This window comes from Nocardia sp. 852002-51101_SCH5132738, from assembly GCF_001665695.1.
Lineage (GTDB): Bacteria > Actinomycetota > Actinomycetes > Mycobacteriales > Mycobacteriaceae > Nocardia > Nocardia nova.
Genome location: NZ_LZML01000145.1, coordinates 173015 through 230685, shown reverse-complemented (window position 1 = coordinate 230685; position 57671 = coordinate 173015). Strand labels below are relative to the sequence as shown.

Annotated in this window: 49 protein-coding genes (2 of these 49 running past the window's edge); 13 read left to right on the top strand and 36 right to left on the bottom strand. The window is 68.9% G+C overall.

What is annotated here, in order from left to right; translation table 11 throughout:
• Positions 1 to 262: the 5' end (the start) of a hypothetical protein gene (locus A5789_RS21245; RefSeq protein ID WP_064923340.1), read on the bottom strand. Its footprint begins 470 nt before the window's first position; only the first 262 of its 732 coding nucleotides appear in the window; the start codon lies at positions 260 to 262; the stop codon falls past the left edge of the window.
• Between the two features lie 11 nt (positions 263 to 273).
• Positions 274 to 1581 carry an MFS transporter gene (locus A5789_RS21240; RefSeq protein WP_063009198.1) on the bottom strand — a complete coding sequence of 436 codons (1308 nt, stop codon included), beginning with the start codon at positions 1579 to 1581 and terminating at the stop codon, positions 274 to 276.
• 206 nt (positions 1582 to 1787) lie between these two features.
• On the opposite strand from A5789_RS21240, the gene A5789_RS21235 reads away from it, so the two are divergent.
• Complete coding sequence (locus A5789_RS21235; protein ID WP_064905840.1) at positions 1788 to 2819, top strand: AraC family transcriptional regulator; 1032 nt, start codon at positions 1788 to 1790, stop codon at positions 2817 to 2819.
• 35 nt (positions 2820 to 2854) lie between these two features.
• Here the strand turns inward: A5789_RS21235 and A5789_RS21230 are convergent, their stop codons facing one another.
• The 6 genes from A5789_RS21230 to A5789_RS21205 all read right to left on the bottom strand — a co-directional run bounded on the left by A5789_RS21230 (position 2855) and on the right by A5789_RS21205 (position 7966).
• The gene (locus A5789_RS21230) at positions 2855 to 3520 is read right to left on the bottom strand and encodes a 3-oxoacid CoA-transferase subunit B (RefSeq protein ID WP_064905775.1); all 666 of its coding nucleotides are present in this window, start codon (positions 3518 to 3520) and stop codon (positions 2855 to 2857) included.
• Positions 3517 to 4287: a CoA transferase subunit A gene (locus tag A5789_RS21225; protein ID WP_063009194.1), complete on the bottom strand. Its 771-nt coding sequence runs from the start codon at positions 4285 to 4287 to the stop codon at positions 3517 to 3519. Before A5789_RS21225 ends, A5789_RS21230 begins: the two co-directional genes overlap by 4 nt.
• Entirely contained in the window at positions 4284 to 4883 is a 600-nt protein-coding gene (locus A5789_RS21220; RefSeq protein WP_030515148.1) for an alpha/beta hydrolase, read from the bottom strand. The genes A5789_RS21225 and A5789_RS21220 overlap by 4 nt, the downstream gene beginning before the upstream one ends.
• A 90-nt stretch (positions 4884 to 4973) precedes the next feature.
• The gene (locus tag A5789_RS21215; RefSeq protein ID WP_030515147.1) at positions 4974 to 6026 is read right to left on the bottom strand and encodes a 3-keto-5-aminohexanoate cleavage protein; all 1053 of its coding nucleotides are present in this window, start codon (positions 6024 to 6026) and stop codon (positions 4974 to 4976) included.
• A 57-nt stretch (positions 6027 to 6083) separates the two neighbouring features.
• Positions 6084 to 6977 (bottom strand): TauD/TfdA family dioxygenase, encoded by an 894-nt coding sequence (locus tag A5789_RS21210; protein ID WP_064905777.1) that lies wholly within the window; start codon positions 6975 to 6977, stop codon positions 6084 to 6086.
• On the bottom strand, positions 6974 to 7966 hold the full coding sequence (locus tag A5789_RS21205) for a quinone oxidoreductase (protein WP_064905779.1): 993 nt from the start codon (positions 7964 to 7966) through the stop codon (positions 6974 to 6976). Before A5789_RS21205 ends, A5789_RS21210 begins: the two co-directional genes overlap by 4 nt.
• 371 nt (positions 7967 to 8337) lie before the next feature.
• Between A5789_RS21205 and A5789_RS21200 the strand changes: the two genes are divergently transcribed.
• The 8 genes from A5789_RS21200 to A5789_RS21165 all read left to right on the top strand — a co-directional run bounded on the left by A5789_RS21200 (position 8338) and on the right by A5789_RS21165 (position 13940).
• The gene (locus A5789_RS21200) at positions 8338 to 8757 is read left to right on the top strand and encodes a hypothetical protein (protein WP_064905781.1); all 420 of its coding nucleotides are present in this window, start codon (positions 8338 to 8340) and stop codon (positions 8755 to 8757) included.
• Between the two features lie 58 nt (positions 8758 to 8815).
• A complete protein-coding gene (locus A5789_RS21195; RefSeq protein ID WP_030515143.1) occupies positions 8816 to 9163 on the top strand; it encodes a DoxX family protein in 348 nt (115 codons plus the stop codon).
• A gap of 73 nt (positions 9164 to 9236) precedes the next feature.
• The gene (locus A5789_RS21190) at positions 9237 to 10082 is read left to right on the top strand and encodes an alpha/beta fold hydrolase (RefSeq protein ID WP_064905782.1); all 846 of its coding nucleotides are present in this window, start codon (positions 9237 to 9239) and stop codon (positions 10080 to 10082) included.
• Between the two features lie 131 nt (positions 10083 to 10213).
• Positions 10214 to 10912, top strand: a complete 699-nt coding sequence (locus tag A5789_RS21185; RefSeq protein ID WP_064905784.1) for a hypothetical protein — start codon at positions 10214 to 10216, stop codon at positions 10910 to 10912.
• 15 nt (positions 10913 to 10927) lie between these two features.
• Positions 10928 to 11662, top strand: a complete 735-nt coding sequence (locus A5789_RS21180; protein WP_064905785.1) for a hypothetical protein — start codon at positions 10928 to 10930, stop codon at positions 11660 to 11662.
• A 63-nt stretch (positions 11663 to 11725) separates the two neighbouring features.
• Positions 11726 to 12490, top strand: coding sequence for an IclR family transcriptional regulator (locus tag A5789_RS21175; protein ID WP_064905787.1), 765 nt, complete (start codon positions 11726 to 11728; stop codon positions 12488 to 12490).
• A gap of 101 nt (positions 12491 to 12591) precedes the next feature.
• Entirely contained in the window at positions 12592 to 13206 is a 615-nt protein-coding gene (locus A5789_RS21170; protein ID WP_064905789.1) for a hypothetical protein, read from the top strand.
• 41 nt (positions 13207 to 13247) lie between these two features.
• Entirely contained in the window at positions 13248 to 13940 is a 693-nt protein-coding gene (locus A5789_RS21165) for a response regulator transcription factor (RefSeq protein WP_064911013.1), read from the top strand.
• Position 13941: 1 nt separating this feature from the next.
• Here the strand turns inward: A5789_RS21165 and A5789_RS21160 are convergent, their stop codons facing one another.
• Entirely contained in the window at positions 13942 to 15336 is a 1395-nt protein-coding gene (locus tag A5789_RS21160) for an ATP-binding protein (protein ID WP_064905842.1), read from the bottom strand.
• A gap of 130 nt (positions 15337 to 15466) precedes the next feature.
• Here A5789_RS21160 and A5789_RS21155 point away from each other — a divergent pair, with 130 nt between their 5' ends.
• Both A5789_RS21155 and A5789_RS21150 read left to right on the top strand, forming a co-directional pair.
• Positions 15467 to 16288 carry a hypothetical protein gene (locus A5789_RS21155; protein ID WP_064905794.1) on the top strand — a complete coding sequence of 274 codons (822 nt, stop codon included), beginning with the start codon at positions 15467 to 15469 and terminating at the stop codon, positions 16286 to 16288.
• 41 nt (positions 16289 to 16329) lie between these two features.
• Positions 16330 to 17196 carry an NAD-dependent protein deacetylase gene (locus A5789_RS21150; protein WP_063009164.1) on the top strand — a complete coding sequence of 289 codons (867 nt, stop codon included), beginning with the start codon at positions 16330 to 16332 and terminating at the stop codon, positions 17194 to 17196.
• Between the two features lie 49 nt (positions 17197 to 17245).
• Here the strand turns inward: A5789_RS21150 and A5789_RS21145 are convergent, their stop codons facing one another.
• Genes A5789_RS21145 through A5789_RS21125 form a run of 5 tightly spaced genes read right to left on the bottom strand, consistent with a single transcriptional unit; the run spans position 17246 to position 19776 of the window.
• Complete coding sequence (locus A5789_RS21145) at positions 17246 to 17821, bottom strand: ATP synthase F0F1 subunit delta (RefSeq protein ID WP_030515133.1); 576 nt, start codon at positions 17819 to 17821, stop codon at positions 17246 to 17248.
• A complete protein-coding gene (locus A5789_RS21140) occupies positions 17821 to 18321 on the bottom strand; it encodes a F0F1 ATP synthase subunit B (protein ID WP_036524281.1) in 501 nt (166 codons plus the stop codon). Before A5789_RS21140 ends, A5789_RS21145 begins: the two co-directional genes overlap by 1 nt.
• A gap of 8 nt (positions 18322 to 18329) precedes the next feature.
• Positions 18330 to 18581 (bottom strand): F0F1 ATP synthase subunit C, encoded by a 252-nt coding sequence (locus tag A5789_RS21135; RefSeq protein ID WP_025352811.1) that lies wholly within the window; start codon positions 18579 to 18581, stop codon positions 18330 to 18332.
• A 56-nt stretch (positions 18582 to 18637) separates the two neighbouring features.
• On the bottom strand, positions 18638 to 19399 hold the full coding sequence (gene atpB / locus A5789_RS21130) for a F0F1 ATP synthase subunit A (protein WP_030515131.1): 762 nt from the start codon (positions 19397 to 19399) through the stop codon (positions 18638 to 18640).
• Positions 19396 to 19776, bottom strand: a complete 381-nt coding sequence (locus tag A5789_RS21125; protein WP_030515130.1) for an ATP synthase subunit I — start codon at positions 19774 to 19776, stop codon at positions 19396 to 19398. The genes atpB and A5789_RS21125 overlap by 4 nt, the downstream gene beginning before the upstream one ends.
• A 699-nt stretch (positions 19777 to 20475) precedes the next feature.
• Here A5789_RS21125 and A5789_RS21120 point away from each other — a divergent pair.
• The gene (locus A5789_RS21120) at positions 20476 to 21834 is read left to right on the top strand and encodes a glycosyltransferase family 4 protein (RefSeq protein ID WP_155525536.1); all 1359 of its coding nucleotides are present in this window, start codon (positions 20476 to 20478) and stop codon (positions 21832 to 21834) included.
• A gap of 91 nt (positions 21835 to 21925) precedes the next feature.
• Here A5789_RS21120 and A5789_RS21115 read toward each other — a convergent pair whose 3' ends face one another.
• The 4 genes from A5789_RS21115 to A5789_RS21105 all read right to left on the bottom strand — a co-directional run bounded on the left by A5789_RS21115 (position 21926) and on the right by A5789_RS21105 (position 25682).
• The gene (locus A5789_RS21115; protein WP_082856606.1) at positions 21926 to 22507 is read right to left on the bottom strand and encodes a MarR family winged helix-turn-helix transcriptional regulator; all 582 of its coding nucleotides are present in this window, start codon (positions 22505 to 22507) and stop codon (positions 21926 to 21928) included.
• Positions 22507 to 24126 carry an FUSC family protein gene (locus A5789_RS21110; protein WP_155525537.1) on the bottom strand — a complete coding sequence of 540 codons (1620 nt, stop codon included), beginning with the start codon at positions 24124 to 24126 and terminating at the stop codon, positions 22507 to 22509. The genes A5789_RS21115 and A5789_RS21110 overlap by 1 nt, the downstream gene beginning before the upstream one ends.
• Before the next feature lie 23 nt (positions 24127 to 24149).
• A complete protein-coding gene (locus tag A5789_RS38300) occupies positions 24150 to 24278 on the bottom strand; it encodes a hypothetical protein (protein WP_255401971.1) in 129 nt (42 codons plus the stop codon).
• A gap of 366 nt (positions 24279 to 24644) precedes the next feature.
• Positions 24645 to 25682: an AraC family transcriptional regulator gene (locus A5789_RS21105; protein ID WP_146098713.1), complete on the bottom strand. Its 1038-nt coding sequence runs from the start codon at positions 25680 to 25682 to the stop codon at positions 24645 to 24647.
• Between the two features lie 89 nt (positions 25683 to 25771).
• On the opposite strand from A5789_RS21105, the gene A5789_RS21100 reads away from it, so the two are divergent.
• Complete coding sequence (locus A5789_RS21100) at positions 25772 to 25990, top strand: hypothetical protein (RefSeq protein ID WP_030515125.1); 219 nt, start codon at positions 25772 to 25774, stop codon at positions 25988 to 25990.
• A 17-nt stretch (positions 25991 to 26007) separates the two neighbouring features.
• Here the strand turns inward: A5789_RS21100 and A5789_RS21095 are convergent, their stop codons facing one another.
• The 18 genes from A5789_RS21095 to A5789_RS21010 all read right to left on the bottom strand — a co-directional run.
• Positions 26008 to 26607: a TetR/AcrR family transcriptional regulator gene (locus A5789_RS21095; protein WP_082940857.1), complete on the bottom strand. Its 600-nt coding sequence runs from the start codon at positions 26605 to 26607 to the stop codon at positions 26008 to 26010.
• Entirely contained in the window at positions 26597 to 27028 is a 432-nt protein-coding gene (locus A5789_RS21090) for a hypothetical protein (RefSeq protein ID WP_064905796.1), read from the bottom strand. The genes A5789_RS21095 and A5789_RS21090 overlap by 11 nt, the downstream gene beginning before the upstream one ends.
• The gene (locus A5789_RS21085) at positions 27025 to 27333 is read right to left on the bottom strand and encodes a hypothetical protein (RefSeq protein WP_063009154.1); all 309 of its coding nucleotides are present in this window, start codon (positions 27331 to 27333) and stop codon (positions 27025 to 27027) included. Before A5789_RS21085 ends, A5789_RS21090 begins: the two co-directional genes overlap by 4 nt.
• An 84-nt stretch (positions 27334 to 27417) precedes the next feature.
• On the bottom strand, positions 27418 to 28749 hold the full coding sequence (fabD, locus tag A5789_RS21080; RefSeq protein WP_064905800.1) for an ACP S-malonyltransferase: 1332 nt from the start codon (positions 28747 to 28749) through the stop codon (positions 27418 to 27420).
• Position 28750: 1 nt separating this feature from the next.
• Positions 28751 to 29656, bottom strand: coding sequence for a 3-oxoacyl-[acyl-carrier-protein] synthase III C-terminal domain-containing protein (locus A5789_RS21075; protein ID WP_030515120.1), 906 nt, complete (start codon positions 29654 to 29656; stop codon positions 28751 to 28753).
• Positions 29653 to 35952 (bottom strand): type I polyketide synthase, encoded by a 6300-nt coding sequence (locus tag A5789_RS21070; protein ID WP_064922705.1) that lies wholly within the window; start codon positions 35950 to 35952, stop codon positions 29653 to 29655. The genes A5789_RS21075 and A5789_RS21070 overlap by 4 nt, the downstream gene beginning before the upstream one ends.
• Entirely contained in the window at positions 35949 to 39332 is a 3384-nt protein-coding gene (locus A5789_RS21065) for a type I polyketide synthase (RefSeq protein WP_082940855.1), read from the bottom strand. Before A5789_RS21065 ends, A5789_RS21070 begins: the two co-directional genes overlap by 4 nt.
• Before the next feature lie 5 nt (positions 39333 to 39337).
• A complete protein-coding gene (locus A5789_RS21060; protein ID WP_064905807.1) occupies positions 39338 to 46993 on the bottom strand; it encodes an amino acid adenylation domain-containing protein in 7656 nt (2551 codons plus the stop codon).
• A gap of 16 nt (positions 46994 to 47009) precedes the next feature.
• Complete coding sequence (locus A5789_RS21055; protein WP_064905809.1) at positions 47010 to 48806, bottom strand: carbamoyltransferase C-terminal domain-containing protein; 1797 nt, start codon at positions 48804 to 48806, stop codon at positions 47010 to 47012.
• Positions 48807 to 48815: 9 nt separating this feature from the next.
• Positions 48816 to 49640 carry a class I SAM-dependent methyltransferase gene (locus A5789_RS21050; RefSeq protein WP_081879446.1) on the bottom strand — a complete coding sequence of 275 codons (825 nt, stop codon included), beginning with the start codon at positions 49638 to 49640 and terminating at the stop codon, positions 48816 to 48818.
• A gap of 15 nt (positions 49641 to 49655) precedes the next feature.
• On the bottom strand, positions 49656 to 50801 hold the full coding sequence (locus A5789_RS21045; RefSeq protein WP_063009140.1) for an acyltransferase: 1146 nt from the start codon (positions 50799 to 50801) through the stop codon (positions 49656 to 49658).
• A gap of 2 nt (positions 50802 to 50803) precedes the next feature.
• Entirely contained in the window at positions 50804 to 52435 is a 1632-nt protein-coding gene (locus tag A5789_RS21040; RefSeq protein ID WP_063009138.1) for an AMP-binding protein, read from the bottom strand.
• Positions 52432 to 52689, bottom strand: coding sequence for an acyl carrier protein (locus A5789_RS21035; RefSeq protein WP_030515113.1), 258 nt, complete (start codon positions 52687 to 52689; stop codon positions 52432 to 52434). Before A5789_RS21035 ends, A5789_RS21040 begins: the two co-directional genes overlap by 4 nt.
• A 24-nt stretch (positions 52690 to 52713) precedes the next feature.
• Positions 52714 to 53679: a hypothetical protein gene (locus tag A5789_RS21030; protein ID WP_064905811.1), complete on the bottom strand. Its 966-nt coding sequence runs from the start codon at positions 53677 to 53679 to the stop codon at positions 52714 to 52716.
• Between the two features lie 499 nt (positions 53680 to 54178).
• Positions 54179 to 55381, bottom strand: coding sequence for a gephyrin-like molybdotransferase receptor GlpR (gene glpR, locus A5789_RS21025; RefSeq protein ID WP_064905813.1), 1203 nt, complete (start codon positions 55379 to 55381; stop codon positions 54179 to 54181).
• A 230-nt stretch (positions 55382 to 55611) separates the two neighbouring features.
• Positions 55612 to 56262, bottom strand: a complete 651-nt coding sequence (locus A5789_RS21020) for a GNAT family N-acetyltransferase (RefSeq protein ID WP_030515110.1) — start codon at positions 56260 to 56262, stop codon at positions 55612 to 55614.
• A gap of 9 nt (positions 56263 to 56271) precedes the next feature.
• Complete coding sequence (glp, locus tag A5789_RS21015) at positions 56272 to 57525, bottom strand: gephyrin-like molybdotransferase Glp (protein ID WP_064927334.1); 1254 nt, start codon at positions 57523 to 57525, stop codon at positions 56272 to 56274.
• Positions 57526 to 57593: 68 nt separating this feature from the next.
• Positions 57594 to 57671, bottom strand: partial view of a UTP--glucose-1-phosphate uridylyltransferase gene (locus A5789_RS21010; protein WP_063023706.1) — the end only. It continues 876 nt past the right edge of the window; only the last 78 of its 954 coding nucleotides appear in the window; the start codon falls outside the window, past its right edge — the gene reads right to left on this strand; the stop codon is at positions 57594 to 57596.

The following is a 57671-nucleotide window of genomic DNA, read 5'->3' as shown; positions in this document are numbered from 1 at the left end:
CGGTGATCGGATACGCGATGTCGTCGACGGCGAAGGTCAGCGGTACGGCGGCGACCGGCCGATCCGCACGGTCGGTGAGAATCAATTGATCCGCAACCACTTTCAGCTTGCCGTCCGAAGTCGTCACCAGGGCAGAATCCGCCTGGCGGCCGATCTCGTAGTGCACCGCGGTGCGGTCCGGTTCCGCATGAGCGGTGCCGGTGGTGACGGCGGCGGCGGTGATCCCGAGCGCCGTGATCAGTGCGGGTGTCGTGAATTTCATCGGTTTCCTCATCATCGGTTGTGAACAGCGGCGAGTGTGCGCAGCCCGGCCGGGTACAGGCAGCGACCGGCCACCAGTGCGGCGATCGCGACGAGATAGGCGAGCGGGGCGAGTCGTAGTGCGGCGCTCAGGCCGTAGTGGTCGGCGAGCACGCCGACGACGAAGGGGCCCAAGGCCATTCCGAGCAGACTGTTGGACAGCGTCAGCGTTCCCATCGCGGAGGCGCGGACCGACGAATGGGTCAGGTTGGCCACCATCGCGGCGGTGGGCCCGGAGGAACCGCCCGAGAACCATGCGCCGACGCCGATCAGAATCAGTTGTGCCGCACCGTGTTCGATGCTGAATCCGAGCGTCAGGCAGATCAGCGAGATCGAGCAGAACACGATGGCGGCGAGCCATTTGCGCGACAGGTCGCGGCGGCCGATCCGGTCGGTGACGATGCCGCAGCACACCATTCCGGCGCCGACCAGCAGGACGACACCCGCCGCGGCGACGGCTGCGGTATCCGCCGCCAAACCGTAGACCCGATTGAAGAAGCTCGGCGTCCACGCCAGCAGCACCGCGGCGGCGAACAGCTGCACGCCCCCACCGACGTAGGCGCACAGCACCGCCGGGTTGGTGAACAGCGACGAGACGGGCGCCCGGAATTCGGTGTGCGTCGCCGGTTCGACCGATTCCGCGTCGGCGTGCCGAGCGAGTTTCCGCTCGTCGACCAGCGCGGCGAACAGCGCCGCGAGCAGCAGGCCCACGACCGCCATGGTGACGAACGACCACCGCCATCCCAGGTGTACCGCGATCGCGCCGCCGGCCGCGACACCCAGCACCGAACCGAACGAACCCCCGGCCATGAAGGCACCGCTCAGCGCGGCATGCACCCGCGGCGCGAACACGCCGAGGACCACCGCGATCCCGACACTGCCGTAGGCCGCCTCCCCGACGCCGACCAGGAATCGCGCGCCGAGCATCTGGTGATAGTTCGACGCGAGCGCGCACAGCAGGGTGGCGATACTCCACAGCGTCGCCATCAGCACCAGGCTGCGCACCCGGCCCCAGCGATCGGCCAGCAGCGAGAGCGGGAACGTCAACAGGCCCACCATGAGCGCCACCACGCTGTTCAGTGATCCGAGTTGTGAATCCGTCAGGCCCCATTCGGTTTTCAGGAGCGGAAAGACCGCGCTGAGGACCTGGCGGGACATGTAGTCGGCGAGCAACAGCCCGAAGGCGAGGGCGAAGACCAGCCAGGGGTAGCGCCGCGTACGGCCGGTCGATACGGCCGAGGCCTGCGCGGCGGGAAGCTCAGGGGTGGTGTTCAACTGCATGGGTGCTCCTACGAACGCGGCGGGCGACGCCCGCCGGAGCTGGGGAAGGTGCGGGCGCTGAGGCGCCGAAACGCTCGAGCCCTGTGGCCGACCGGCAACATCGGGCGGCCACCTCGCTGTGATGGAGACAACAGTAGGGGCGCCGGTCCTATCGTGCTTTACTCTCGGGGACACGGATGCGAACAATCTGGGACAGCGAGGCGCTGATGAAACCCCTGGCGCGATACGCGGCCTTGAACGACTACGTGGATCTCGGCCGGTCTCTCGGGCTCGATCCCGCCCGGTTGCTGCGCGAGGCCGGACTCGATCCGGCCGGCCTGAGCCTGCAGGACCGGTGGGTGCCCGCCGCGGCCGTCACCGAACTCCTCGAGCGTTCGGCCGCGGAATCCGGCCGGCAGGATTTCGGACTGCTGCTCGCGGAACGGCGGCGACTGTCCAATCTGGGCCCGCTGAGTCTGGTGATTCGCGAGGAACCCGATGTGCGCAGCGCCCTCGAACTGATGGTGCGCCATCAGCACACCTACAACGAATCGCTGCACATACGCCTCACCGAACGCAACGGGATCGCCCACGTCCGTTTGAGTCTGGATATCGGCGAGCACCGCAGCACCCGCCAGGCCACCGAACTGGCCATGGGAGCGCTGCAGGGAATTCTGCGCGCATTCCTCGGAGCGGGCTGGCAACCGGCGGAAACCACCTTCACCCATTCCGCGCCGCGGGATCGCACCACGCATCTGCGATTGTTCGGACCCCAGTTGACATTCGATCACGAATTCACCGGAATCACGCTCTACACAAGCGATCTCGATACCCCGAACCCGATGTCGGACCCGCTGCTGCGCCCGTACACGCAACAATTGCTCGGCGCCGTGGACAGCGGCCACGCAACGGCGATGCGCGACCGGGTCCAGGAACTCGTCGAAATGCTGCTACCGACCGGCCGCTGCTCCGCCGACCAGGTCGCGCGCAGTCTGGGCGTGGACCGTCGTACCGTCCACCGCCGCCTGGCGGACGAGGGCTGCACCTACTCGGAGATCGTGAACACCACCCGGCTGGATCTGGCCCGCCGAGTGGTGGGAAATCAGGGCCGTTCCCTCACCGAGATCGCGGATATGCTCGGTTTCTCCAGCCCCGCCAGTTTCACTCGCTGGTTCCGCAGCCATCACGGACGCAGCCCGAGCCAATGGCGTCGGGCTGCGTCGAAAGACAGTGGCGGACAGAGCGAAACAGGTCGATGATCCGAACTCGCGCACCATCGCGAGATCGAGAACGGTCAGTGTCCGCCGATGTCGGTGAGTACGGGGGCGCCGGTCGCGGCGCCGACGTCGTCCTCGGTCACGCCCGGTGCGCATTCGCGCAACACCAGACCGGAAGCGGTGACGTCGAGGACCGCCAGATCGGTGATGACGCGATGGACCACGCCCACGCCGGTCAGCGGTAATGTGCAGCGGTCCACCAGTTTCGGCGCGCCGGATTTGTCGGTGTGCTCCATCAGCACGATCACCCGGCGCGCGCCGTGCACCAGATCCATCGCCCCGCCCATGCCCTTGACCATGTGGCCCGGCACCATCCAATTGGCGAGGTCACCGGTGGCCGAAACCTGCATGCCGCCGAGAATCGCGGTATCGATGTGACCACCCCGGATCATCCCGAAACTGGTCGCGGAATCGAAAAAGGAGGCACCGGGAAGCACCGTGACGGTCTCCTTGCCGGCATTGATCAGATTCGCGTCGACCTCGGCCTCGACCGGATAGGGCCCGGTGCCGAGGATGCCGTTCTCCGAATGCAGGGTGACCCGGATATCGGCGGGCAGGTGGTCGGGAATCAGCGTGGGCAGGCCGATGCCGAGATTGACGTATTCACCCGGACGCAATTCTCGCGCGGCCCGCGCCGCCATCGCGGAGCGATCCCATCCGGAACGGGCGATGACGCCGCTCATTTCCTCTCCTCGCTCCGTACGGTCCGCTTCTCGATGCGACCCCGGGCCGGCCCGGCGGGCACGATGCGATCGACGAAGATGCCGGGCAGGTGAATCCGGTCCGGGTCGAGATCGCCTGCGGGAACGACCGTTTCGACCTCGGCGATACAAATCCGGCCCGCCGCCGCGACCAGCGGATTGAAGTTGCGCGCCGATTTGTCGAAGACCAGATTGCCGGCGGTGTCGCCGATGAGCGCGTGTACCAGGGCGAAGTCGGTGGTGATCGCCTCCTCCAGCACATAGGGTTTCGGCCCGGCGGGCCCCGCGAAGGTGGCCACCGGCTTCGGCGGCGACGCGACCGCCACGCTGCCGTTCGGCCCGAAGCGCCACGGCATTCCGCCGTCGGCGATCAGCGTGCCGACGCCGGCCGGTGTGTAGAAGGCGGGGATACCCGCTCCGCCGGCGCGCAGCCGTTCGGCGAGAGTGCCCTGCGGAGTGAGCTCGACTTCGAGTTCGCCCGACAGATACTGCCGGGCGAATTCCGCGTTCTCACCGACATAGGAGGCGGTGACGCGGCGTACTCGCTTGTCCGCCAGCAGAATTCCCAAGCCGTACGCCGTCGTGCCGCAATTGTTGGACACGACGGCGAGTTCGTCGGCTCCGGCGGCGGCGACCGCCTCGATCAACGTCTCCGGGATGCCGCACAACCCGAACCCGCCCACCGCCAGCGAGGATCCGGAGGAGATGTCGGCGACCGCTGCCGCCGCCGACATGATCACCTCGGTCATCGCGCCTCCCGACCGACCGCGGACGGGCGGGCCAGGTCGACGGCCGCCCGCAGCAGTTCCCCGGCGCGGTCCCAGGGTCCGAAACCCGACGCCGGATTGAGATGTCCGACATCGCCCAGGTCGACCAGCCGGCTGCCCCATGCCTCCGCCATACCGGCCACCCGCCGGAAGGATGCCAGCGGATCGGTGGTGCTCGCCGCGACGATGCTCGGAAACGGCAGCCGGCGCCGCGGAATCGGCAACCAGCCGTCGGCGTCCAGTTGCTCGGTCGTCGGATAGCCGGGAGGAAAGGGCTTTTCGATATCGGCCGGAGTGGCCAGCAGCGCACTGTGAACATCGCGGGTCGGTTGTTGTGCCCAGTGCACGGTGATCATCACGCCTGCACTGTGGGCCACCAGTACCACCGGCCCGGCCACGTCCGACAGCACCCGATCCAGGGCTTGTACCCGCGCCGCGAGGCCGATTCCGTCCTGCTCGAGCGGTGGCACGATACGTACCCGCTCCAGCGTCGCGGCGAGTTTCGTCTGCCAGTGATCGGGAACGTGATCACGCAGGCCGGGCACGATCACCACGGTCGGGTCGAGGGCAGTGTGCACTGTGCTGCAACTCCTTTCTGCAAGTCGGTGTGGCCGAGCACGGAGGCCCGGCGGGCGGAGCCGGTGGACCGCCCGACGGAGTACGTCCACTCAGGCGTGGTGGGTGAAGCCGACCTGGCCGGGCCTGCGGTTGGGGGCGTAGCCGAGCCGGGCGAGGGTTTCGTCGGCATCGGCGTAGGTGGTGCCGATCTTGTAGATCTCACGCGCATCCTTGGCGGTGGCGACCTCGCGGCCCAGTTCACCGGCGATGCGGACAAGCTGCTGGATCTGCTGCACCGAGGTGAACTTCTCCCCCTTGCGCCCCCAGATGGTGTCCTCGTTACCGCAGCGCGTGTGCAGTCCCATGGCGATCGCCATCGCGTTGACCGGCAGCACCGAGCGCATCAGCGTCTCGAGGGTCAGGCAAGCCCCGTCGGGGACGCGCTGAATGAAATTCATGATGTTGTAGGGATTCGGTCCGTCGAAGCCGCCCCCGATGCCGACCCATGTCAGATTCAGCGGACCCGTGTACACGCCGCGACGGATCAGCCGCTCGACCGTCTCGAGCTGCGGAATGCTCGACAGCTGGAAATGCGGCTGGATCCCCGCGCCCTGCAGGCGACGCAGATGTTCGGCCACCCACGCCGGTCCGGCCGGGACGGTCATCTCCCGGTAGGCCTCGGCCAGTTCCGGCCGCTGCATCGAGGTGCCGGCGATATCGTCGGCGGTCATCAACTCCATGATGTTCATCTGACTGGTGTTGATCGCGATCGTCACCTGATCCGGCTTCGGATCGAGTTCGGCCAGCATGTGGCGGGTGTCGTCGGACAGCCACTTCGCCTCGGCGCCTTCACCTTCCGGCGCGAACGAAATCGATCCGCCCACCTGCAGGATCATCTCCGGGACGGCCTCGCGCAGCCCGGCCAGCAGCTCGTTGAACTTCGACAGGCGCTTGGAACCCTTGCCGTCGAGTTCACGCACGTGGATGTGCAGCACGGTGGCGCCGGCCTCGTAGCAGTCGACGGCTTGCTGGATATGTTCCTCCATCGTCAGCGGCAGATCCTCGCGGAAATCGTCGGGCTCCCATTCCGGCCCGTACGGCGCGCTGGTGATGACCAGCTTCTCCTGGTTCTCCGGGAACAAGGCGTCGTCGTGGAAATGCATGGCTGTACTCCGATCGAAATAGGCTGCTGTATCGAAATAGACTGTGGTTCAGTGACTTCAGAAGGGCTTGTCGCCGATGATTCCGGCGCGCTCCATCTTGCGAACGTCGGGGAAGTAGTCCTGCACGGCGTAATGCTGGGTGCAGCGGTTGTCCCAGATGGCGAAGCTGTTCTCGGTCCACCGCCAGCGGACCTGATATTCGGGAACGCTCGCCTGCCGGACGAGGTAGTTCAGCAGTTCCGACGCGCCGGGGGCGTAGTCGATGCCGAACCGCACATTCTCCGGCGTGTGGTAATTGACGAAATGTGTGGTGAACGCGTTGACGAACAACACCTTCTCGCCGGTTTCCGGGTGTGTGCGCACGACCGGGTGTTCCGCATCCGGGAACTGTTCGTGCAGCCGCAGGCGTTCGGCGTCCGGACGCATCGCGCCGAAGCTCGCCTCGATGGAATGACGGGCGCGCAAGCCCGCGATCCGCGAGCGCACCGATTCGGGCAGGCGGCGATACGCCTCGGCCATATTCACCCAGATGGTGTCGCCGCCGACGGCCGGCGTTTCGACGCAGCGCAGCACACATCCCATGGGCGGAGCCTCCCGCCAGGTCGCGTCGCAGTGGAAGGCGTTCTCGTAGTGTTCCGGCGCGCTGTCGAGGTCCTTGTAGATGCGAACCAGGCCGGGATGTTCGGGGTCGCTGCCCAGGACGGGGTGGTCCTCCAGCGGCCCGAAACGCTCTGCGAGCGCGACATGTTCGGCGCGACTGATGTTCTGATCGCGGAAGAACAGCACCTTGTACTCGAGCAGCAATTGCTTCAGGGCGGCGAACAGAGCGTCGTCGCGCGCCACCTCGGCCAGGTCCAGATCGAACAATTCCGCGCCGATGGTGCAGGTGAGCGGACGCACTCCGAACGGCGCGGAGCGCGCCGAAAGATGCACGGGGGCAATGCTTGTCATGACTGTCCTTCCCGGCCCACGGTGAAGACCGACGAGCCGATGCTCGTGCCCTGTTCCAGATCGCGGTGCGCGGCCACCGCGTCCGCGAGTTCGTAGCGCTGATTGATGTCGATGCGGATGCGTCCCGCCGCGACGTGGGCGAACAGCTCGCCGGCCAGTTCGGCGCGCTCGGCCGGGTCGGCGATGTAATCGGCCAGGGCCGGCCGGGTCACGAACAACGACCCCTTGACGGCCAGGCTCATGGCGTCGATCGGCGGCACCGGACCCGAGGCCGTGCCGAAACACACCAGCAGCCCGCGTCGCGCCAGCGAATTCAGCGAGGAGTCGAAGGTCGTCTTGCCGATGCTGTCGTAGACGACCCGGACCCCGGCGCCGCCGGTGAGTTCACGCACGCGCTCGGCGACATCCTCGCGGGTGTACACGATCACGTGATCGCACCCGTGGTCCCGCGCGATCTCGGCCTTTCTGTCGGAGGAGACGGTGCCGATCACGGTGATACCCAACAGCTTTGCCCATTGGGTGAAGATCAGGCCGACCCCGCCCGCGGCGGCGTGCAGCAACACCGTATCGCCCGGACGCAGCGGGTGGATGCGGCGCAGCAGATACGCCGCCGTGAGGCCGCGCATGGTCATCGCCGCCGCGGTGTCGAAGCCGATGCCGTCCGGAAGTGCGATCAGATGTTCGGCCGGCATCACCCGCTCCGTGCTGTAGGCCCCCAGCGGACTGCCCGTATAGGTCACCCGGTCGCCCGGAGCGAAGTCGGTGACACCCGGGCCCACCGCCTCGATCACACCCGCGCCCTCCACGCCCATGCCCGCGGGCAGCGGCGCCGGGTACAGCCCGGTACGGAAATAGGTGTCGGCGAAGTTCAGGCCCACGGCACGGTGGCGAATCCGCACCTCGTTCAGCCCCGGATCGCCGACTTCCACGCGCTCCCACCGCAGCACCTCGGGCGCTCCGGTCTCGTAGTAACGAAAGGCTTGTGGCACAGGACATCTCCTCTTCCGACAGGACCGGAGCATCGACACCGCGAGGGCTCGCGATCCACGGTCCGCACTGTCTCGGTGCGTCCGGTCGGGCGGTTCGCTCGCCGCCGAGTCCGGCACCGGGTGATGCGTTCAACGGTAGGCGCAGACAGGCGCAAATACTTACCGCACCGGGACTTGGAACTTAACATCTCGGGACATCAGTAGCCGGTCCACACGGTGATAGCCAGACGCAGGCGACGCCACCGCGCCGATGTCCGCGCCGCTGGTTTCGTTTGCGGGAGCGGGGAATCCTCCCATCAGAGCGACCCGGTTGCCCGAGACGACTCCGGCATCCGGCTGATTTCGATGGATCGACCGATAGGAGCCGGACCATGAATGTTCGACGCGCCGCGGCCGGAGCCGCACTCGCCGCCGCCACCCTTTCCGCGGTGCCGGCCGCCGCCTTTGCCGACGACCCCGGAGTTCCCCGCAACGGGATCCTTCCGGCCGGGAACTACCACATCACCCAGCACCCCGACAATATGATCGGCTCACCCGTGCACAACTGCGACCTGCAGGTCTTCGTCGACGGTGCGACCGTGACGCTGGTGTGCGGGAATTCCTCGAAGACCGGCCGCCAGAACGCGGCCGGCCCCGATGAGACATACGTGACGTTCGAGGGGATGCCGACGGGTTTGGACCTGCGCGCCGTCGACGCACCGCAGGGTTATTGGGAAGGCACCGTGAATGCCGCCGCGACCTCGATCGACGCCCCGTATTCGCTCGCGGGATTCACCTTGCAGCGACGCTGATCGCACCATTGCTCCCGGCGGCATGTCACACCGCGGCCCGCCGCATCGTCACACCGGCATGGACATCGCGTATTACATCGTCGGCGCAGCGGCCGCACTGTGGATCGGCTTCTCCGGCTACTCACTGTTCAACAAGAGCGAATTCGTCGTGGAACCGCTGAATCAATACGGCGTGCCGCGAAGCTGGTGGAACTGGCTCGCCCTGGCCAAATCCGCCGGGGCGCTGGGACTCGTCGTGGGCTTCTTCGTCCCGGTGATCGGGGTGGCCGCGGCCGTGGGATTGATTCTGTATTTCCTCGGCGCGATGGCAACCACGGTACGAGCCCATTCCTACGGAACCACGATCTTCCCGGCGCTGTATCTGATCCCGGCCGCCGCGACCCTGGCCCTGCAATTGGCCCGCTGACCCGCATTTTCGGCGCGGGTGCGGTACCGTACCCACTCACGAACATCGATGTTCGTAGAAGTGAGGAGTCGTCGTGGCGGAATTCGAATATCAGGGGCGGCGCGTGGTGTACGACCGCGCCGGCCACGGCGATCCGGTCGTCTTCCTCCACAATGCGGGCGCCCAGCGGCGGATCTGGGACGAGCAGATGGCCGCGTTGCGGGGCGAATACGAGGTGTTCGCCTTGGACCTGCCCGGCTACGGAGAATCGGAGCAACCGCACGGGTATCGGCTCGCCGATTATGTGGCCATGGTGCGGGCCTTTCTCGACGAGTACCGGCTGAACCGGGTGATACTGGTCGGGAATTGCCTGGGCAGTGCGACGTCGCTGAGTTTCGCGATCGGTGATCCGGCGCGGGTGCGCGGATTGGTGCTGATCAATCCGCTCACCTGGAATACCGTGCGGCACGGAGATCAGGCGCCGCTGATGTGGTTCGACCGGTTCGTGCCGCTCGCGCCGTTGGCCCGGCGGCTCGCGCTGCCGAAACCCCTCGTCGCATGGATCGTCGCCACTCAGCTGGGACCGCGCGGACGCGACCGGAAATTGCAGAACGACCCACGCCTGCAATCACATTGGGCCGATCGCGGCCGCCTGCTCGCGCTCGACCGGCTGGTACAGGACTTTCCCGCTTTCGCCGCACTCGACGACTTCACTCCGGGCCCCGAGTTCCCGCCGATCTGCACCGTCTGGGGCCGGCGTAATCGGATCCTCTCGGCCGCCGCCGGCGCCCGGCTCGACGAAACATTGCGCCCCCGTGAGCGTCTCGTGCTCAGCGACTGCGGACATCTGCCGATGGTCGAGGATCCGGAAACGGTCACCTCGGCGATCACCACCTTCCTGGCCGGGCTTCCGGCCACGACGGAGAAACTGTCTCGCTGAGCGAGACGCCTTCGGACGCTTCCGAATCCGCCGCGCTACGGTCCGGCTCCCCGCACGTCGTGCGCGACACCGCACCCGGACCGGGGCCGGGCGTCACGAGCGCCCGGTGGATCGAGACGAGGGGGCGCCCCATGAAGATTCGGATCTCGACGACAGTGGCGATCTGCGCGACACTGGCCGCGGCGGGGACCGCGGCGGCCGATCCGGCCCCGGCGGTGGTCGCCTACCGTGCCGCATCGACCGATACCGGCTCGGTGACAGTCGAATTGACCAACGGCCGCTTCGCCGTCGATCCCGACGGCACCGCGGTCACTGTCCGGGACTATGAGGGCCGCGTGCTCGATGCCCTGCCGCTCGCCTATGCGATCGGCGACCAGCGCATGCCGATCCACGCGCGGATCGGCGGGGATGCGACGACTCTCACGCTGACACCGGAGACCGCGGGCCTGCGCCGCGACGCCGCGACCCCGGTCGCCTCGCCGCTGGAGAATCAACTCGCGATGAACGACCTGGTCAACGCGGTCAGTATCGGCACCTCGGTCGGCGCGCTGATCGGCACGGCGGTGGGCGCGGTCCTCGGCATCGGGCTCGGGATCGCCCTGGCGGGTGCCTCGTGTGCGGTGTTGAGCGTCGGCTGTGTGGTGGCCGTGCTGCCGATCGTCAGCCTCGCGGGAGCCGCGGGCGGCGTCGCGGGACTGGTACTGGGCGGCGGTCCCGCCACCGCGGCGGGGCTCTACCGCTACGTCACCACGCTGCTGGCTCCTCCGGGAACCAGCGAATACGCCCCCGATCTGCGTGGCCGCCCGGGTGTGCCGGATACCGGTCGCTGAGCGTGGGAGGCGCAGATGTCCAGCCGTACGATCGCCGCGCTCACCGCGGCCACCGCGGCCTTGGCCGCATCCGTCACCGTCGCCACCGCGACCGCCGAGCCACCGGCTCCGAGCATCGAAACCACCTCTGGCGCAGTCGTTCTCAGCGGCTTCGCCGCCGGTACGTTCAGCGCGGGTGACGACGGTTCCGCCCGCGTCACCGTGGGCGGCACTCCCGTCACGACGCTGCCGGCGAGCTTCACCTTGGACGGCACCGCCCACCGCATCGCTACCCGCATCGGCGACGGCGGGCGCACGCTCACGATGACACCGGATATCGCGAGACGCCCCGCGGCTTCCGCGATGGAGAATCAGTTGGCCCTCGACGATTTCGCGACCGTCATGTCGCGCGGCCCCGTGATCGGGACGGTCGTCGGCACCGTACTGGGCGCCCTCATCGGCGCCGCGGTCGGAGCGAGTACCTGCCTGGTGGTCGGCCCCGGCTGCCTGGCGACGATTCCGGCGGCCGTCCTGGCGTTCGCTGGTGCGGGCGGTGTCTTCGGGACGGTGCTGGTCGGCGGGGGTGCGCTCGCGGCGGGATTGTGGAATTACCTCACGGTGCTGCAGGCGCCGCCGGGCCGGAGCCCCTACGCAGGCCAGGGCGGAATGCTCGACCCGAACGGCACCGGCGCGCCGGACGCTCAACTGCAACTGCCCAGCGGGTCCGCGAACGGCCTCGGCGCCGGATCGGCGTCCGGATCCGGCGGGTGATCTCGGCGTACCGAATGGATAACGTGGCCCTCGCGCGGCGCGAGTGACTTCTACCATCGGTACATGTCCGAGGTAGCCGCAGCTCAGCTGCCTTTGACGATGCTCGAGCGCGCCACCTTGGTGATGGATCTGTTCCAGGCACCGGATCGCCACCTGACGCTCGGCCAGATCGCCGTCCGGACCCGGCTGCCGCGCGCCACCGTGCATCGGATCGTGCGGCAGCTCATCCAGCTGGAGTGGCTCACCCACAGTGCGGACGGTTATGCGCTGGGCCGGCGCGTCCGCACATGGAACGCCGACACCGCGCGGCTGTCCCGGTTACGTGCCTGCGCGGCGCCGATTCTGCACGAATTGCTACTGGCCACCGCGGCCGTCGTCCATCTCGGCGCCCTCGACGGCGGCGAGGTGCTCTACCTCGACAAACTCGGCGGCCGGGCGGCGACGGCGGTGCCCACCCGGGTCGGGACCCGGGTGGCGGCGCATCGCAGCACCCTCGGCCGGGTCGCGCTGGCCTACCTGCCGCCGGAGGACGTCGAGGCGCGGGTGACCGATATCGAGCCCGGCGTCGATCTCCCCGAACTGCACCGCAAGCTGCACCGAATCGCCTGCCACGCAACCGATTACGACGACGACGAATTCGGATCCGGACTGGCCGCGGTGGCCGTGGCCGTCGACGCGTCGGCGGCCGTGGGTGTCGTCTGTGATCGTCCGGCGGCGCTGCGGCGCATCGCACCGCGGGTGCGGGCGGCGGCCGCCGAGATCCGCGGCGCGCTGACACCGCGGTCGCGACAGGTGAGCGAGCACCATCGCCCACGCCCGTCGCGATGACGGAGTGGTCTCGATTGCGCCGACACGCCTCACCGCCGATAACACACACCGGCCGGGCGCGGATCACACGATGACGGCACCGATCGCATCAGGAGAACGCCATGCGCTCCCACACCCGACTCCCGCACAGATCCGGCCATCGGCAGATCCGAGCCACGGACATCCCCCGCGTCATCGCCGTCGCGGTCGGTGTCGCGGTCGCCGTACCCCTCGGCGCCTGCTCGACCGATTCGCCGGCCTCGGAAGGGCCGAATACCGCCGAATACCCCTCGACGACGCAGACAGCCGCCGTGAACACCACCGTCGAAACCCACGACGACTCCGGCAGTGTCGAGCGGCCTTCGTCCGGCCGCGCCGAATTCCCCTCTGCCCCAACGTCCGAGCTTCCCGTCGTCTCGCCGTCCGGCCCGACCGCAGGCGACCATCCACCGGCCGGCACCGCCTTCCCCGGCGAAGGCATCAGCGGCGATGCGGCCGCGCAGTTGCAGCAGTCGGTCGACGCCGGTCACCAGCCGTGGCGGCTGGACGAGGACGCCGTCGCACGTGCCTTCGTCTCCGGACGCTTCGGCTGGTCGCAGCCGGCGATCACCCACGGCGGGCCCTACCTGGCCGTCGCGACCGGGCCGGACGGACAGCGTGTCTCCCTGCAACTGTCCCAGCCCGCCCGCAAGAACAACGGCGGCGTATGGGTCGTCGAATCGGGCATCTGGTTGTAGGACCCGCGCGGCCCACCGCATGGATCCGGCATGCTGGAGGGATGCGTGTGCTGGTGGTCGAGGACGAGCCCCGGCTCGCCGTCACTCTGCGGCGCGGCCTGGAGCTGGAGGGTTTCGTCGTCCAGCACGCTCACACCGGCACCGACGGCCTGTGGTGGGCGAGCGAGGACGACTTCGACGTCATCGTGCTCGACATCATGCTGCCCGAACTGAGCGGCTACGAGGTGCTGCGCCGGCTGCGCGAACGCGACATCACCACCCCGGTGCTGATGCTCACCGCGAAGGACGGCGACTACGACCAGGTCGACGCGCTGGACCTGGGCGCCGACGACTACCTGACCAAACCGTTCTCCTTCGTCGTCCTCACCGCCCGCCTGCGCGCCCTGCTGCGCCGTCGCGCCCCACAGCAGCCCGAAATCCTGGCCGCGGGTGATCTGAGATTGGACCCGCGGCGGCGCTCGGTCACCCGCGCTGATTCCGAATTGTCTTTGACACCAAGGGAATTCGGACTGCTCGAATACCTGTTGCGGCACAAGGGCAGTGCCCGCACCAAAACCGAGATCTTGCGCAACGTCTGGGATGCGCACTACGACGGGCCGGAGAACGTCGTCGAGGTCTATATCGGTTATCTGCGCAAGAAGATCGATACGCCGTTCGGCAGCAACAGCATCGAAACGCTGCGCGGTGTCGGCTATCGGCTGATCGACTCGGAAGTCACCGCCGCACCGGAATGAGTCACCGGTCCGGCGGTCCCGTCACCGGCAGCTCGACAACGAATCGTGCTCCACCCCAAGGTGACTCGTCCACAAGCACCACTCCCCCGTGGGCGGCCACGATTTCCGCGACGATCGCCAGCCCGAGGCCCGAACCCCCGGTCGTCCGGGACCGGTCGGCCTCGAGTCGCACAAAACGATCGAAGACCCGCGTGCGGTCGGCCGCGGGAATGCCCGGCCCGTCGTCGTCCACGACGAGGCGGGCGCCCCCCGACGCTCCCGGCGCGATATCGTCGGTGACCGCGATCCGGATCCGTGAACGGGCATGGGCGACCGCGTTGTCGACGATATTGCGCAGCGCCCGCGCCAATCGCTCCGGATCGCCGACGATACGGGTCGGGCGGATATCCGTATCGACCGTTATCCCCCCGCGCAGCCGAGCGGCGACGGCCGCCGCCTGGGCGATGTCGTCGAGATCGACATCGCCCGTACGCAATTCGAGTCCGCGTTCGTCGGCGGCGGCCAGGGTCAGCAGATCGTCGATCAGCCGGCGCATGCGCTCGGCTTCCGGCAGCAGCGTGCCGTCGATCAGCTCCGCGTCCACCGTTTCGGGCCGGTGGCGCGCCAATTCCAGTGCGGCCGTGACCGTGGCGAGCGGACTGCGCAATTCGTGGGAGGCGTCGCCGACGAAACGGCGCTGGGCCCGGTGTCCGGCCTCGACGCGCGCGAGCATATCGTTCATCGTCTCGGCCAGCCGGGCGATCTCGTCGCGCGGCGTCGGCACCGGCACCCGCTCCGAGAGCTGTGTGGCACCGATCCGGGCCACGCGCTCGCGGATCGCCTCCACCGACCGTAACGAGCGGCCGACCAGCAGATACGTTGCCACGGCGGCGGCCAGCACCACGATCGGCGCTCCCACCGCCAGCAAGGCCCCGACCCGGCCGACCGCCCGCTCGACCGATTCGGTGTCGACCGCGACGAACACCTGGTAGCGGCCCGAGGACGTTTCGGCGACCCGGCTCGCGACCCGCAAGTCCTCGTCGTATCCAGGCGAGGCGGACAGTCCGACGGCCCGTCTCGCACCTGCGGGGGCGGTGGCCAGTACTCCGTGCGGATCGTCGAAACCCCAGATCACGGTCCCATCCGGCGCGACGACCTGGGCCGCCGCGACGCGCCCGTCCTCGGCGCGCGGAAGTTCGCGCACCCGAGCCGGGTCGTGTTCGAGCGTCTCCGCGATCTCGCCGGCACGGGCCTGCGCGGCGGCGTCGAGTTCGTCGATCAGCGAACGGTGCAGCAACCAGACCATCGCACCCGCGGCGACGAGCAGCACGACACCGACCGCCAGAGCCGAAACGAGGGCAGACCGGATCCGCACACCCCACCGCGACGGATGTATCCAGCGCCGGAACCGATTCACCCACCCATCATCGACCACGACCGCGGCGAGCCCGTCACGATCTCAGCGTGGTCTCAGCGACGGGCGGGCAGAATGCCGCCGTCCCTGTGTCGAGACGGTCGCCGGCTCGCGGCCCGGAAAGGACTACCACGTGACCAACCCGGCACCGGCCCGGACCGTATATAAACTTCCCCAGGTCACGGCGTTGTTCTGGGTTCTGAAGATCGCCGCGACCACCCTGGGAGAGACCGGAGGCGATCTGCTGGCGCAGACCCTGAAGCTGGGCTACGCGGCCGCGTCGCTGCTGTTCCTCGCCATCTTCGTGGTGAGCCTCATCGCCCAGTTGCGGGCCCGCCGCTTCCATCCCGCCCTGTACTGGACGGTGATCGCCGCGACCAGTACGGCCGGCACCACCATGTCCGATCTGATCAACCGCGGGCCGGGTTCGGATACCTCGACCGACGGCGGGCTCGGCTACGGCGCGGGCGCGGCGTTGCTGATCAGCGGCCTGGCGATCGTCTTCGTGATCTGGCGGTTCAGCGGGCAGACCTACGACGTCTCGAATATCCGGACGCTGCGCGGCGAGATGCTGTACTGGGCGGCGATCCTGCTGTCGAACACCCTCGGCACCTCGCTCGGCGACTACCTGTCCGACAGCTCGGGCCTCGGCTACGGCGGCGGCGCGGCGCTGATCGGCACGATCATGGTGGTCATCCTGCTGGCGCACTACTGCACGCCGATCTCGGGTGTCGTCCTGTTCTGGATGGCCTTCATCCTCACCCGGCCGCTCGGCGCCACCGCGGGCGATCTGCTCTCGAAATCGCACAGCAGCGGCGGACTGGGATTCGGCACCTACGGCACCTCGGCGGTCCTGCTGGCCATCCTGGTCGCCGGCATCGCCTACAGCCACGCGAAGGCGGCCAGGACCACACCGGAGAACTCCGACGACGATCTGATCCGCGCCATCGAGTAAGCCCTGGGAGAACATCGCGCACGGACTCGTAACCTGGATTCATGCCCCAGCTCGCGACCCTGCCGACCGACACCGGCCTCGATCGTGCGGTGGAGGTGCTGACGGGCCGCCGGATCGTGGTCCTGACCGGGGCCGGCATGTCGACCGACAGCGGTATCCCCGACTATCGCGGGCCGGATTCGCCGCCACGCAATCCGATGACCTATCAGCAGTTCGTCGGTGATCCGGTATTCCGGCAGCGCTACTGGGCACGCAATCACGTCGGCTGGCGGCGGATGGACGCCGCGCGGCCGAATCTCGGCCATCGCGCGCTGTCCCGGCTCGAACATGCGGGGGTGGTCAGCGGACTGATCACGCAGAATGTGGACCTGCTGCACACCAAGGCGGGGCACCGCGCCGTCATCGATCTGCACGGTACCTACGCGCGTGTGCGCTGCCTGTCGTGCCACGGACTGATCTCGCGCATGACACTCGCCGATCGGCTGGAAGCGGCCAACCCCGGCTTCGCCGAACTGGCGACCGCCACGGGTATCGAGGTGGCGCCGGACGCGGACGCCGTGGTCGGCGAGACCGACAGCTTCCGCATGGTCGACTGCACCGACTGCGGTGGCATGTTGAAGCCCGATATCGTCTACTTCGGCGAGAACGTCCCGAAAGATCGGGTGGCCGAGGCATTTTCGATGGTCGACGCGGCCGACGCGATGGTCGTCGCGGGTTCTTCGCTGACGGTCATGTCCGGGCTGCGCTTCGTCCGCCGGGCCGCGAAATCCGGTAAACCCGTCGTGATCGTGAACCGCGGCGCCACGCGAGGGGACGAATTGGCCACCGTCCGTATCGATTCCGGCTGCTCGCCCACCCTCGCGGCGCTCGCCGACGCGCTGACTCCGCCCGCCACCGTCTCGGTATAGAAACGAGTAGCCGGTGGGCCACGGCCCACCGGCTACTCGCCTACGATGTTCAGTTCCAGCCCGGTTGGGCCTGCCGCTTGACCGACGACGAGTTGGCCAGGATCTCCAGGTCCTCGAGGAACCGTTCGATACTGTCCGACTTCGCCTCCGGTGTCGCCACCTGGTCGCGCACCTTTTCCTCGGTGATCGCCAGCATCGCGGCCGCCAGATCCGTTTCCAGATCGCGCACCATCTGGCGACGCAGCTGGGCGACCTGATCGCGACCCTGCCGCCGCACCCGTTCGACTTCCGCTGCGGCCGCTTCTCGCATCTGCGCCACGATGTACTCGGCGTCGGCGCGCGCGTCGGCGCGAATCTGCTCGAGTTCGGTGTGCGCTTCGGTGATGGCGTTCGCGTACGAGCGCTTGGCCTCTTCCAGCTGTTGCGCGGCGTGATCGCTTTCGGTGAGCTGCTTGGCGATCGCGTCCTGACTCTTCGCCATCAACCTCTTCACCGGCGGGACAACCCATTTCCAGATGATGAAGACGATGACGGCGAAGCCGAACAGCTGACTGAAGAAGACCGGCCAGTCGAAGGTGATCTCGTATCCGCCTGCGGCAAGCACACCGCCGCTGGTGTCAATCATTACGAATCCCTGCCCCTCCTACGACCGGCGGTGCCGGCGTGGCGACTGTCACCGACCACCTGGTCGGCGAGCGATTGGGCCAGCGGCTCGACCTCGAGTCGCAGCTCGGACTTGACGCGGTCGGCCTCGGCGCGCAGATGGGCAGCGGATTCGGCGACGATGCCGTCGACCTCCTGCTGAGCCTGCGTCCGCAGGTCGTCCATGATCGCCCGGCCCTGGGCCCGTGCCTCGTTGCGGATGTCGGCCGCCTCGGTACGGGCTTGTTCCAGCGCCGTCTCATATTTCGCCTGGGCGTCGGCGAAGACCTGTTTCGCCTCTTTGGCGTTGGCGGCGGTCGCCTCCACCCGCTCCTCGCGTTCGGTCAGCACCTTGCGGATCGGCGGAACGACGAAGAACCAGATGACTCCGAGCACGATCAGGAAAATGATCAGCTCGACGAAGAAGGTGCCGTTGGGGATGAGGAAGTTCCCCTCGGCCACCACATCGGTTCGCGCGGACATCTCGCCGATTACTTACCGGGAGTTGCGAATACGAACAGCGCCATGAACGCGAGGTTGATGAAGTACGCGGCCTCGACCAGACCGACGGTCAGGAAGAAGTTACCGCGCAACCGGCCCTCGGCCTCGGGCTGCCGGGTAACGCCGTTGATCAGTGCCGAACCGGCCAGACCGTCACCGATACCCGCGCCGATGGCGCCACCGGCCATGATGAGGCCGCCGCCGATGAGGGCACCCTGGACGATTGCTGGATCTGCTGCCATTTTCTCTTCCTGTTCTCCAACGTTGACCGATCGGTGAGGCCGACCGGGACTGCCGTTCAGTGGTTTTCGTGCTCCAGCGTCATGGACTGGCTGAAGTAGAGGACGGTCAAAAGCGAGAAGATGAACGCCTGAATGGCGCCGACGAACAAGTCGAACAGCTTCCAGATGGCGTTGGGGCCCCACGCGATCCAGTACGGGAACAGCGCGATCACCGCGACCATGACGCCGCCGGCGAACATATTTCCGAACAATCGCAGCGACAGCGACAACGGCTTGGCGATCTCTTCGATGATGTTGATCAACACCATCGGTCCCCACCCCGTGTGGCCCTTCAGCAACTGTTTCACATGCGTCACCGGACCGCGGCGCCGGACACCCGCCGCGTGGTAGAAGACGAAGACGAACAATGCCAGGGCATAGACGAAATTGACATCGGAGGCCGGCGGGAAGATGAATTCGCCGCGGCCGTACTGCATCGGCAGCACCGATATCCAGTTCGACAGCAGGATGAAGGTGAAAAGCGTTACCGCCAGCGGCAATACGAACGGCGCGATACGCATTCCGATCGCGGACTCCACCTGCCCGCGCATCTGCACGGTGATGGTCTCGAAGAACAACTGCACGCCGTTCGGTACGCCCGAGGTGATCTTCATGCGAAGGAAGAGCGCCAGGGCGATGACTATCACCGCGGCGACCGCCGTCGAGAGGATGGTGTCGACGTTGAACGTCAATCCCCAGAGCTCGGTGGTGGCGTGGTGACCTACTTCGATCTTCGGCTCTTCATCGGCCAGGATCATCGTCGCGATAGTGCTGCTCATGACTGCTGACGGAGCCCTCTCCACTCGGGCACAACGGTATGCAAGACGAGGATCACCTGGAACAACGCGAGTCCGAAGAAGATGCCCACACCGTTCGGGCGCGTCAGGAACGCCACGATGATCGCCAGTACGGTGACGATGATCAGCCGCGCGGCCGTCGACAAGGCCAGCGCCTGCTTATTCGGCGATTCCGAGCGGGTGATGCCGGTGACCGACCGCAATGTCAGTTGCGCGTTCAGCCAACCCAAACCCAGCCCGATACAGATGAAAACACCCAGCATCAACCGATCCAGTGGACCGGTCACCACCAAAGCCAGCACACCGAATGCGGCTACCATGTAGCTCGCACGGCGCAGCCGGAGTTTGTCGATACTCACTGCGACACCACCATCGCCGCCATCCCACCTCGTAGTAGGTCGTGATCGAGGTCAGCTTACACAGACCAACCTTCTTGCGTAGCAACATTTTTGATCTTCATATACTTGATCTTGAATTTTGCACCGGACACTCCGGGACAATTGCCCCAGCCATCGACCGGCTATCACTTTCTACGCCGTACGACCTGCAAATGAGGGCGTTTTCCGGAACATTCGGACGCCACGCGCAGCGGCGCGGCAATGGTAAATCAACGGTCAATACTCTGCCGTGAAACAGTAAGTCCGTCGGCGCGTCGTAATCGCAATTTGTCTCGAATGCCCGAATTGCCGGGATTTCAATTCGGCGATCTATCGATGCCTTATATATATGCGCGCCTCGGCGCCCGAACGCGGAGGCGCCGGCGCGGCCGTGACGCCCCGGACACCCCCGGCAGGACCGGCGACAGGGTCCGCCGCGATGTCCTACCGCTCGGTAATCCCGCCCGCGTACCCCGGCTCACTTGCACAAATTTTGCGTTCTACCAGGCATTCCCGGACATTTTACTGCCGAAGGGTTACCGTGTCTGCTGCTGGGTACATCACCCACCGGGTCGCTCCGGCCCGCCCGATGAGGGAAACCGAAGTTCCCGAGAGACGCCTGGTGGTTTCTGGTCTCTCGCCATGCTTGGTCGCAGCTTCACACGTTGAGGAGGCAGTACCATGAGCAGTAACCCGTCAGGCTCGGATTCCGCGGGCCCGTCCGGCTCCAGTCCCGTCGAGTGCGACGACTCCCTGCACTATCCGGAATCGGAGTACTCGGCCTCTTTGTCCAGCGCATCGTTGTCCGGCGCATCGCTGTCCGGCGCATCGCTGTCCGGCGCCCTGCGCGGCACCACGTTGGAGGACGCTTCACTGGCGGACTCGGAATCCTTGATCTACCGGCTCCACGAACCCGGCGCGTCCTTACACATCGTGATGGTCGCACCGCCGTACTTCGAAGTGCCGCCTGCCGGTTACGGCGGCGTCGAAGCCGTGGTGGCTCAACTGGCGGACGCACTGGTAGCACGCGGGCACCGGGTGACCCTTTTGGGCGCCGGCCGCTCCGGGACTACTGCACGGTTCATCCGGGTATGGGACGACATCCTCGCCGAACGCCTCGGCGATCCGTTCCCGGAGGTGCTCAACGCGCTCAAGGTTCGGCGCATCATCACCGAATTGGCGCAGACCGAACGGATCGACGTCGTTCACGACCACACCTTCGCGGGGCCGCTGAACGCTCCGATGTACTCCGCTCTCGGCATTCCGACCGTCGTCACCGTGCACGGTCCGGTCGACGGGGAAGCGCAGGAGTACTACAGCTCGCTGACCGATACCGCGCAGTTCGTCGCGATCAGCGATCGGCAACGCTCCCTGGCGGAGAATCTCAACTGGGTCGGCCGCGTCTACAACACGGTCCGCCCCGCGGAATGGCCGTTCCAGACCCGCAAACAGGACTTCGGCCTGTTTCTGGGGCGCTACGCCCCCTACAAGGGTCCCGACCTGGCCCTGCACGCCGCCCACGAGGCGGGGATGCCGCTGGTGCTGGCGGCGAAGATGAACGAACCCCCGGAGAAGGCCTACTTCGAGAACGCGGTGCGGCCGCTGCTGCGCGACACCGATTTCGTCTTCGGTGAGGCCGACCAGATCGCGAAGCGGCTGCTGCTCGCCTCGGCGCGCTGCCTGCTGTTCCCGATTCGATGGGAGGAGCCGTTCGGCATCGTGATGATCGAGGCGATGGCCTGCGGCACCCCCGTGGTGGCCCTGCGCGGCGGCGCGGTCGAAGAGGTCGTCGATCACGGGGTCACGGGCATCATCTGCGACGATCCCGCCGAACTGCCGGCGGCCATCGCCGCGGCCGACGAGATCGACCCGGCCGCCTGCCGGCGCCGGGTGGTGGAGAAGTTCTCCGTCGACCAGTTGGGCGCCGGATACGAGGCCGCCTACTACGCGGCGATCGACAAACTCGCCAGCGTCCCGGTACCCGTCGCATCCGACGGCGTTCCCCTGATCCGCCCGCTCTCGGCCGTCGGAAACGGCTGACGCGCAGGCGAATCCACCCGCATCCGGTCCGCTTCGTCGTACGACCGGATGCGGGCGTCCTCGGGAGAAGCGGAGCGAGTCGTCTCGAGAGTCAGCGGGGCAGCCCGCCGAACCGTCCCTCCCACCGCACCAGCACATCGGCCAGAATGCGAGCGAGTTCGCGCTGGTCGTCATCGGGTAGTCCGGACAGCAATCCGGCCTCGTAGGCCAGCTGTCGCGGCATCAGCCGATCGATCAGCGCGCGGCCGTCCGCGGTCAACGCGATATGGGAGACCCGCCGGTCCCTGGTGTCGGCCCGACGGCCGACCAGCCCGCGCTCTTCCAGCCCCCGCAGCCGCTTGGTCACGGCCGCGGGCGAGGCGAACGTTTCGCGCGCCAGCCGGCCCGGCGTGAGTTCACCGCCGACCCGTCGCAGCGCCAGCAGAATGTCGAATTCCGGTCGAGCCAGTTCTTCGTCGCCGAGCGGGGCGTCGGCGACCTGTTGCAGCAGGGCCGCACAGCGGGTGATGCGGCCGATCACCGCGATCGGACGCAGATCGAGTTCCGGTGCGGCCCGCGCCCACTGCCGCATCACCTCGGCGACGGCATCGTCGGCTACCGCGTTCTCGGCCGCGTTTTCTTTGGCGTCTTCGAGGACCGGGGAGGGAGAACCGGCCGGGGTCCGCGCGGTCATCACGACACCGCCGCGAAGGTTCTGACCGGCAAGCGATCCAGGAGCTGATGTCCGGTGCGTTCCGCGGCGACGATGCGTTCATCGGGGAGCGGAGCACTCCACCATTCCCCCGCCGCGGTATCGGCGCACGTGCGAACCTCGATCAGGGCGGCGGCGAGCCGGGCCCGATCGGCCGGCGCCGCGGTGCCGGAGTCCACCGCCCGGCGGGCCCGGCCGATCGCGGCATCGAGGTCGCCCAGCGCCGCCGCCACCCGGTCGGTGACCCGGCGATTGGGGATGGCGAAGCAGATCAGGACCGCGACCACCGCACCCACACAGGTGTCGAGCCAGCGATCGAGTCCGAGCTCGGAGGCCGGTCGCGGGGTGGCGAACTCCACCATCGCCAGGGCCATCGGTGTGATGAACACCGAAGCGACCCAATAGTTCCGGGAGATGGTGGCCTCGACGATCACCTGGCAGATCAGCGCCATCACCACCAGCGCGACGGCGCTGTGCGCCCACGGCGCCACCGCCGTGAACAGCGCGACACCCACGAGATTGCCCAGCACGCGTTGCACAGTACGCTGCCACGACTGCGCGGTATTGACGACGATCAGGACCGCGGCGGTCATCACGGCCCAGTACGGACGATTCACGCCCAGCGCCAACGAGATCCAGCCCGCCGCCGCGGCGCCGAGGGTGACGCGGGTGGCGAGCGGCAGTCCGGGCGCGCCGGGCAGGAAGGCGTGGCCCACGCGCCGCAACGCCGCCCCGCGGACGGCACCGGTTCGGCCGAGGCCGATACCGCGAATCTCGGACTCTTCGGCTGCGGCGCAATGGATCCGGGGCACCTCGAGGCCGCTGCGCAGGGCGCGGGCGTACCGGTCGAGGGTGCCGGCGCCGGCGTCGGCGCCGAGTCGGGTTCGATCTCGTGCCGTGGCGAAACCCGATGCCGCGGTGTCATTCTCGGCGTCGGAGGGGTACAGCAGATATTCGGGACCGGCGGGCCTGGTTGTGGCGGCGAGGGTTTCGGCCCGGGCGAGCAGACCGGCCAGCGCGGCGAGTTGCGCCGTGGTGCGAGCCGTCGCGGGCACCCGGGACAGCGCGGTCCATCCGGCCTGCACGGCGACCGCGGCGTCGTGCCGGGCGCGCGGTACTCCCGCATCGCCGAGTGGCACCCGCAGCAGCCGGGCGGTCGATTCCAGCGCCCGTGCCACGGCCAGGCGTTGCGGCGCGTGCGGACGGACCAGCGCCGGAGCCATACAGACACACCACGCCAGGACGCCGCCCAGCAGGATCAGAGCGAGGTGACCGGGAAGTTGTCCGGCACGCTGCGGGATGAAGGCCGCGCTGGAGACCACGAAGGTGAAGATGATGTTGCCGGGCGGTCCCATCCGGGAGGCGTCGCAGACCAGCTTGTAAAGCCCGGCGAGCACCGCGATCACCAGGACCCGCACCGCCGCGGATTCGATCAGCGCCGACGCGGTCAACGCGACCGCGGTGCCGGCGAACATCCCGAGCACCACCCAGGCCAGGGTCCGGCCGCGGGCGGCATACGGCAGGCCGTGCCCGTACAGGGCGCACAGACCACCGGCGCTGGTGTAGAAGGCCAGCTGCACCTGCCCGGTCGCCAGCAGCACGACCTCCGGTCCGCCGATCGCGATCAGCGCGCCAGCGCGGACTGGTACCAGGTGTCGGCGACCGGACGCATCCGGAAGACCCCGCGCAGCGACAGCATCCGCAGCGTGGCGCGGAGACCGGCAGCCGGGGAGGACGAGGCACGATGCGACACCCGAGAAGGTTAACAGGTATTTTACTAGGAAACTATATGAGGGCACTCACCCTGCCGCACGGCTGGACATGGGTAGCCGGCTGGGCACCCGACGTTTCGCCGTCGAGCTCGGCGGGGCCGGACGGCCGGTGACCCTGAACCGCGGCGCCGAGACACAACCGAGCGGCTCGGTTTCCCCGTTGACCCGCACGCGCCCACCATCCGGCCTCGGCGCAATTCGCCGGCATTCGGTCGCCATATTGCGAATGCAGAATGTGCTCGTGAAAAACGCGCAGCGAGTTATCCGGAACACCGTGCCACACATTGTTGCGGGCACCTTAAATCACGGATTCCCCGAAATCCGAATACGCGTCAGGACACGATTCGCTATCGATTTCGGGTCAGCGACTGCCGGTAAGCCCGCGGCGACATCCCCATCCATCGGGTGAAGGCGTGTGTGAAATTAGCCGTTTCCGCATATCCGAGTCGGCGGGCGACATCCTCGACCGTCGCCCCGGCGCGCAGCAACTCCGCCGCGGTGCTCTCGCGCACGGTGTTGAGCAGGCCGCGGAAGCTGGCGCCCTCGGAGGCGAGCTGGCGGCGCAGCGTACGGACGTTGATGTGCAGCTCGGCGGCCACTTCGGCCATCGACGGCACCGAACCCGGTTCGCGCAGCAGGCGCTCGCGGACCAGTGTCGACAACTTCCAGCCGCCGTCGAGCAGGACCTGCAGCGCCTCGCGGCACTGCCGCTCGATCAGATTCGCGGTATGCGAATCGGCATGTGGCATGCGCAGATCCAGGAACGAGCGCGGCAGGACCAGCGCGGTACGCGGGCAGTCGCTGAGGATGGTGTCGATCGAGGCGAATTCGGCCAGTGCGGCGGCCCGGTCGGCGTCCAGCTCCAGTTCCAGGCGGACGGCGGGGATGGTCACGTCGAGCGCCCGGCCGGCCACGAAGATCAGCGCCACCTCGCGTTCGACGAAGAATCCACGCAGGTCGGCAGGTATTCCCGAGCCGTCGGCCACCAGCGCGACCTCGTCGCCACCGGAATCGTCGAGGTGATAGCGCGCCGCGACCGAGACGAGATCCTGATAGCGGACCGCGATGTTCAGCACGTCACGCATGGTCGCGCTGGCCAGGGCCGCGAGGCCGACCAGACCGGCCTTGCCGAGCGACGCCTGCGCGGCGGTCTGCACGCCGAGCCCGGGACGATCGCCGAGCGCGCGAATGAGATTGCGGGCGACAGCGAATTCTTGATCCGGCCAAATTCGCACCTGTTCATCGGCCAGATCCGCGGGTTCGATTCCGGTGCCCGCCAATAACAGCGGTTCATCCAATCCATGCGCGAGCCCGACACTCACCATCATGCGCACACTGACGCTGCCGTGCGGTAACACATCGGACGGCGTACCGATCCCAACCACAGTCCGAAATTACCAATATTCGGTCCGTTCGGCACATTCCGGCCCCCGAAAGTGGGGGCATAACCTCGACAGACCGACATCGGCACGGGATGGCCGAAGGTCAGGCAGGGATCGAGGAGGGCGACTACACCGTGGACATGTTCAGTACCTGTTGGATGGAACCGCTCGACCTCACCCCGCAGAAGGCCCATCAGATCATGCAGATGCACCGGGGCTGCCGCACCGACGAATGCCCGCGCCGCCGTGCCGCACTGCGTGTTCTGGTCGAGGCAGGCCGACTGATTCCGGATTCCTCACGGGTGCACTGACACCGCCCGGGTGACGGTTACCCGCCCGCCCAGCGGTCGGTCCAGTCCCGCCCGATCCGGCGCGCCCGGGCCGGCGGCATGCGATCGGGTTCGGTGAGGACGGCGAGCGTGAGACCGTCGAGCAGCGCCAGCAATTCGGCTGCGGCATCGGCGGATTCGTCGAATCGGTCCGGATTCACGGCGGCCAGCGCCCGGGCGAGCAGTTCCTCGGTGTGCTGCCACTGGGCTCGATGCAGCGCCGCGATCTCCGGGTCGTGGGCGGCGCGGGCCACCAGTGCGACCCACACCCGGGCCAGGCGATCCTCGCTGTCGGGGGCGATGAGCAGGTCGACGAGGCGGGACAGGCGCTGCGCCGGCCGAAGCTGTGCCACCGTCGCGGCGTCGAAGCGGCGGGCCGCCTCGTCCCGCACGTATTCCCACACCCGGTGCAGGAGGTCGGTTTTCGTCGAGAAGTAGTACTGCACCGTACCGATCGACACCTCGGCGCGAGCGGCCAGCGTGCGGATGCTGACGCCCTCGATCCCGTTCTCGGCGATGACGTCGGCCAGCCGATCGAGCAGCTGATCACGACGGTCCATCGCGGCACCGGCCGCCGCCCCGGCCCGCTCAACGCCCACCGCGCCGACTCCTCTCCCGCTGATCGCGAGCCCGATAGTAGTGCCGGATCTGTGCTCCCACCCGACGCGCCACCGCCACCGGTTCCCGGCGGCCGTCGCCACGGGAGGCCCGCTCCACGACGGCGGCGAAGAACAGCAGCAGCACCGCGACGCCGCTCAGGCCGAAGTAGACCGCATCCCCGAGCAGGCCGACGAGCATGCGGGCCGATTCGTGATCCGGTCCGGCCAACGCCGGTAGCAGCGCTTCGAATTGCAGCAGACGCAAACCCTCGGCAACCAGCCACAGCACCGCTGCTCCGGCCAGCGACCACCCGGCGAGGCGATAGCCGCGCGCCAATCCGACGCCGGCCACCAGTGAGACCACCGCCAGCACCAGCACCGCCAGCTCGCCGGCACCGAACACCACCTGCGCGCCGCTCATCGCGCCGGCTCCGGCCGCACCGGACGCCGCAGGATGGCGACCAGCAACAGCGCCCAGGCCAGCACCAGCAAGAGGTTGCGGACGCCGGCGCCGAACTCCATGCGCCGCGTAATGCCCTCGGCGCCACCGGAACCGAACCACATCGCCCGACTGGTGACCAGTCCGACCACCGAGCCGGTCACCGCCACCCCCGCGGCGAGTACCGCGGCGCCGAAGGCTCGCCCCAGCCGCCGCCGGTAGTACAGCGCGATCGCCGCACCCAGCAGCGGCGCGCACAGACCGAGCAGTTCCACGAGACGAAACATCGGCAGCCACCCTCTCATACGTTCGTATGAGAACTACCATACGAACGTATGAGGCCTGCGGTCAATACGACCGTATGAGATCGGTCAGGGTGTCGCGAAACTCCATTCGTCGCCGTCGGGCCAGATGACGCGGGAGCCGTCGCGCCGGCGCAGGGTTCCGGCCGGGTCGACGATCCATTCCGCGGGGTCGAAGGTCTCACCGCCATCGGCCGGATATTCGACGGCGAGGTGGTCCCGTCGCAGATAGGCTCCGTCCTCGCGCGGCGTCCACGCGTCCGGATCGAAAGTGCGCAGCGCGTTGTCCGCGGTGATCACCGCCATCGGGCCGTAGCGCCGGAGACGGGAGCCGTCGGAACGGACGGTCCAGGCCGCATCGGTCATCGGCTCGGATTCGTCGGTACCGGCCCAGACGATCTCGGATGTGCCTGGCGCGTACAGATCGCCGCGCTCGCCGTGGCGCCAATATCCCGGTTCGCGCCGCGTCCACGGCCGGTCGGCGAGCAGATCGAGCACCGCGTCCAGATCCTCCGGCGCGCCGAAATGCGCTGCGGCGATGGATTTTTCCGACCGTCGCACCATGGAGGTGAGGCGGGCGCCGGGCCCGGCTTCGATCACGTACCGGACGCCGCGGGCCGTCAGTCCGGCCATCACGGCGTCCCAGCGCACGGGTGCGCAGATCTGCGCGGACAGCGCGCCGGCCGGATCCGCTCCGGCTCGCCAATCCCCGGATGTGCCGTCCACCACCGGAATTCGTGGCGTCGTGAATTCGGCGCGGGCCAGCTCGGATCGGAAGGCGGCCGCGGCCGGTGCCATCAGTGCGCAGTGAAACGGGGCGCTGACCTCGAGAACGCGGGTGATCGCGCCGCGTTCGTCGGCGAGTCGCCGTGCCCGGGCGACCGCGCCGGTGTGCCCGGAGATGACCATCTGACTCGCGCCGTTGTAGTTGGCGACCGCGACGACCTCGGATTGCGCTGCGGCAGCGCAGATCCGGTCGACCTCGTCGGCGGCCAGACCCATCACGGCCACCATCGAACCCTCCCCGGGCGGCACCGCCTCCTGCATCAGGGCACCCCGGCGGCGCACCAGGCGCACCGCGGTCTCGAAGTCGAGGGCGCCGGCGCAGACGTGGGCGGTGATCTCACCGAGGCTGTGACCGGCCACGACCACCGGATGAATGCCGGTCTCGGACACCAGAACCCGGTACGCCGCCACGCTGGTGGCCAGGATGGCGGGCTGGGCGTACTCGGTCCGGGCCAGCGCCGCCGGGTCGCCGCCGAAGCAGAGCTCGCCGAGGCCGAATTCGATCGCCGCGTCGGCACGGTCGAACACCTCGCGCGCGACCGGGTAGGTGTCGGCCAGCGCCTTGCCCATGCCGGGGAATTGCGCGCCCTGACCGGGGAATACGAATGCGAGCATGTCAGCCGATCCTCAACAGTGCGACGCCCCAGGTGCCGAACCCGTGGCTGATGGTCATGACGATCTCCCCCGGCGCGACGCCGTCCTCCAGATAGGTCTGCAGGTTGATCAGGTTGTCGGCCGAGTGCACGTGGGCGTAGTCGGCGATGTTGTCGAGATAGCACAGGTCGTGGTCGAGTCCGGCCGAATCGGCCATGAACCGCACGGCCTCCTCGTTGACGTTGTTGGCGATGATGCGTCGCACGTCGGCGCGGTCCAGGCCGGCGCGGTCGAGCATATCGGCGACCGCGCGGGACAAGCCGCGTTTGGTGAGCCCGGCCAGCGCCGGCATCTTCGCCACGCGGATCAGCTGGTTGGTGCCCTGATTCGAGCCGAGCACCTCGATGCGCGACGGTTCGGCGGAGGTGATCAGGCAGGCGGCCGCACCGTCGCTCAGCACCGAGAGCGCGTCGCGCAGGATGCGGGCGTGCGGATCCGGGCACGCGTCGGAGGTGACGACCAGGACATTGCGGGCCGATCCGGCGGCTACCAGGCTGTGCGCGATCCGCAGGGCGCTGCCGAAATTCGCGCATTCGGCGAGGGTGACACCGATCGGCGTGGCGCGGGTGAGGCCGAAACGCTCACAGAAGCGCAGGAATTCACCACCGGCCAGGGCGCCGGTTTCGGGACTCGACGACGCGTAGACCAGCAGGTCGATCTCGGCCGCATCCACCGGGATCCGGTCGAGAGTGCTCGCGACCACCTCGGCGGCCAGTTGCAGCGGGCTCTGTTCGGTGCGGCAGTAGTGATACAGGCCGAGGCCGTGCATATCGCGCAGCATGGCGGGGTCCTCGCGCAGCGGCTCCAGGCCCGCGATGGGCTCGCGAGCGCCGACGGCGTAGGAGATCCCGTGCAGATAGACGCTCATCGGGACTCCTCCTCACGCAGGCGGCCGGACAGGTAGCGGTGCATCGCCCGCACCGTCGGATGTTCCCAGTGCACCGCGCCGGGCAGGTCGATCCCCAGCGCCGCCGACAGCCCGTTCTTGAATTCGAGCAGCGCCAGCGAACTCATGCCCAGTTCCAGAAACGGTGCGGCGGGATCGATCTCGTCGGCATCGATGCGCAGGACCGCGGCCGTTCTGCTCAGCAGCAGCTCCCACAGCGCGGCCTCGCGCTCCTCGGCCGGCAGGCGGCGCAGCTCGTCCGCCAGGGCCGAGGTGGCGCCGGAACCCATGGCGCGCAGAGGTTCGTACATCGGCACGGCGCGCGCGAAGGGATGGGCGCCGAGCCAGGCGTCGGCATCGAGACCGATGATGGCGGCGCGGGGACGACCGTCGTCGAGCAGTGTCTCCAGCAGCGTGTATGCCGTCGCCGGCGCCAGCGAGCGGATTCCACGGCCGGCCAGATACTCCTCGGTCGCGTCGCTGCGCGCGGCGAGTCCGGTATCGCGGAACGGACCCCATGCCACCGCGGTGGCCGCCAGCCCCTGCGCACGCCGGTAGTGCGCCAGGCCGTCGAGAAACGCGTTGGCGGCGGCGTAGTTCAATTGACCGCCCGAGGGCAGCAGGGTCGCGGTGGAGGAGTACATCACGAAGTACTCGACGGGATCGCCGGTCACCGCACGGTGAATGTTCCAGGCGCCCAATGCCTTCGGACGCAGCACAGGATCGAACCGGTCCCAGCTCTGATTGGTCAGGACGGCGTCGCGCAGGACGGCCGCGAGATGGAACACCCCGCGCACCGGACCGATCCGGGAGCGCAACCGCCCCACGGCGTCGGTGACCTCGACCGCATCGGCGACATCGGCGCGTTCCACGATCACGCGCTCTCCGGCGACGTTGAGTTCGTCGATGATCGCGCGTTCGTCGGCGGTCGGCTCCCGGCGGGCGAGCAGTCCGACCTGCGTGCCGCCCCGTTCGACCAGGGTGCGGGCCAGTTCGAGACCCAGCCCGCCGAGGCCGCCGGTGATCAGGACGCAGCCGGGTTCGGCCAGCCCCTGCGCGGCACCGCGCACGATGTCGGTGGTGGCCGCGTCGTCGGTCACCAGCACCAGTTTGCCGGTGTGCGCACCGGTGCTCATCAGCCGGAACACCTCGGCCGCCGCGGCGATCGGATAGGTCTGCACCGGAAGCGGTTCCAGTTCGCCGGAGACGACGCGGTCGAGCGTGTGGTGCAACAGTTCGGCGAAAACCTCCGGGCGCTCGCGATGCAGGCCGGCCATATCGACGGCGGTGTAGGTGATGCGGCGTTTGAAATGCTCCAGGGGGAGCCGCCCCGAGCCGTAGATATCGCGTTTGCCGAGCTCGAGGAAGATCCCGTCGGCGGCGACCGTGCGCAGACTCGCCTCGGCGGCCGCGCCGGTGAGGGAGTTGAGCACGATATCGACCCCCGCGCCGGCGGTGACATCGAGAACCTGCTGCTCGAATTCCGTGGTGCGCGAGTCGAAGACGTGCTCGATGCCCAGCTCCCGCAGGAAGCGGCGCTTGTCCTCGGTGCCCGCGGTCGCGATGATCTCCAGTCCGTGCCGCCGTGCCACCGCGATGGCCGCCGCACCCGTGCCACCCGTAGCCGAATGGATCAGGATGCGCATGCCGGGGCGCACCCGGGCCAGATGTTCGAGTGCGTAGCAGGCGGTGGTGTAGGCGGTGGGCAACGCCGCGGCGTCGGTGAGCGCGAACGTCTCCGGCAGGCGATAGACCAGCGCCGCGTCGGCGACGGCATGGGTGGCCAGGCAGTTCAGCGCCACCGCCACCACCCGGTCGCCGACGCGCACCGTGTCGACCTCGGCGCCCACGGCGACGACGGTGCCCGCGCATTCCGATCCCAGCGGCACGTCGTCGAGATCCGCGAAAAAGCCCATGGCCCACATGACGTCGGCGAAGTTGAGACCGGCGGCGGCCACGGCGACGACGACCTCACGGGGGCCCGGTCGCGGCCGGCCGCGACCGCGCAGCGTCAGCGTCTGCAGGCGGCCGGGCTCGTCGATATCCACCCCGAAGCCGCGGGTGCCCGCGGCGACGACGGGTGGATCCGGATTCAGCCGGACCCGGTCGAGGCGCGCGACCCAGCGAAGTCCGGAGCGCAGCGCGATATGCCGCTCGCTGCCGTCGGCGAGTTCCGCGACCAGGTCGGCCGTGTCGTCGCCGTCCACGCCCGCGTCGGCGGCCAGGTCGACGAGCGTGGTGCGCAGTTCGGGGTGTTCGGCGGCCAGGGCGGTGCCGAAACCCCACAGGGCCGCCTGCCACGGGTCCACGCACTCCTGCGCCACCGCCTGACCGCCGCGCGTGACCACCCACAGCCGGGGCGCGGAGGTCATCCGCACGGCCGCCCGCGCGAGGCCGAGCAGTGCGGCGAGATCGGCGAATGCCGTTGCGCCGTCCTCGGTTCCGGCGAGGTACAGGATGTGATCCGCGGGTTCGTCGAAGGTCGGGGCGTGCGGTTCGGTGTCGTCGGCACTCGGCGCGACCGCGACCGTGGCGGCGTCTGCGCCCGCCGCGACGAGTTCCTGGATCAGCGTTTCGGGTCCCAGCGGTGCGTCGTCGTCCGGGTCGCCGCCGACGACCACCCAGCGTCCCGAGAGCCGCCCGGTCGCGCGCGGACGCTGCTGCCAATCGACCGCGAGGACGGCGGCATCGGCGGTATCCGCCGCGTCGACGCGGGTGGCGGTCAGCTCGCGCACCGTGGCGACGAGCGAGCCGTCGTCGGCGTAGATGTCGAGGTCGGCGGTCTGCAGGCGACCGTCGCGGGCGTAGCGGCGCACATGGGCGTGGACCTGGGGCGGAATGTGGTCGGCGACGTGCAGGGCGCCGATCGCGGACGGCAGGAACAGTTCGTCCCCGGCCAGTGCGCCGACCACCTGGAAACATCCGTCGAGCACCGCGGCGGCCGTCACCCCGTGCTCCGGGTCGCGCGCACCGGCCGCCGCGCTCACCCGCCCGAGCGCCTCACCATCGCCGACCGACAGTTCCGTCACCGTGCGGAAGGCGGGCCCGTAGCGAGTGCCGTTGCGGGTGTAGGCCGCGTAGAGATCCTGCGGGTCCACCGCGGTGAGGCAGTGCCGCCGCGCCGCGGCCAGTCCCGGGACCTCGGGGATGTTCTCGCCGGAAACGATCCGTCCGCGAGCGTGCTCGGTCCACACCGTGGCCGCGCCACCCGGCTCGGCGGCGCGGGCGCTGATGCGAAACTCGTTGTCGCGCAGTACCACCTGCACTCGACGGCCGGTCTCGGGCAGGGTGAGTACCCGCTCGAACCGGATATCGGCGAAATGGCAGCCGGGCCCGAAACCGTGCTGCAGGCGGGCCGCGGCGGCGAGGTTGACCAGCCAGGCGCCCGCGGCGACCGGCGTATCCCCGACCGCGTGGTCGAGCAACCAGGGCGAGCGAGCGGGATCGACCACGCGCTGGAGCAGGCGTTCGCCGCTGACGGACGATTCGACCACCGCCTGACCATCGTGCTGTTCGGCCGCCACATCCCAGTCGGAGCGAGCCCAGAACCGCTTGTGCTGCCACGGATACGCCGGCAGTTCGACGATCCGGCCGCGCACCCCGGCGGCCGCCCAGTCCACGGGGACTCCGTGCACGTACAACCGGGCGATCAGTTCCAGGATGTCGCGGCGCGCGTAGCCGTTGCGTTTCAGGGATCCGGCCACCGCACCCCGGTCGTTCGACGCGTCGATGCGGGCGCGGATGCCGTCCACCAGAACGGGATTGGGCCCGATCTCGACGAAGGTCGCCGGACCCTCCGCGAGCACCCGCTCGACGGTCTCGTCGAGGCGGACCGTGCTGCGCAGATTACGACCCCAGTAGTCGGCGGTCAGCGCATCGGTGGGGACGTAGTCGGACTCCACGGTGGACAGGAAGGCGGCCCGGCCACCCGGGATCGCGGTGATGCCGGCGATCCGCTCGACGAAGGCGTCCAGGTGCGGATCCAGCTGGCGGCTGTGCGCGGCCGACTCGATCTTCACCCGCCGAGGATCGTAACCGGCTGCGGCCAGCGCCTTTTCGAGCCGATCCAGATCGGCGACCGTTCCCGAGACGACGACCTGCGCGGGTCCGTTCACCGCGGCGAGGTCGGATTCGCCTTCGATCTGCTCCAGCCATCCGGCGAGCTCACCGGCGCTCATCGGCACCGACAACATGCCGCCGGTCCCTTCGATCGCGCGCAGCACGCGATTGCGGTGGACGATGACCGCGGCGGCGTCGGCGAGGCTCAGTGCCCCCGCGACCCGGGCGGCCGCGATCTCACCGACGCTGTGACCGATCACGGCATCGGGCCGGAACCCGGTCGCCGCCAGCAATTCCGCCAATCCGATCTGCACGGCGAAGGACATGGGCTGGGCGAGATCGATACGGCCGCCGTCGGATTCGCCGGTGGCCAGCAGTTCCGCGATGTCGGCGCCCAGATGAGGTTCGAACGCCGCCGCGCACCGCCGCACCGCCTCGGCGAATACCGGATAGTCGGCCATGAGCTGGGCACCCATCCCGGTCCAGTGCCCGCCGAATCCGGCGAAGACGAAGACCAGGGCGCCCGGTTCGCCGCGGCGGCCGCGAATCACGCCCGCGCGATCACGATCCTCGGCGACGGCGGTAAGTCCGCGTTGCAGTGCGGCGGCGGTTTCCCCGATCACCACGGCACGATGGTCGAGTGCGGCGCGACGCGACGCGGTGAAGCACAGGTCACGCGCAGGCGCGCCGGCCGCCAGCCGGTCCCGCCAGCGAAGCGCGGTATCCCGCAACGCTTGTTCGGTGGCCGCCGACAGCGGCAGGACCAGCAGTTCCCGAGCCGGTTCGGCGGCAACCCCGGCATCCCCGGCATCTTCGGCCGCCGGTTCGATCCCCGGGGCCGCGGTGATGATCGTATGCGCGTTGGTCCCGCTGAATCCGAATGCGCTGACCCCCGCGTACACCGGCTCGGCGCCGGAGATCTCCCGCGCCTCGGCCGGGATCACGATCGGCGTGGCGTCCCAGTCGATCAGCGGATTCGGCGCGTCGAAATGCAGTGTGGGCGGGACGATCCGGTCGCGGACGACCGTGATGGCCTTGAGCAGTCCGGCGATTCCGGCGGCCGGTTCCAGATGGCCCAGATTGCCCTTGGCCGATCCGACGAGCAGTGGACGGTCTCGATCGGCGCCGAAAACCGCGGACAGCGCACGCAATTCGATGGGGTCGCCCAGCGGTGTGCCGGTGCCGTGCGCCTCGATGTAGTCGATGCGGCCGGCCTCCAGCTTGGCCTCGCGCAGCGCATCCCGCAGCACCTGTTCCTGGGCGCGGCCGTTGGGCGCGGTGAGGCCGTTGCTGCGGCCGTCCTGATCGACGGCCGTGGCCACGATCGAGGCCAGCACTCGATCACCGGCGGCATGGGCGGCGGACTCGCGCTTCAGCACGACGACGCCGCACCCCTCGCCGCGCACCAGTCCGTCGGCGGCGGCGGAGAAGGGCGCGCAGCGATTGCTCGGCGAGGGCGCGCGGAGTTTCGACATCGAGATCATCGACTGCGGGGACACGATCAGATTGACCCCGGCCACCAATGCCAGCTCGCACTCCCCCGACCGCAGGCTCTGCACCGCCAGATGCAGCGCGACCAGTGCGGACGAGCATGCGGTGTCGACGACCAGGGCGGGCCCCTGCAATCCGAGGTGATAGGCGATCCGCCCCGCCGCCACCGACGGCGCCAGACCGGTGGCGGAATAGATGTCGATCGCCGCCGGATCCGTCGCCGCGGCGCCGTAATCGTTGGGGCACATCCCGACGAAGACGCCGGTCCGGCTCTCGCGCAGGGACTCCGGTGGAATCGCGGCATGCTCGAGCGCCTCCCACGCGACCTCGAGCAGCAGCCGCTGCTGCGGGTCCATGGCCTCGGCCTCGCGCGGCGAGATGCCGAAGAAGGCGGCATCGAAATCGCCGATATCGGTGAGGGCGCCCATCTTCGCGATGAAAGATCTGCCGGGTGCGTCGGCGTCGGGATCGTAGTAGTGCTCGACATCCCAGCGGTCCGGTGGAATATCGACCACGCCGTCGCCGCCCGCGCGCAGGAATTCTGAGAATTCCTCCAGCGAACCCACGCCGCCGGGCAGGCGACAGCCCGCACCGATCACGGCGACCGGCTCACTGCGCTGTGCCAAGGCCCCGCGGGCCGTGCGCAGGGCGGCGATGGCGCCGCGTAAGGCCTCACTGCTGTCGCCGCCCTCGGGCAGCGCACTCGGATTCGTCGCGGTCGGGGTCAACGCAGCACCTCTTCCAGGGCAGCCACTTCCGCGCGAGCCAGCGCGATGAGATCGGATTCGCTCAAGCCGTCGAGCGGGATGCGGGTCGTGCTGACGGGGATGTCGAACGACACGGGGTGCGGGTCGGCCGGGTCGTGGTACTTCGGCTGCGGCTCGATCGTGGTCGGTTCCGCCGCAGTCGCCGGTGCCGACATCGCCGGTTCGGCGGCCGGCTCGGACGGAATCGTCGGTGCGGCGGCCAACCGCGCGGTGAGCTCGGCGATCTGCACTGTGGCCGTCGGGAATTCGAAGGCGAATGCCGCTTCGATCGGCAGCGCGAGCGCACGGCCCAATACGGTTCGCAATTCGATCGCCATGAGCGAGTCGAAGCCGAGTTCCTGCAGCGGTGTCTGCAGATCGACGGGATCGGAATCCGGCATCTGGAAGACCTGCCGGATACTCGCGACCACCACCGCGCTCACGCGTCGGCGCAGCAGGTACAGCTCCGCCTCGGACGGCGCGGGCCGCGCCGATGCGACGGCTCTCGCGGGCACGTCCGACCCGGTCGCATCGGTGCGCACAGGCGGTCCGGGAACTGCGGACCCCTGGACAGTTCCCGGACCATCGCCCGAAGCTGTCGTGGCCGATCGAGCGGCATCGAGGCTGTCCACATCGAGGGCTTCGACCCGCGGAAGCCGAGCCGCCGCAGCGGGTGCGCTCGGCTCGCCGGTCGCATGCGTGGCGCCGGACGCTTCCACCCAGTAGCGGCGGCGCTGAAAGGGATAGGTGGGGAGGGTGATCCGGGGATAGTGGGTGCCGTGCAGGTCGCGCAGATCGTCGACGGCGCCGGCCACGAACAGCCCGGCCGTGCACCGGATCACTTCGCCGCGAGTGGTTCCGGTGGTGAACCAGCGGCTCTCCGGGGCGGTGCGGCGGCTTCCCAGTTCGGTCAGCGTCGCCCCCGCGACCTCGGCGAATACCGTGCAGTCGAGTTCTCCCAGCGTGGCGAAGGCCCGGTCCAGGTGCGCGGGCCACAGCGGGCGGCTCGACCAGTAGGCGGGATCGGCCGCTTCGTGGCCGAGGCGCATCCCGGTGTGCGCGGAGACGACGGTGAGTTCGGGCTCGCCCGGCTGTCCCGGATCAGGGACGGCCGTTCCCAGGTGGTCGCGCAGTTCGGCGTGCGTCGTCGCGGCGACACCGGCGGCGCGCAGGCGGTGCAGGAGCGGCTCGCGACCGCCGGGGCCCGCCTCCAGCAGATAGCGGTCGCCGGCGTGACCGCACAGGCGCGCACCGGTTTCGCGCAGTACCGCGTCGAGCGGCGCACGGTCGTCGGTGCGTGCCACCACGCGTTCGCCGAGCAGCGCCGCGGTCGAGACCGAAGCACGCAGTGCCACAGCCGGTTCCAGAATTCCGGCGATCGCGGCGGTCACGTACTCGCCCACGCCGACGCCCAGCACGGCAGCCGGGCGCAGACCGAATGCCAGCAACTGGCGAGTGGTGGCGTACCGGTGCACGAAGGCCAGCGCATCCGCCAGGCCGGGGACGCGCTGCGCCTGATGCGGTGCCAGCCCGGCGAACAGAGCGGTCCGGAAACTCTCCCGCGAGGCGGTCGCCTCCAGGCATTCGTCGACGGCGGCGCGAAAGACGTCGGAGCCGGTGTAGCTTTCGCGATCGAGCGGTTCCACACCGGGTCCGCGGTGCCCGATCAACAGTGCGGTACGCACGGCACGACCACGCGGCACGTGGCCGGTCACGATCGTCGGCTGCCGCTGCCCGGCGGTATGTGCGTCCAGGGCGGCCGCCATCGCGGTCGTACTCCCGGCCACCACGGCGAGTCGATGTTCGAACGCGCTCCGCCCGAGATTCGCTGTCGCGCACACCGATTCGAGTCTCGACGGTTCCACGGTGCGCAGCGCGAGCGCGAACCGCCGCGCCTGCGCCCGCAACGCCTCGTCGCCGCGAGCGGACAGCGTCAGCAGGCCCGAGGGTACGACGCTGCCGGATTCGGCTGCCGCCGGCGGTTGTTCGACCAGCACGTGCGCGTTGGTCCCGCTGAAACCGAACGAACTGACACCCGCGATCCGCGATCCGGCGGGCCACGGTGTGGTCTCGGTGACCACCCGCGCCGAACCGGACGCCCAATCGATGCGTGGATTCGGTTCCCGCACATGCAGCGTCGGCGGCAGCACACCGCGCTCGACGGCCAGGGCCGCCTTGATCAGACCGGCGATCCCCGCCGCCGTCTCGGCGTGCCCGAAATTCGATTTGATCGACCCGACCCACAGCGGCGCACGCGCGCCGCCGAAGACGGAGTTCAGCGCACCGATTTCGATCGGGTCGCCCAGCGCGGTGCCCGTGCCGTGTGCCTCGATGTAGTTCACTTGCGCCGGTTCGAGATTCGCCGCCCGCAGCGCTGCCCGCACCACTGCCTCCTGCGCGCGGGCGCTCGGCACGGTGAGTCCGCCGGTCCGGCCGTCGTGGTTGACCGCGGAGCCGCGGATCACCGCGTAGATCCGGTCGCCGTCGCGCTGTGCCTGCGAGAGCCGCTTGAGCACCACCAGACCGGCGCCCTCGGCGCGACCGTATCCGTCGGCGGAGGCATCGAAGGTCTTGCAGCGGCCGTCCGGCGACAACGCCCGGATGCGGCAGCAGAACATCGTCGACAACGGCGAGAGGATCAGGTTCACACCACCGGCCAGCGCCGTCGAGCAGTCGCCGTTGCGCAGACTCTGCACCGCCTGATGGACCGCCACCAGCGACGAGGAGCACGCGGTATCCACCAGTGACACCGGTCCGTGCAGATCCAGCGTGTACGCCACCCGGCCCACCGCGATACTCGGTGTATTCCCCAGTCCCGCATAGGCGTTCATGGCTTCGGGGATATTCGCGACGGCGATGCGGTCGTAGTCGCGCCAGCTGAATCCGACGAACAGGCCGGTATCGGATCCGCGCAACCGCTGGGGCGCGATACCCGCGTTCTCCACCGCCTCCCAAGCGATCTCCAGCAGGAGCCGTTGCTGCGGGTCCATCGCGTGCGCTTCGCGCGGTGAGATGCCGAAGAAGTCGGCGTCGAACATGTCCACCGCGTCGAGAAATCCGCCGCGGGTGGTGTAGATGGTGCCGGGCTTGTCCGGGTCCGGATCGTAGAACCGCTGCACATCCCACCGATCGCCGGGCTGTTCGCCGGTGGCGTCGACACCCCCGGCCACGACGTCCCACAGGGTGTCCGGCCCGGTGATGCCGCCGGGGAACCGGCAGCCGATGCCGACGATCGCGATCGGTTCCGCCGGACGAGGTTCGGCCAGCCGCTCCCGCGCCGCGCGCAGGGCCGCGGCGATGCGCTGCTCGCGGTCGGGTGTCACACCGGTGGTGGAGACGGATTCGGAACTAGCTGCGGACATATCCCTCACCACTGTGCGTCGCTGTGTAATGCCGCCTCCAGCAGAGCCAGCTCGGCGGCGATCGGATCCTCCGACTGGGGCGGCGCCGGCGGGGCCGACGGGGCCGATTCCGAAGCCGCCGGTTGCGATTCGGCCGGAGGCGGACCGGCCGGACTCGCAACAGCGGGGGTCGGCGCGAGCGAATCCGCAACCGGCGAATCCGGCGCGGCCGGGGCCGAGGTCGAGGCATCCGAATACGGCCCGGCCGGGGCCGAACCCGCGGGCGGTACGTCGGTGAGCTGCGGCGCTCCGTCCTGTGTCGTCGCGTGGTGCGGCCGAGCATGAACGGCGGCAGTGGCCGGGTCGGGCGCGTCGGGCTCCCCGGAACCGATTGCGGCCATGAGATATTCGGCCGCCTTCTCGACGGTCGGATGGTCGAATCCGAAGGTCGCGGGCAGCGCGAGTCCGAAACCGTCCTGTAGGCGTGAGCGCAGTTCGACGACCGCGAGGGAGTCCATCCCGAGCTGGGTGAATCCCTCCTCCGGGTCGATCAGATGCCCGGCGTCGAGGCCCAGCACCGCCTTCACCTCGGTGGCCGTGAGCTCGCGCACGAGGCCCGCCCGGTCGGTCCGGGCAGCCGCCAGTACCCGTTCACGCAGCGAGGCGGCCGGTCCGGCAGCGGCGGGGGTGGCGGCGATACTTCCGTACCACGGGTCACCACCCGCGGCCGCGGCCAGCTTCGGCCAGTCCAGATCCGCGGCGACGACGGTCGGACCGGCAGCGACCAGATTGCCGGCCAGCAGACGCAGCCCCTGCTCCGGCGAGAGCGGGCGGTAGCCGCGCAGCCGGGCCCGCTCGCGCTCTTCGGCGTCGAGCCGGGCCGCCATCCCGATGTCGCCCCACGGACCCCACGCGATGCTGGTCGCGCGGATCCCTTGGGCCCGCAACAGCGACGCGTACCCGTCCAGATACGCATTGGCCGCCGCGTAATTGGCCTGTCCGCCCGCCCCGACGGTTGCGGTCAGCGACGAGAAGCACACCACGAATTCCGTATCCGCACCGATTATTTCGCGCAGCCGGTGGATACCGCCGACCTTGGGCGCCAGGACCTTCTCGAATCGGCCGGCGTCCAGCCCGGCGATCGTCGCATCGTCGAGCACACCGGCCGCATGCACGATGCCGCCGAGCGGATGCGGCGCTGCCGCCACCACGCCGGCGAGCGACTCGGCGCCGATGTCGGCGGTGTGCACGGTGACCGAGCAGCCGCCGTCGCGGATCTCGTCCAGCAGCCGCGCGGTCTCCGGATCGGGTGCGGTGCGGCCGACGAGCACGAGGTGTCCCGCGCCCTGCTCGGCGAGCATGTGCGCCACGCGGGGGCCGATCCCCCGCAGCCCGCCCGTGACGAGATAGCTGCGATCGCGCCGTATCCGCACATCCGTCCCCGGCTGTGCCCGGCGGAGCCGTGCGACGTAGCGATTCCCGCCGCGATGCGCGATCCGCGTCTCCGGCGACCAGCGGTGGATCTCGGCCGCCAGCCGGATCAGCGACGAATCGTCGTCGCCATCCAGATCGACTGTGCTGCAACGCAGTTCCGGATACTCGCGACGGACGACCGTGGCGATACCCCACAGCATGGTCGCCGCCGGATCGGTGACGTCGGCGTCGCCGGTCACCGGTTGGGCGCCGCGGGTGGGCCACCACACGCGGACGCGTTCGGATGCCAGCGCCGGTAGTGGTCGCACCGCCGCGGCACACCGCCGGGCGGCCTCGCCGACGAACCGCGCGCTCTCGCCGTCGGCTCTCGTCAGGCCGCGCAGGTCGACGTAGCCGCGACGGTCCGCCGCGGCGAATTCGACCGGCCACGCGCGTATTTCGGCGTCGGTGGCCGCGCTGCGCGTGATGCCCGATCCCGGCGGGGCATCCGCACCGATCAGTACCGTCTCGGCCGGAATCGCCCGCGCGCGCAGCACCCGCGCGAAACGGCTCAACCGGTCGGGTTCATCGTCGACCACCAGCAGCGAGGCCGGCTCGGTGCCCGTGTCGGCCGCCTCGGTGCGCTGCCAGTGTTGCTCGTGGGTGATATCGGCCGTCTTGTGCGCGAGCGCCCGCTCCACCTGTGCCCGGCTGATGCGCCGCGATTCGAATCCGTCCACGGCGACCACCAATTCGCCGGTGGCGCTGTACATCCGGATATGCGCGGTGAACGCCTCGTCACCCGCGCCGTGCCCGCCCGCCAATCGGGCATGGATCCACAGCGGGCCCTCGGTGCGGCGACCGGAGAAGTAGTAGCGGTCGATACTGAAGGGAACGTAGATGTTCTCCTGCGCCCGCAGCAGATCGTTGTCGTATTTCCAGCAGCTGTTGAGCACCTGGAACGCGGCCTCGACCAACCCCGCGTGCAGCGGTTCCGGCCCGATCTCCACACCCTCGGGACGGGTGGTCAGGCACAGTGCCTCGTTGTCGCCGCGCCGGATGCTCTCGATCCAGTGGAAGGAGTTTCCGGTGTCGAGCCCCGGCACCCACACATCACGATAGAACTCGAGTCCGGACAGCTCCTGCGGACAGCGGGCGAGAATATCTCCGCGCTCGGTCTCGCCGAATGTCGAATCCGATTCGGCGGGAGCACTTTCCAGCGCGGTGCGGAACAGCGCCGGCCAGGCCGCGCCCGCACCGGATTCCTCCTCGGCGACGAGGGTCACGTCCCAGCCCGGACCGCTCGGCCGCAGCACCAGTTGTGCGCGGCGGCTGCCGCCGTCCGACACGGCGAACGGATGCAGGAACAACGTGTCCCGCAGCACGTAGGGCCCGTCGATGTGGTGCGCCGCCGCGGCCAGCACCATGGCGATATGCGAGGCGCCGGGCACCACCGCGGTACCGAACAACCGGTGATCGGTCACATACGACGGTGAGTCACAGGCGAAACCGCGTTCGTAGCGAATCTCCTCCGACAGCGGCAGATCCACCGGACGGCCGGGCAGCCCGGTCTTCTCGGCGACGCTCTCGGCACGGCGGCTCGCCCGTTTCGGTTCGACCCAGAAGGTGCTGCGCTGGAATGCGTAGGTGGGCAGCGGGATTCGACACCCCTGGGCGAACGGGCCCCACGGCGTGGGACAGATGTCCACACCGCTCGCATAGAGTTTCGCCGCCGCGACCAGCAGGCCGCGCGAGAAATCGTGCGGCCCGTCGGCCGCCGGTACCGTGTGGACGCCGTACCGATCGGCGGCCAGCCGCAGCCGGGCTCGTTCGTCGCTGCGACGGCCCAGCACCAGCATCCGATCACAGCCCACGGCCGCCACGCACGAATCGAGCGGTGCGTCGGCATTCGGTGCGTGCGATGCCAACCGCAGGTCCCGGCGTTCACCCGCCCACGCCGGTGTCCCCGCCGCGGCGGCCCGCATGGCGGTCGCCAGGTCGAGGACGCCGGAGATCGTCGCGGCCACGTATTCGCCTGTGCCGTAACCGATCACCGCATCCCAGTGCAGGCCGCACGCCCGCCACATCTGCACCAGGACGTACTGACGGGCCAGCTCCGCCTGCACTCCGGTGGGTTCGGCGCCGCCGAGTGCCGCCGACACCTCCGCGCGCGCCTTCCGCACCACCGCATCGTCGGCGTACCGGTCGAGGAATTCGTCGACACCGGCTTCGGGAGCGTCGCCTAGGACCAGGCACAGGCGGTGGTCCGCATGCTGCTCCGCCTCGGTGAACAATGCCGCCGCGGGTTCACCGCGCAGGTACGCCGCCAGCGCCGCCCGCAACTCCGGCAGCGTGGAGATCACCGCGGCAAGCCGCTGCCCATGATGCTCCCGGCCGAAACCTGTCGTGTAGCAGACGTCTTCGACGGCGACATCGGCATCGGCATCGAGCCGATCGAGGTAGCGCTGCGCGAGGTCACGCAGTGCCGCATCGGAACGCGCCGACAACCGGAACAGTCCGGTCCAGCCCGCGGGTGCGGCGCTCGCGATGCGCGGCGGCGCGGCCTCCAGCACCGCATGCGCGTTGGTGCCGCCGATGCCGAAGGCCGATACCGTGGCGATCCGCGGCCGATCCGACGGCCATGCGCGCGAGCGCGGCGACACCCGGAAAGGCGTCTCGGACCAAGGAATCCGGCTGCTGGGCTGGTGCAGATCCGCGAGTCCCGGCAGGACCGCGTGGTCCAACGCCAGAACGGCTTTGACGAATCCCGCCACACCGGCGGCGGTATCGAGGTGGCCGATATTCGCCTTCACCGATCCGACCTCGCACCGGTCCGCGCGCGGACCGCCGAATGCCTCGGTGAGGGCGGCGATCTCCATCGGATCCCCCATCGGCGTGGCGGTACCGTGCGCCTCGACGTATCCGATCTCCGCCGGCGCCACCCCGGCCACGCGATGCGCCCGGCGGATGACCTCGACCTGGCCGTCGACACTCGGCGCGGTGAACCCGACCTTCGCGGACCCGTCGTTGTTGATCGCGGTGCCGCGCACCACGGCGAAGATCCGGTCACCGTCGCGCACCGCGGCGTCGAGCCGTTTGAGCACGACCACGCCCGCCCCGTTGCCGAAGACGGTGCCGCCGGCCTGCTCGTCGAAGGCGCGACAGTGCCCGTCCGGCGAGGCGACCATCCCCTCCTGATGCAGGTAGCCGACCCGATCCGGCACGCGCACCGCGACCCCGCCGGCCAGGGCGATCTCGCATTCGCCGCGGCCGATGGATTGGCAGGCCAGATGGACCGCGACCAGCGAGGTCGAACAGGCGCTCTGCACGGTGACGGCCGGTCCGTGCAGGTCGAGGCGGTAGGCGATCGAGGTGGGCAGGAAGTCGGGTTCGTTGCCGACCTTGATCTGATAGTGCTGGGTGGAGGGCAGCTGCGTGAAGTCGTCGGCGAAATAGCGGTGGAAGTAGCTGCTGGGCAGCCCGCCCACGAACACCCCGGTGCGCGGACGCTGCGGCGCACCACCGTAGCCCGCGTGTTCGAGCGCCTCGACCGCGCATTCCAGCAGCAGCCGATGCTGCGGATCGGTGACCTGGGCCTCGCGGGCGGTGAAACCGAAGTACTCGGCGTCGAATCCGGCGATATCGTCCAGGACGGCCGCGGTGCGCACGTAATTCGGCGCGGCGATGCGCTCCTCCGATTCGCCCGCGGCCCGCAACTGCTCGTCGTCGAGTTCGGTCATCGTCGTGCGCGCATCCGCGATGACATCCCAGAATTCGTCGAGATCGGCAGCGCCCGGCACCCGCACGGCCATGCCGATCACCGCGAACGGACCGCTGTGGTCGCCGGCATCGTCGACCGACTCCCGGGCAGCGACCGAACCGGCGAGGGCCGCGGCCAGTGCGGCCACGGTCGGATAGCGGAACAGGTCCGTGCGCGCGATCGAGATCCCGAGCGCCTCTTCCAGTGCCAGGTGCACCCGGGCGACGAGCAGTGAATTGCCGCCCAGATCGAAGAAATTCGCGGTGGCGTGCACCGAATCACACTCGAGCACTTGCGCCCAGACCGCCGCTATCGCGTCGGAGAGATCGCTCGGTGAGGCGGCGGTCGAGCCGGGCACCGCGACGACGGGCGCGGGCAAACTCCTGCGATCGATCTTCCCGGCCGTGTTGCGGGGAAACTCCTCGAGCACAACGATTTTCGCGGGCACCATATACGCCGGCAGCAGAGTACGGGCATGTGCGCGCACCGCGTCGGTGTCGACACCCGCGGCGGCGGCGCTCACGTAGCCGACCAGTTCGCTCCGCTGCGGATCATCGCCGAAGACCGTGACCACGGCCTCGCGCACTCCCTCGGCGGAGCGTAACGCGGCCTCGACCTCACCGGCTTCGATCCGCAGACCACGCAATTTGAGCTGATGGTCGGCCCGGCCGAGATACTCCAGGCGTCCGTCGGGTAGCCGCCGCACACGATCACCGGTGGCGTACAGCCGTTCTCCGGTCCGCCGGTCGGCCACGAAGCGGCCGATCTCGTCGGCGGGGTCGACATAGCCACGTGCCAGACAGACCCCGGCCAGATGCAGCTGCCCCGGAACACCCACCGGCACGAGCTGTCCCGCGGCGTCCAGGACGAGGGCGCGCACATTCTCGATCGGTCGGCCGAGGGTGACCGCCGCCCCCGGAAGCACCTGTTCGCCGGTGACGTCGACGGCCGCTTCGGTCGGTCCGTAGTAGTTGTAGAGCGCGGTATCCGGCAGCAGCCGGTGGAATTCGGCGGCCACGTCGGCGGGTAGCGCCTCACCGCTGGTGGTCACGTACCGCAGCGAGGTGCAGGCCTCGGCGCCGGGCTCGGCCAGCCACGTGCGCAGCATCGAGGGCACGAAGTGCGCGACGGTGATCTCCCGCGCGCGAATGACATCCAGGAGATAGCGCGAATCCCGATGCCCCTCGGCATCACACAGGACCGACTGCGCGCCGTGCACCAGCGGGTAGAACAGATCCCACACCGACACGTCGAACGTCAGCGGCGTCTTCTGTAGCACCCGGTCGGACTCGTCGATGCGAATCGCGTCGTGCAGCAGGCGATTACAGATCGCCGCATGTTCGATCAGCACACCCTTGGGCCGGCCGGTCGAACCGGAGGTGTAGATGACGTAGGCGAGATCCGTCGGCGCGCCGACGCGGGCGGGTGCGGGCTCGGTCCGGTCCAGTTCGTCCCCTACGGCGTCCAGATCGATCGCCGTGACGCCCTCGGCGGATAAGCGTTCGGCGATCTCGGCGTCGTCACACAGCACCACCGACGCCCCGGAATCCGCCAGGATCGTCGCCAGCCGCGCATCCGGATCCGCGGGATCCAGCGGTAGATAGGCCGCACCGGCCTTCATGACACCGAGCGCCAGCACCGGCACCCGCGGCGAACGCCGCAGGCACAGCGCGACGATCTGCCGGGGCCGCACCCCCGCGGCGCTCAGATATCCGGCGACCCGCGCGGCGCGGTCGTCGAGTTCGCCGTAACTCAGCGTGCCCGCCTCGGACACCACGGCGGGACTGCCGGGCCGGCTCGCCGCTCGTTCGGCGATCAGTGCGTGCAGCGTCGTCGCGGGACGGGCCGGCTGCGGCCCGGTCGACCACTCGTCGAGGGCCGCCCGGTCCTCCTCCGGCAGCATCGGCAAGGCCGCGAGCGCGGTATCCGGCTGCGCGATGAACGCGTCGATCAGCATCGCCCACTGCGCCAGCAGCCGCCGCACCGTCTGCGGTTCGAACAGCTCCGCATCGTATTCGCAGCGCAGTTCACCCGCGCCGCGATCCTCGACGAAGACCAGATCGCAGCCGACGACGGCCTCGAGCGCGTCCTCCGCCGCGTCCGGGTCGTGCTCGCCGGTGATTTCGCAGTAGGCGATCTGGAACAGCGGATGGCGATCGAATACCGGTGTGGGACAGAGCGTCGCGATCAATTCGTCGATGTCGAAGCCGGCGCGTGCGGCCGCCGCTCGCGAGCGGGCCGCATCGACCTCTGCGGCCAGCGCCTGCGCCGTGCGATCCGGCTCGACGGCCACCCGCAACGGACTCGGTGAATCATCCTCCGGCGCAATCACTCCGAGTGCGACCTCGGCGTGTTCGGAATACCGGTGGATCAGGGCGATCAATGCCGCCACTGCTGGACCCGACGAGCGGGGACGATGCTCTTCCCGGGCACGCAGGTATCGCTGCACCGGTGCGCGGCGGAAATCGGTGGCGATGGCGATGACGCCGGGAAGAAAGTCGGCTTGCACAGTAACTCGATCCCACTTATCCGGCGCGAACCGGCTCTACCAGGTAATTGCCGATGGCCAGCACGTCCAGTCCGGCGGTGACGAAGGTGTCCAGGCCCTCGGCCGGCGTGCACACGATCGGCTGGCCCTTCACGTTGAACGAGGTGTTCAGCAGGATCGGTGTGCCGGTCTCCTGCCGGAAGGCGTCGATCACCGTCCAGAACCGCTCGTTGCGCTCGCGCGACACCGTCTGCACCCGAGCCGATCCGTCGACATGGGTGACCGCCGGCAGCCCCTCGCGGAATTCCGGCCGCACCGAGGTGATGAACAGCATCCAGGCATAGGTGTCGACCTCGGCGTCCTTGATGTCGAAATACGTGGTCGCGTACTCGTCGAGGACGGCGGGAGCGAAGGGGCGGAAGCCCTCCCGCTTCTTCACCTTCGCGTTGATGATGTCGCGCATGCGCGGATGGCGCGGGTCGCCGAGAATGCTGCGATTGCCCAGGGCGCGCGGACCGTATTCCAGACGTCCCTGAAACAGCGCCCCGATCTGCCCGGCGGCCAACCGGCGGCCCAATTCGGCGGCGAGCGCCGCGAAATCGTCGAATCGGGTTGCGGTGCAATCGGTCCGGCCCGCGAGTGCCGCCGCGATCTGCTCGTCGGAGTATTCCGGGCCGTTCAGCGGTGTCGCGATACCCGCGATCGGGGCGGCCCCCTCGCGCTGGTGGTGCACATACAGCGCCGCACCCAGCGCGGTGCCGTCGTCACCGGCGGCGGATTGGATGAACATGCGCTTGAACTGGCGGCTGCGCAGAATCACGCCGTTGGCCGTGCAGTTGAGCGCGACCCCGCCGGCCATGCACAGATTCTTCGCACCGGTCTGTTTGCGGAAGTGCCGCAGCGTGTGCAGCAGGGTCGCCTCGAGCGCCGCCTGCAGGGCGGCGGCGATATCGCGGTGGTGGTCGGTCAACTCGTCGTCGGGGCCGCGGGCCGGGCCGAAGATCTCCTCGATCGCTTTCAGTGTGCCGCGGTAGGTTTCCCGGTCCAGATCGGTTTCGTTGCGGTACAGGATGGGAATCGTGAAAGTACCGTCGGGCCGCAGATGAATGAGATCCATCATCGCCGCGAAGTGTTTGCGGTGGTCACCGTAGGGCGCCAGCCCCATGATCTTGTACTCGTCGAGGCCGAACGCGAAGCCCAGATAGTAGGTGAAGACGCCGTAGAGAATTCCGAGGGAATTCAGTTCCGAGACCGTCGCGATCGGTTCGATGCCCGCATCCGTTCCGAGCGCGACGGTCGCGCTGTGCTGCTCCCCCATGCCGTCGGCGACGAGGATCAGCGCCGAATCGAATCCGCTGGGATAGAACGTGCTGGCCGCGTGGGCCAGGTGATGCGGTACCTGCACCAGCCGGTCGTCCCAGTCGCCGCCGAAGGTCTCGGTGAGTTTGTCCAGCAGCACCTGCCGGGCGAAGACCTCGCGGAACCGCGCGCGTCCGAGTTCGCTGTGTTCGAATTCGGCTCGCAGCGGCTCGTAGGAGAAGCCGTGGGCGAGCACGTCGAGCGAATCGACCGAGATTCCGGCTCGTTCACAGCCGAATCGGATGGCGTGTTCGGGAAAGGCGCCGGTCGCCTTCTCGCCGGTGAACCGCTCCTCGGCCACCGCGCTGACCAGCTCGCCGTCGTGCAGCAGTGCCGCCGCGGAATCGAAGCCCTGGGTGATGCGGTAGTCGCGCCACTCCAGCCCCGGGAAGCGGGCCTGCTTGAACGGCACACTGTTGTGCAGACCGCTGATCCCCATGATCGACTTCGGTTGCGCGGCTGGTGTTCTCACCATGGCGGAGGCTCACAATCTTCGTGCCCGCGGACGTTTGCGGGCGAAATACTGGCTGGTCGCATACAGTTCGACGGCGATGTCGGTATCCGGGACGACGCGCTGCAGGAAGGCGCGATGGGCATCGATGGCCGCCGGATCGGCGCCGGCGTGTTCGAGGTAGGCCGGCACGCACTGTTCGAATCCCAAGGCGTGCAACATCTTCGCCTCGGGCATCGCCGAGACCGGCTGGAAGCGGTCGCGACGCGCGATGATGAAGCCGGCCTCGGTGAGCAGCTGTGGGGTGCGCTCGTAGATGTCGTGGGCGGCGCCGCGCGCCCGGCCGAGGGCGAACCACCACTCCCGCCACAGATCCGCGGCGGGATCGTCGGCGGGCACGAATCGCAGCGCCCCGACATCGGACATCTCCAGCAGCAGCGCGCCGTCGTCGGCGAGCATGCGCTCCATCGCGGTGAGCGCGGCGGCGGCGTCGGCCACGTGCATCAGCAGAAAGCGGCTGTACACCCAATCGACCGAACCGGGTTCGAGCGGTGCGTCTTCGATGCGCGCGTGCACGTAGCGCACCTGCGGCAGATCGCCCACCAGGCGGCGCGCGATCTCGAGCTGTTCGGCGGAGGCGTCGACGGCGTAGACGACGCCGTCGGGTCCGACCCGCTCGGCCAGCCAGGCCGTCATCGCGCCGTGCCCGCAGCCGATATCGGCCACCGTCGCGCCGGCGCAGAGCCCGACCGATTCGAGGAAGGCACGCGAACTCGGGTTGTAATGCTGATCGAGCAGGGCCAGGCGCGCCGCGTCGCGATCGCCGACGGCCATGCTGTAGGTCATCGCTGCAGCCATATCGGATTCGTCTCTCTACGAACGCGCGGCCGGTTCGTGCTCGAGTGTGGAGGCCCACTGCAGGCTGTGCGCCCGCTCGGGGTCGGGCAGCAGATAGCACCCGTCCTGGCGCGGCCGGCGGCCCGGCGTCACCAGACCGACCGGCGGCCCGGCACCGAAATCCAGCCAGGAGGCGGGGATCCGGGACAGATTGCTGACCAAAAAGCCCGACTGCGGCGGATATCCCCAGACCCGGTCGAGTCCCGCGATGCCGTGCACCTGCAGGAACGCCTCGAGTTCGGCGATCGCGTCGTCGATGCGTCCGGGCGCGGTGGCGATCGCGTCACGCACCCAGCCGGCGATCTCCGGCACCGAGGCGTTACGGACGCGCTCGGTCTCGACATCGATCAGCACCTGCACGAAGGCGTTGCCGAAATAGGTCGGGCCGAGTTCGCGGACGAAGCGGCGGATGTCGACCGGGCAGGCCAGGGTCACCAGGTCGGTGTCCTTGGTCGCGGCGTAGTCGCGAAACAGGCCCGCTGCCACCAGATCCGCGGTCGACAACCCCGAAACCTCGGCTTGCGCCTCGCATTCGGCGAGATCCAGCCGACCGGTGTGGACGTCGAGCTCGGGCAGTTCCAGATCCGGCTCGACCGTCACGAATCCCGCCCGGCGCAACGCGTCCGGATCGACGCTGTCGCGGTCGCGTGCCTGCGGGCGGGTGAGCACCTCGCGGTCGCAGCGCGGCGACAGGAAGCGAGCGCCGCGGGCCCGGGCCGCCCAGGCCGCCAGGAAGAAGAACATGCCGTAGCCGTCGGCCAGGCCGTGCGACATCGACAGCCCGACGGCCGTGCGGTCGCCGCGGGTCACCACCCGCCCGCGGGCGAGCACATGCCCCACTCCGATCTCGACCGGATCGAGGCATTCGCTCAGCGGCACGGTGGATTCGGCGACCGTGGCCCGGATCGCGGGGCGCGGGTCGTCGACATCCATCGCCAAGGTGCGCTCGTCGAGTTGCACCAGCGCCGCGTCGGCGCCGACGAATTCGCGGGCCGTCTCGATATAGGCCTCGACGATCCGATCGGCGTCGAGCACCTCGCCGAACTCCACCACGAACTGCAGCGGACCGGCCATATTCGCCGTCCACATGTGGTCGACGGTCGACAGCGGTACCGGCGCCATCGTCAACTCCTCTCCAGGGCGTCGAATTCGCCCTGCAGCAACTGGTTCCACATCACCCGCCGCCGCGGCTTGCCGCTGGTGGTGCGCGCGATGAGTCCCCGGTCGCCGATGAACAACCGCAGCGACGTATCCGTTCCCAGCTGCCCGGCCAGGACCTGCCGCAGCCGCACGGCCTCGACCGGCTTGTCCTCGACCAGCACGGCGACGCGTGCGGCGCCGAAGGCGTTGCCGGCCAGCGCGACCACTCGGTTGGCGGGCACGCCGAAGGCCTCCACCACGGCCGCCTCGATGTCCTCGGCGTAGATCGTGCGGCCCCGCACCTTCACCGCGTCGCCGACCCGGCCGATCGGATACAGCTGCCCACCCACCAGCAGCCCCGCATCACCGGTCGCCAGAGCACCGTCCTCGGCACGCGACAGATCGCGGGTGCCCTCCGCCGTCTGGTATTCCCGGGCGACGCTCGGGCCACCGACGATCAATTCGCCCGGCGCTCCGGCATATTCGTCGGTCGCCGCGGTCCGCACCGTCACTCCGTCCAGCGGTGCGCCACACCCGACCAGCCACCGCCGGCCGTCCTCGAGCGGCGCCGACATCAGCTCGAACGGACCGTCCACGGCGCCGGTTTCGGGTGTCACCGCGGCGGCCTGCACCGGCTCCGACGGCCGTAGGCCGGAGACCGCGAGCGTGCCCTCGGCCAGCCCGTAGGCGGGACACGGTGTGCGCGAATCGAATCCGTAGGGCGCCAATCGCTCGGCGAATCCGCGCAGAATCGCCGGATCGATCCGTTCGGCGCCCACGATCATCACTCGCCAGGGATCGAAATCCATTCCGGCCAAGGCCTCGTCGGTCATCTTTCGCAGCAGATACGCCAGCGCGAAGTTCGGCGTCGCGGTGATCGTCGCGCCGTCGCGGCCGAAACAGGACAGCCACGACAACGGATCCCGAATGAAATCGATCGGCGTCATGGCCTGAATGTCCAGATTCAGAATGGTCGGCGTGATGATGCAGCCGATCAGGCCCATATCGTGATACGGCGGCAGCCAGGTGGCGATCCGGTCAGTCGGGCGAAACTCCAGCCACCGGTCGATCGCGGCGCAATTGGCCTCCAGATTCGCCACCGATACCCGGACCGCTTTGGGCGAACCACTACTGCCGGAGGTGAATTGGAGCAAACCGATGCGGTCCGGCGCACACCCCGGCAGTTCGGTCACGGCGGGAGTCGCATTCGACGTGCCGACAATCGTGACCCCGCCCACGGATTCGAGCACCGGATGAACCACTCCGGCGAGTTCCTCCGCCACGATGATCGCCGAGGGAGCGGCCGCGGCCAGCAATGCGGACAGTTGCTGCCGATACGCCGACTCGTTCTGCAGTGGTAGTGGCGGCGCCAGCGGATTGGGAGTGGCTCCCGCGGCCAGCACGCCGAAGAAATTCGTCATGAATCGTTCCGGGGCCGATTCCACGATGGAAACCACCGCACCCGGACGTACCCCGGCCTCGATACAGGCCGCGGCCACCCGTCGCACCTGTTCACTCAACCGGGGATAGGCGATGCGGCGCCAATCGCCGTTGTCGGCGATGGTCCAGCCTCGTTCCTCGCCGTCGTAGGCCAGCCAGTCGAGCAATCCGGTCATGGCTGTTTCGCCCGCAGCGCGTCACACACCATCTGCTCGATATCGCCGACGGTCACCACATTCGTCGCACCGGAATCGCCGCCGGCGTCGATGCCGAAACGCACCTGCAGGCCGAGCGCGAGTTCGATCAGGGCCAGCGAGTCGTAGCCCAGCTGTTCGGCCAGCACATCATCGGAGGCCAATTCCGCCGAAGGCTGGGGGGCGTGCCGACGGACCAGTTCCCGTACCTGGTCGCGCACTTCATTTTCGTCCACGAAATGCTCCCGAGTTGTTTTTGTTCATCGAACGAGGTACGTGATGGGATGTGATTCACCGTGCAGATCGGCATATTCTCCCGCGGCTGCCGCACAGGATTCCCGCCAATTCTTCGTGAGTTCCGAAATGGTGTCCGAAGGAATTCCGATCGACGTCATTCTCCGGCCGAGAGAACTCTCCGCGAATTCCCATTGCTCCTGAAGTATTTCGGCGCGTTTCCGCAACACCGGCACCAATCGCGGAAATGGATCACGCGTTTCCGGATCGACCAATGTCCGGGCGGCCGCCGGAATATGTTTGCGAATCATCGCGACAATATGGTCGCGCTGTCCGCCGCGCACTCCGTTGCGCAATGCCAGCACACCGAAGGAAATATGCCGCGATTCGTCGCGGGCGACATTCGTGATACCGGTCCGCAGAATGTCGAAGCGTGGCAGCGCCCGCACGGTTCCCAGCACGGTGTGCAGACCGGTCATCGCCACCGCACCCTCGACCAGCAGGTGGTAGACCACCACGCCCTCGTACCAGGCGGCGATGTCGCCCGGGTCCGCCCGCACCCGCTCGACCGCGTCCACGAGCGCCTTCTCGAACAGGTCGCCCACCCGATCGACGCCACTGACCTGCGATAACTCCTCGTTGCCGAGGGTCTCCGAGAGAAAGGCGAGGTAGCGCCGGAAGAAGACGGTGTGGCGCGCCTCGTCGGCCAGCTGGGTGGCCAGATACATCTTGTAGTCGACCTCGGGCGCGGCGTAGGCCAGCGGCGCCAAGGTCTCGGTCACGGTCGTCTCGCCGACCAGGAAGCGGGCCAGGGTGGCCAGCAGCGGCAACCGCGCGAAGGCCGGCAGCCGGGTCCAGCCCTCGGCATCGCGCTCGTATTCCAGGCTCTGCGCCTGCCATTGCTGCATTTCCCAGCGGCGATAGAGATCGAGCGCGGTTACCCGTTCGGCAAGATCGACCTCGATCTCGTCGATGACCGTTGAATTGTTCATCGCGATTTCTCGATCTGTTACGCGAGCAGGCCGGTGAAAATCGATAGCAGAGTGCTTTCATACACGTCGATCAACCCTTCCAACCGCCCAGCTACCCCACGCGCAGCGTCCTCACCTGCTGCGGCGTGTCAATACCCGTGACCACGCATCCGTACCGGAAGGATTAAATCCTTCGATCTTGTGGACAGCGATTCTGCACGGTGCCCGAGCTTACTCCGGAAATAGCTCGCGAGCCACTCGTAACGGGGAGATCACAGCGACAAAAGGTTACCTATGAATTTGCCGCCTTCTCGGCACTCCCGGTGAGTGGACACGGACGTTTCACATTCCGGCTGACAGCCCACCACACACCACCTCCCCTATGAGATGCGGAGAGTTAGCCACGAGCGCCGATTCGTCCGGCCACAGCCGCGAAAAAACGCCAGGGCACACCGAAACGGCCGCCGCTCGCAGCTCCTGGCTACGATGCGGCGGCCGTCGGCAACCGGCTCCCCGGCTCCTATTCGCCTGCGGCGCGGCGGATTTCACCACCCGCGGCCCGGTTCCGGGTGGCCCGGGCAGCGGCGGCGTCGAAATGTTCCAGATGGTCGAACAGCGGGTCCTCGTCGTCGACGTCGAGCACCACCGCGCGCCGGCGCAGCGCGCGGGCGGCGTCGCGATCCATCCCCGGACGACGCTCGGCCCGGACCCTTTCCTGCGCAACGGCTTCGGCGTTCTCGGCGGGGCGCTGCCGCGCTCCGGACAGCCGTGCCGCGCGGCGGCGGCGGATGTCCTCCTCGAAGCGCACCTGCCGCCGCAGGTAGGCCAGATAGCCCCCGAAGGCCACCACCGAAAGCGCACACCCCCACCACAGGGTCGCGCTCACGGCGATCGCGAAGGCGCCGAAAAGCAGTGTGCTCAGGATCAATCCGAGTGCGGTGCGCTGCCGGAAGCGATACCGGGCCGCGCGCGCGATGGCGTCGGCCTCCGGATCGAACCCGCCACGGCCACGCCGGGAGGGGACGAAATCGCGTGCGGCCGATCCGGGTTCGCCGTCGGCGCCGTCGTCGAGATCATCGAGCTCGTCGTCCGGATCCACATCGCCGCGCCGGGCCGGAACAGCCGCGTTCGGTGCGGGTGGGATGCGGGCCATGCTCGCCTGCGGGCGATCCTCGGTCTCGGCGGCGGCCGGGACGTCGTCGACCTCTTCACCTTCCTCGGCATCGTCCGGATCGTCGGCGCGGGCGTCTCCGGCGAGATCGCCGTCGCGATCGACTTCGCCGAAGTCGTCGTGCTCGTCGCCCGGCTCGGCATCGACGGCGTCGCCGGGGGTTTCACGGGCGTGCTCCTCGCCCCCGTCGGCGCGACCGGGCGGATCACCGGCGCTCCGGTGGGCCCGCGTCACCTCCGATTCGGCGCGCTCGGGTGCGTTCCGGTCGTCCTCGATGACGGGCTCATCGGCCGATGTCGTCATCCGGTCCTCCGCATCATCGCCGTGGGAAAGCCTTTTCTGCCGAGGGGTCGGCACCCAGTCCGGATCGGTCTCATGCCCGGTGGCCGGCCCTTTCTTCGCACGTCGTCTGGTACCACCTCGATGCAGCACCCGGGTTGCCAGGGCCACGTCCGTGGTGCGGCGGATCCGCGGATGCCGATCGGCCAGCATCGGGAACAGCACGAAGACCCAGAGCACGACGAGCGCGATCCACAAGATCGAATTCGGCATCGCGCTCCCACCTCCGTCCCCGCCTGACCACTGTCCCTTCTCGACCGCTGGGCAGGTTCTCGCCACCTGTTTCGTCCTGGCACCGGACGCACCACCGACGTCCGTAGGTTAATGCGGCGTCACAGGAATATCCCGCAGGCGCGCCGCCCACACCTGCCCCACCCGTCACAAGGCGGTCATCACCAGGCCCGGGCGCGTCACCGCCGAAAAACGCCGCGCGACCGGGCCGCTCACGGCGGCGTGGCACGACCCGAGCGGATGAGGCGATCGACGACCGTGCCGGACACCTCCTCGACGGTCATCGCGACCAGCAGATGGTCGCGCCACGCGCCGTCGACGTCCAGATAGCGCCGCAACGTGCCCTCCTCGCGGAAGCCCACATTGCGCAGTACCGCCTGGCTGGCCAGATTCTCCGGCCGCACCGTCGCCTCCACCCGGTGCAGGCCCACGGGCCCGAAGCAGTGGTCCAGTCCCATCGCCAGCGCGGCGGTGGCGACACCCTGGCCGCCGACGTCCTTGGCGACCCAGTAGCCGATCCAGGCCGAACGCAACGCACCCCGCACGATGTTGCCGATGGTCAGCTGGCCGCCGAAGGATCCGTCCACCTCGATCACCAACGGCACCATCGCCCCCCGGCGCGCCTCGGCCTTCAGGCTCGACCACAGCGACGGCCAGTTGGAGGCGTGATTGCGCGCCTCCCAGCTACCCCGGCCGGTCGGCTCCCACGGCTCCAGATGTTCGCGGTCGCGCAGGCGGATTCGCGACCAGGCCGCCGCGTCCCGCAGCCGGATCGGGCGCAGGGTCACTCGCCCACCCGCGACTCGAACCGGACCGAGATGTGCGGGCCAGCCCGGATGCTGGGCGGCCCGGAATACGTTCATGTCCACAGATCACCCGCGCTGTGCGAGAAATGCGACCTGGACCTCGTCACCGGTGCGAATATCGGTGACCTCCGGGTCGATGACGATCAGGCTGTTGGCCTCGGCCAGGGTCGAGAGCAGATGCGACGAGCCGTTCACCCCCAGCGGCTGCACCAGGTATTCACCGGTCTGCTCGTCGCGCATCAGTTGGGCGCGCAGGTAACCGCGCCGGCCCTCCATCGAGGTGATCGGCATGATCGTGCGGGCCCGCACCACGCGGCGCATCGGATGCCGGCGGCCCAGCGCGATCCGGATCAGCGGCCGCACCATGATCTCGAAAACGACTAGGGCGCCAACGGGATTCGACGGGAGGAGGAAGGTCGGCACCTCGTCGCGGCCGAGCCGGCCGAAGCCCTGTACCGAGCCCGGATGCATGGCCACCCGGTCGATCGTCAGCTCACCCAGCCCCTCCAGGGCCTCGCGGATCTGCTCGGAGGCCCAGCCGCCGACCGCACCCGCGATCACGACGACCTCCGAACGCACGAGCTGTCCCTCGACCACATCGCGCAGGCGCTTGGGATCGGCGCTGACGATGCCGACCCGATTCACGTCGGCGCCGGCGTCGCGGGTGGCGGCGGCGAGCGCGTAGGAGTTCACGTCGTAGACCTGTCCCGGGCCGGGCGTGCGATCGATGTCGACCAGCTCACCACCGATCGAGATCACCGACAGCCGCGGCCGGGGATGCACCAGCACCTTGTCCCGGCCGACCGCCGCCAGCAGGCCGACCTGCGCCGCGCCGATGATGGTGCCCGCCCGGACCGCGATATCGCCGGGTTGCACGTCGTCACCGATGCGCCGCACGTAATCACCGGAGCGAACCGGCTCGTAGATCTTGATCCGGGCCCGGCCACCGTCGGTGAAATCCAGCGGCAGCACGGCGTCGGCGAGGGTCGGCAGCGGCGCGCCGGTATCGATGCGCACCGATTGCCGCGGCTGCAGTCGGATCGGCTGGCGCGAACCGGCCGCGACCTCGCCGACCACCGGCAGCGTCAGCTCGATGGGATCGCCGTCCTCGGTGCGGATGTCGGCGCCGGCGCCCTGCACGTCCACGCTGCGCACGGCATAACCGTCGATGGCGGCCTGATCGAATCCGGGCAGCGGACGCTCGGTGACCACGTCCTCGGCACACAGCAGACCCTGAGCCTCGGAGATCGCGACCCGGACCGGCCGCGGGGCCACGGCCGCCGCGGTCACCTTGATCTGCTGGTCCTCAACCGAGCGCATGCCGCCCTTCCCCTTTACTCCGACTGATCACCCGGTCCCGCGGTGACGGGACCCGGCCGACCCCGTCGTCACGACGAGATCAGCTGCGGGTTCCAATCCGGAGCAAGCCGACGCTGCAACCACTCGCGCAAGGCGGGGCCGTATTC

What these genes read in the sequence shown, in the direction of transcription:
- glp (WP_064927334.1), bottom strand. Translation starts at nt 57,525, where the DNA reads ATGCGCTCGGTTGAGGACCAGCAGATCAAGGTGACCGCGGCGGCCGTG.
- A5789_RS21030 (WP_064905811.1), bottom strand. Translation starts at nt 53,679, where the DNA reads ATGAACAATTCAACGGTCATCGACGAGATCGAGGTCGATCTTGCCGAA.
- A5789_RS21195 (WP_030515143.1), top strand. Translation starts at nt 8,816, where the DNA reads ATGGACATCGCGTATTACATCGTCGGCGCAGCGGCCGCACTGTGGATC.
- A5789_RS21045 (WP_063009140.1), bottom strand. Translation starts at nt 50,801, where the DNA reads ATGGCGCCGGTACCGCTGTCGACCGTCGACCACATGTGGACGGCGAAT.
- A5789_RS21150 (WP_063009164.1), top strand. Translation starts at nt 16,330, where the DNA reads ATGCCCCAGCTCGCGACCCTGCCGACCGACACCGGCCTCGATCGTGCG.
- A5789_RS21065 (WP_082940855.1), bottom strand. Translation starts at nt 39,332, where the DNA reads ATGTCCGCAGCTAGTTCCGAATCCGTCTCCACCACCGGTGTGACACCC.
- A5789_RS21225 (WP_063009194.1), bottom strand. Translation starts at nt 4,287, where the DNA reads ATGACCGAGGTGATCATGTCGGCGGCGGCAGCGGTCGCCGACATCTCC.
- A5789_RS21135 (WP_025352811.1), bottom strand. Translation starts at nt 18,581, where the DNA reads ATGGCAGCAGATCCAGCAATCGTCCAGGGTGCCCTCATCGGCGGCGGC.
- A5789_RS21175 (WP_064905787.1), top strand. Translation starts at nt 11,726, where the DNA reads ATGTCCGAGGTAGCCGCAGCTCAGCTGCCTTTGACGATGCTCGAGCGC.
- A5789_RS21040 (WP_063009138.1), bottom strand. Translation starts at nt 52,435, where the DNA reads ATGACCGGATTGCTCGACTGGCTGGCCTACGACGGCGAGGAACGAGGC.
- A5789_RS21235 (WP_064905840.1), top strand. Translation starts at nt 1,788, where the DNA reads ATGAAACCCCTGGCGCGATACGCGGCCTTGAACGACTACGTGGATCTC.
- glpR (WP_064905813.1), bottom strand. Translation starts at nt 55,381, where the DNA reads ATGCCGAATTCGATCTTGTGGATCGCGCTCGTCGTGCTCTGGGTCTTC.
- A5789_RS21215 (WP_030515147.1), bottom strand. Translation starts at nt 6,026, where the DNA reads ATGCATTTCCACGACGACGCCTTGTTCCCGGAGAACCAGGAGAAGCTG.
- A5789_RS21230 (WP_064905775.1), bottom strand. Translation starts at nt 3,520, where the DNA reads ATGAGCGGCGTCATCGCCCGTTCCGGATGGGATCGCTCCGCGATGGCG.
- A5789_RS21140 (WP_036524281.1), bottom strand. Translation starts at nt 18,321, where the DNA reads ATGTCCGCGCGAACCGATGTGGTGGCCGAGGGGAACTTCCTCATCCCC.
- A5789_RS21180 (WP_064905785.1), top strand. Translation starts at nt 10,928, where the DNA reads ATGTCCAGCCGTACGATCGCCGCGCTCACCGCGGCCACCGCGGCCTTG.
- A5789_RS21120 (WP_155525536.1), top strand. Translation starts at nt 20,476, where the DNA reads ATGAGCAGTAACCCGTCAGGCTCGGATTCCGCGGGCCCGTCCGGCTCC.
- A5789_RS21090 (WP_064905796.1), bottom strand. Translation starts at nt 27,028, where the DNA reads ATGAGCGGCGCGCAGGTGGTGTTCGGTGCCGGCGAGCTGGCGGTGCTG.
- A5789_RS21115 (WP_082856606.1), bottom strand. Translation starts at nt 22,507, where the DNA reads ATGACCGCGCGGACCCCGGCCGGTTCTCCCTCCCCGGTCCTCGAAGAC.
- A5789_RS21200 (WP_064905781.1), top strand. Translation starts at nt 8,338, where the DNA reads ATGAATGTTCGACGCGCCGCGGCCGGAGCCGCACTCGCCGCCGCCACC.
- A5789_RS21185 (WP_064905784.1), top strand. Translation starts at nt 10,214, where the DNA reads ATGAAGATTCGGATCTCGACGACAGTGGCGATCTGCGCGACACTGGCC.
- A5789_RS21210 (WP_064905777.1), bottom strand. Translation starts at nt 6,977, where the DNA reads ATGACAAGCATTGCCCCCGTGCATCTTTCGGCGCGCTCCGCGCCGTTC.
- A5789_RS21055 (WP_064905809.1), bottom strand. Translation starts at nt 48,806, where the DNA reads ATGGTGAGAACACCAGCCGCGCAACCGAAGTCGATCATGGGGATCAGC.
- atpB (WP_030515131.1), bottom strand. Translation starts at nt 19,399, where the DNA reads ATGAGCAGCACTATCGCGACGATGATCCTGGCCGATGAAGAGCCGAAG.
- A5789_RS21240 (WP_063009198.1), bottom strand. Translation starts at nt 1,581, where the DNA reads ATGCAGTTGAACACCACCCCTGAGCTTCCCGCCGCGCAGGCCTCGGCC.
- A5789_RS21020 (WP_030515110.1), bottom strand. Translation starts at nt 56,262, where the DNA reads ATGAACGTATTCCGGGCCGCCCAGCATCCGGGCTGGCCCGCACATCTC.
- A5789_RS21050 (WP_081879446.1), bottom strand. Translation starts at nt 49,640, where the DNA reads ATGGCTGCAGCGATGACCTACAGCATGGCCGTCGGCGATCGCGACGCG.
- A5789_RS21165 (WP_064911013.1), top strand. Translation starts at nt 13,248, where the DNA reads ATGCGTGTGCTGGTGGTCGAGGACGAGCCCCGGCTCGCCGTCACTCTG.
- A5789_RS21075 (WP_030515120.1), bottom strand. Translation starts at nt 29,656, where the DNA reads ATGAGCGTCTATCTGCACGGGATCTCCTACGCCGTCGGCGCTCGCGAG.
- A5789_RS21145 (WP_030515133.1), bottom strand. Translation starts at nt 17,821, where the DNA reads ATGATTGACACCAGCGGCGGTGTGCTTGCCGCAGGCGGATACGAGATC.
- A5789_RS21170 (WP_064905789.1), top strand. Translation starts at nt 12,592, where the DNA reads ATGCGCTCCCACACCCGACTCCCGCACAGATCCGGCCATCGGCAGATC.
- A5789_RS21085 (WP_063009154.1), bottom strand. Translation starts at nt 27,333, where the DNA reads ATGTTTCGTCTCGTGGAACTGCTCGGTCTGTGCGCGCCGCTGCTGGGT.
- fabD (WP_064905800.1), bottom strand. Translation starts at nt 28,749, where the DNA reads ATGCTCGCATTCGTATTCCCCGGTCAGGGCGCGCAATTCCCCGGCATG.
- A5789_RS21100 (WP_030515125.1), top strand. Translation starts at nt 25,772, where the DNA reads ATGGCCGAAGGTCAGGCAGGGATCGAGGAGGGCGACTACACCGTGGAC.